Annotated in this window: 59 protein-coding genes, 8 tRNA genes and 1 other annotated feature (2 of these 68 cut by a window edge); of the genes, 59 read left to right on the top strand and 8 right to left on the bottom strand. The window is 44.5% G+C overall.

What is annotated here, in order from left to right:
* The 10 genes from P8F77_RS12765 to P8F77_RS12720 form a co-directional block, all read left to right on the top strand.
* On the top strand, positions 1-781 hold the 3' portion of the coding sequence (locus P8F77_RS12765; RefSeq protein WP_287519900.1) for a type I restriction-modification system subunit M. It extends 821 nt beyond the left edge of the window; the window shows 781 of its 1,602 coding nt (coding positions 822-1,602); its start codon lies off the left edge, out of view; its stop codon occupies positions 779-781.
* Positions 782-1,252: 471 nt separating this feature from the next.
* Positions 1,253-2,632, top strand: coding sequence for an MATE family efflux transporter (locus P8F77_RS12760; RefSeq protein WP_287519902.1), 1,380 nt, complete (start codon positions 1,253-1,255; stop codon positions 2,630-2,632).
* Between the two features lie 239 nt (positions 2,633-2,871).
* Positions 2,872-3,528, top strand: coding sequence for a tetratricopeptide repeat protein (locus tag P8F77_RS12755; RefSeq protein ID WP_287519904.1), 657 nt, complete (start codon positions 2,872-2,874; stop codon positions 3,526-3,528).
* Between the two features lie 345 nt (positions 3,529-3,873).
* Positions 3,874-4,296 carry a PTS sugar transporter subunit IIA gene (locus tag P8F77_RS12750; protein ID WP_024726932.1) on the top strand — a complete coding sequence of 141 codons (423 nt, stop codon included), beginning with the start codon at positions 3,874-3,876 and terminating at the stop codon, positions 4,294-4,296.
* Positions 4,296-4,769, top strand: a complete 474-nt coding sequence (locus P8F77_RS12745; RefSeq protein ID WP_024726933.1) for a mannose/fructose/sorbose PTS transporter subunit IIB — start codon at positions 4,296-4,298, stop codon at positions 4,767-4,769. Before P8F77_RS12750 ends, P8F77_RS12745 begins: the two co-directional genes overlap by 1 nt.
* Before the next feature lie 27 nt (positions 4,770-4,796).
* Entirely contained in the window at positions 4,797-5,627 is an 831-nt protein-coding gene (locus tag P8F77_RS12740) for a PTS mannose/fructose/sorbose transporter subunit IIC (RefSeq protein WP_024726934.1), read from the top strand.
* Between the two features lie 20 nt (positions 5,628-5,647).
* Positions 5,648-6,490 (top strand): PTS system mannose/fructose/sorbose family transporter subunit IID, encoded by an 843-nt coding sequence (locus P8F77_RS12735; RefSeq protein WP_287519907.1) that lies wholly within the window; start codon positions 5,648-5,650, stop codon positions 6,488-6,490.
* A gap of 23 nt (positions 6,491-6,513) precedes the next feature.
* Positions 6,514-7,776 (top strand): zinc-binding dehydrogenase, encoded by a 1,263-nt coding sequence (locus tag P8F77_RS12730; protein ID WP_024726936.1) that lies wholly within the window; start codon positions 6,514-6,516, stop codon positions 7,774-7,776.
* A 13-nt stretch (positions 7,777-7,789) separates the two neighbouring features.
* Entirely contained in the window at positions 7,790-8,638 is an 849-nt protein-coding gene (locus tag P8F77_RS12725) for a MurR/RpiR family transcriptional regulator (protein ID WP_024726937.1), read from the top strand.
* 144 nt (positions 8,639-8,782) lie between these two features.
* Entirely contained in the window at positions 8,783-9,598 is an 816-nt protein-coding gene (locus P8F77_RS12720; protein WP_347256144.1) for an SDR family oxidoreductase, read from the top strand.
* Between the two features lie 195 nt (positions 9,599-9,793).
* On the opposite strand, the gene P8F77_RS12715 is transcribed toward P8F77_RS12720, so the two are convergent.
* Positions 9,794-10,309: a hypothetical protein gene (locus tag P8F77_RS12715; protein ID WP_347256143.1), complete on the bottom strand. Its 516-nt coding sequence runs from the start codon at positions 10,307-10,309 to the stop codon at positions 9,794-9,796.
* A gap of 76 nt (positions 10,310-10,385) precedes the next feature.
* Positions 10,386-10,757: a DPCD protein gene (locus P8F77_RS12710; RefSeq protein WP_095143020.1), complete on the bottom strand. Its 372-nt coding sequence runs from the start codon at positions 10,755-10,757 to the stop codon at positions 10,386-10,388.
* Positions 10,758-11,510: 753 nt separating this feature from the next.
* Here P8F77_RS12710 and P8F77_RS12705 point away from each other — a divergent pair.
* The 13 genes from P8F77_RS12705 to P8F77_RS12645 all read left to right on the top strand — a co-directional run bounded on the left by P8F77_RS12705 (position 11,511) and on the right by P8F77_RS12645 (position 23,972).
* The gene (locus P8F77_RS12705; protein WP_347256142.1) at positions 11,511-11,924 is read left to right on the top strand and encodes a transcriptional regulator GutM; all 414 of its coding nucleotides are present in this window, start codon (positions 11,511-11,513) and stop codon (positions 11,922-11,924) included.
* A gap of 40 nt (positions 11,925-11,964) precedes the next feature.
* Positions 11,965-13,203 (top strand): GTPase HflX, encoded by a 1,239-nt coding sequence (gene hflX, locus P8F77_RS12700; protein ID WP_287519053.1) that lies wholly within the window; start codon positions 11,965-11,967, stop codon positions 13,201-13,203.
* An 8-nt stretch (positions 13,204-13,211) separates the two neighbouring features.
* Positions 13,212-13,706, top strand: coding sequence for a CAT RNA binding domain-containing protein (locus tag P8F77_RS12695; RefSeq protein WP_024726943.1), 495 nt, complete (start codon positions 13,212-13,214; stop codon positions 13,704-13,706).
* 205 nt (positions 13,707-13,911) lie between these two features.
* Complete coding sequence (locus P8F77_RS12690) at positions 13,912-14,175, top strand: HPr family phosphocarrier protein (protein WP_006568975.1); 264 nt, start codon at positions 13,912-13,914, stop codon at positions 14,173-14,175.
* Between the two features lie 33 nt (positions 14,176-14,208).
* Positions 14,209-15,918 carry a phosphoenolpyruvate--protein phosphotransferase gene (gene ptsP, locus P8F77_RS12685; protein WP_024726944.1) on the top strand — a complete coding sequence of 570 codons (1,710 nt, stop codon included), beginning with the start codon at positions 14,209-14,211 and terminating at the stop codon, positions 15,916-15,918.
* 145 nt (positions 15,919-16,063) lie between these two features.
* Positions 16,064-16,285, top strand: coding sequence for a zinc ribbon domain-containing protein (locus P8F77_RS12680; protein ID WP_148458956.1), 222 nt, complete (start codon positions 16,064-16,066; stop codon positions 16,283-16,285).
* Positions 16,282-17,190, top strand: a complete 909-nt coding sequence (locus P8F77_RS12675; protein ID WP_024726946.1) for a radical SAM protein — start codon at positions 16,282-16,284, stop codon at positions 17,188-17,190. Before P8F77_RS12680 ends, P8F77_RS12675 begins: the two co-directional genes overlap by 4 nt.
* Before the next feature lie 12 nt (positions 17,191-17,202).
* Positions 17,203-17,955: a copper homeostasis protein CutC gene (locus tag P8F77_RS12670; protein WP_270430319.1), complete on the top strand. Its 753-nt coding sequence runs from the start codon at positions 17,203-17,205 to the stop codon at positions 17,953-17,955.
* 101 nt (positions 17,956-18,056) lie between these two features.
* Entirely contained in the window at positions 18,057-18,641 is a 585-nt protein-coding gene (locus P8F77_RS12665; RefSeq protein WP_270430320.1) for a TVP38/TMEM64 family protein, read from the top strand.
* A 150-nt stretch (positions 18,642-18,791) separates the two neighbouring features.
* Positions 18,792-19,979, top strand: coding sequence for a [FeFe] hydrogenase H-cluster maturation GTPase HydF (gene hydF, locus P8F77_RS12660; protein WP_270430321.1), 1,188 nt, complete (start codon positions 18,792-18,794; stop codon positions 19,977-19,979).
* Positions 19,980-20,057: 78 nt separating this feature from the next.
* Positions 20,058-21,518 (top strand): glutamate--tRNA ligase, encoded by a 1,461-nt coding sequence (gene gltX / locus P8F77_RS12655; RefSeq protein ID WP_148458960.1) that lies wholly within the window; start codon positions 20,058-20,060, stop codon positions 21,516-21,518.
* Entirely contained in the window at positions 21,515-23,371 is a 1,857-nt protein-coding gene (locus P8F77_RS12650) for an ATP-dependent helicase (protein WP_287519043.1), read from the top strand. The genes gltX and P8F77_RS12650 overlap by 4 nt, the downstream gene beginning before the upstream one ends.
* A gap of 1 nt (position 23,372) precedes the next feature.
* Positions 23,373-23,972, top strand: a complete 600-nt coding sequence (locus tag P8F77_RS12645) for a DUF1653 domain-containing protein (RefSeq protein ID WP_148458962.1) — start codon at positions 23,373-23,375, stop codon at positions 23,970-23,972.
* A 38-nt stretch (positions 23,973-24,010) separates the two neighbouring features.
* Here P8F77_RS12645 and P8F77_RS12640 read toward each other — a convergent pair whose 3' ends face one another.
* The 3 genes from P8F77_RS12640 to P8F77_RS12630 all read right to left on the bottom strand — a co-directional run bounded on the left by P8F77_RS12640 (position 24,011) and on the right by P8F77_RS12630 (position 27,213).
* Positions 24,011-25,279, bottom strand: coding sequence for a hemolysin family protein (locus P8F77_RS12640; RefSeq protein ID WP_148458963.1), 1,269 nt, complete (start codon positions 25,277-25,279; stop codon positions 24,011-24,013).
* A 228-nt stretch (positions 25,280-25,507) separates the two neighbouring features.
* Positions 25,508-26,128, bottom strand: a complete 621-nt coding sequence (locus tag P8F77_RS12635; protein ID WP_148458964.1) for a response regulator transcription factor — start codon at positions 26,126-26,128, stop codon at positions 25,508-25,510.
* Positions 26,125-27,213: a histidine kinase gene (locus P8F77_RS12630; RefSeq protein ID WP_148458965.1), complete on the bottom strand. Its 1,089-nt coding sequence runs from the start codon at positions 27,211-27,213 to the stop codon at positions 26,125-26,127. Before P8F77_RS12630 ends, P8F77_RS12635 begins: the two co-directional genes overlap by 4 nt.
* A gap of 243 nt (positions 27,214-27,456) precedes the next feature.
* On the opposite strand from P8F77_RS12630, the gene P8F77_RS12625 reads away from it, so the two are divergent.
* The 3 genes from P8F77_RS12625 to P8F77_RS12615 are packed head-to-tail and all read left to right on the top strand — an operon-like array spanning position 27,457 to position 30,690.
* A complete protein-coding gene (locus P8F77_RS12625; RefSeq protein WP_148458966.1) occupies positions 27,457-28,398 on the top strand; it encodes an ABC transporter ATP-binding protein in 942 nt (313 codons plus the stop codon).
* Positions 28,399-28,409: 11 nt separating this feature from the next.
* Entirely contained in the window at positions 28,410-29,552 is a 1,143-nt protein-coding gene (locus P8F77_RS12620) for an ABC transporter permease (RefSeq protein ID WP_148458967.1), read from the top strand.
* Positions 29,539-30,690 carry an ABC transporter permease gene (locus P8F77_RS12615; protein WP_287519033.1) on the top strand — a complete coding sequence of 384 codons (1,152 nt, stop codon included), beginning with the start codon at positions 29,539-29,541 and terminating at the stop codon, positions 30,688-30,690. Before P8F77_RS12620 ends, P8F77_RS12615 begins: the two co-directional genes overlap by 14 nt.
* 79 nt (positions 30,691-30,769) lie before the next feature.
* Here P8F77_RS12615 and P8F77_RS12610 read toward each other — a convergent pair whose 3' ends face one another.
* Positions 30,770-31,780 carry an ABC transporter substrate-binding protein gene (locus tag P8F77_RS12610; protein WP_148458969.1) on the bottom strand — a complete coding sequence of 337 codons (1,011 nt, stop codon included), beginning with the start codon at positions 31,778-31,780 and terminating at the stop codon, positions 30,770-30,772.
* A 144-nt stretch (positions 31,781-31,924) separates the two neighbouring features.
* Here P8F77_RS12610 and P8F77_RS12605 point away from each other — a divergent pair, with 144 nt between their 5' ends.
* Entirely contained in the window at positions 31,925-32,212 is a 288-nt protein-coding gene (locus tag P8F77_RS12605; RefSeq protein ID WP_006568955.1) for a YerC/YecD family TrpR-related protein, read from the top strand.
* A gap of 16 nt (positions 32,213-32,228) precedes the next feature.
* On the opposite strand, the gene P8F77_RS12600 is transcribed toward P8F77_RS12605, so the two are convergent.
* Positions 32,229-32,837: a DUF1836 domain-containing protein gene (locus P8F77_RS12600; RefSeq protein ID WP_148458970.1), complete on the bottom strand. Its 609-nt coding sequence runs from the start codon at positions 32,835-32,837 to the stop codon at positions 32,229-32,231.
* A 229-nt stretch (positions 32,838-33,066) separates the two neighbouring features.
* Here P8F77_RS12600 and pcrA point away from each other — a divergent pair, with 229 nt between their 5' ends.
* From pcrA to P8F77_RS12505, 19 genes are all read left to right on the top strand, one after another.
* Complete coding sequence (gene pcrA, locus P8F77_RS12595; protein WP_148458971.1) at positions 33,067-35,274, top strand: DNA helicase PcrA; 2,208 nt, start codon at positions 33,067-33,069, stop codon at positions 35,272-35,274.
* A gap of 68 nt (positions 35,275-35,342) precedes the next feature.
* Positions 35,343-35,606 carry a DUF4366 domain-containing protein gene (locus P8F77_RS12590; RefSeq protein ID WP_095142895.1) on the top strand — a complete coding sequence of 88 codons (264 nt, stop codon included), beginning with the start codon at positions 35,343-35,345 and terminating at the stop codon, positions 35,604-35,606.
* Between the two features lie 374 nt (positions 35,607-35,980).
* Positions 35,981-36,055: transfer RNA gene (locus P8F77_RS12585), tRNA-Pro, on the top strand.
* 4 nt (positions 36,056-36,059) lie between these two features.
* Positions 36,060-36,131, top strand: a tRNA-Gly gene (locus P8F77_RS12580).
* Positions 36,132-36,170: 39 nt separating this feature from the next.
* Positions 36,171-36,244, top strand: a tRNA-Arg gene (locus P8F77_RS12575).
* 48 nt (positions 36,245-36,292) lie between these two features.
* Positions 36,293-36,366: transfer RNA gene (locus P8F77_RS12570), tRNA-His, on the top strand.
* Positions 36,367-36,412: 46 nt separating this feature from the next.
* Positions 36,413-36,484: transfer RNA gene (locus P8F77_RS12565), tRNA-Gln, on the top strand.
* A 3-nt stretch (positions 36,485-36,487) separates the two neighbouring features.
* Positions 36,488-36,560: transfer RNA gene (locus tag P8F77_RS12560), tRNA-Lys, on the top strand.
* A 41-nt stretch (positions 36,561-36,601) separates the two neighbouring features.
* Positions 36,602-36,681 (top strand) — tRNA-Leu (locus P8F77_RS12555).
* Positions 36,682-37,349: 668 nt separating this feature from the next.
* A complete protein-coding gene (locus tag P8F77_RS12550; RefSeq protein ID WP_287518884.1) occupies positions 37,350-38,030 on the top strand; it encodes a F0F1 ATP synthase subunit A in 681 nt (226 codons plus the stop codon).
* A 42-nt stretch (positions 38,031-38,072) separates the two neighbouring features.
* Positions 38,073-38,291 (top strand): ATP synthase F0 subunit C, encoded by a 219-nt coding sequence (atpE, locus tag P8F77_RS12545; protein WP_006568949.1) that lies wholly within the window; start codon positions 38,073-38,075, stop codon positions 38,289-38,291.
* A gap of 22 nt (positions 38,292-38,313) precedes the next feature.
* Complete coding sequence (atpF, locus tag P8F77_RS12540) at positions 38,314-38,799, top strand: F0F1 ATP synthase subunit B (protein ID WP_024726980.1); 486 nt, start codon at positions 38,314-38,316, stop codon at positions 38,797-38,799.
* Complete coding sequence (atpH, locus tag P8F77_RS12535; RefSeq protein WP_148459014.1) at positions 38,796-39,299, top strand: ATP synthase F1 subunit delta; 504 nt, start codon at positions 38,796-38,798, stop codon at positions 39,297-39,299. The genes atpF and atpH overlap by 4 nt, the downstream gene beginning before the upstream one ends.
* 5 nt (positions 39,300-39,304) lie before the next feature.
* Positions 39,305-40,804, top strand: coding sequence for a F0F1 ATP synthase subunit alpha (gene atpA / locus P8F77_RS12530; protein ID WP_287518881.1), 1,500 nt, complete (start codon positions 39,305-39,307; stop codon positions 40,802-40,804).
* Positions 40,805-40,814: 10 nt separating this feature from the next.
* A complete protein-coding gene (gene atpG / locus P8F77_RS12525) occupies positions 40,815-41,702 on the top strand; it encodes an ATP synthase F1 subunit gamma (protein WP_006568945.1) in 888 nt (295 codons plus the stop codon).
* 37 nt (positions 41,703-41,739) lie between these two features.
* On the top strand, positions 41,740-43,140 hold the full coding sequence (gene atpD / locus P8F77_RS12520) for a F0F1 ATP synthase subunit beta (protein WP_148459016.1): 1,401 nt from the start codon (positions 41,740-41,742) through the stop codon (positions 43,138-43,140).
* Positions 43,141-43,149: 9 nt separating this feature from the next.
* A complete protein-coding gene (atpC, locus tag P8F77_RS12515) occupies positions 43,150-43,563 on the top strand; it encodes an ATP synthase F1 subunit epsilon (protein ID WP_148459017.1) in 414 nt (137 codons plus the stop codon).
* 251 nt (positions 43,564-43,814) lie between these two features.
* Positions 43,815-46,427, top strand: coding sequence for a cation-translocating P-type ATPase (locus P8F77_RS12510; RefSeq protein ID WP_148459018.1), 2,613 nt, complete (start codon positions 43,815-43,817; stop codon positions 46,425-46,427).
* Between the two features lie 300 nt (positions 46,428-46,727).
* Positions 46,728-46,976, top strand: coding sequence for a transporter substrate-binding domain-containing protein (locus P8F77_RS12505; protein ID WP_287517924.1), 249 nt, complete (start codon positions 46,728-46,730; stop codon positions 46,974-46,976).
* Between the two features lie 73 nt (positions 46,977-47,049).
* Here the strand turns inward: P8F77_RS12505 and P8F77_RS12500 are convergent, their stop codons facing one another.
* On the bottom strand, positions 47,050-47,283 hold the full coding sequence (locus P8F77_RS12500) for an HPr family phosphocarrier protein (protein WP_024726986.1): 234 nt from the start codon (positions 47,281-47,283) through the stop codon (positions 47,050-47,052).
* 157 nt (positions 47,284-47,440) lie between these two features.
* Between P8F77_RS12500 and P8F77_RS12495 the strand changes: the two genes are divergently transcribed.
* From P8F77_RS12495 to trpS, 13 genes are all read left to right on the top strand, one after another.
* Complete coding sequence (locus P8F77_RS12495) at positions 47,441-47,620, top strand: hypothetical protein (RefSeq protein WP_148459019.1); 180 nt, start codon at positions 47,441-47,443, stop codon at positions 47,618-47,620.
* A 141-nt stretch (positions 47,621-47,761) separates the two neighbouring features.
* Positions 47,762-48,721: a biotin synthase BioB gene (bioB, locus tag P8F77_RS12490; RefSeq protein WP_330625594.1), complete on the top strand. Its 960-nt coding sequence runs from the start codon at positions 47,762-47,764 to the stop codon at positions 48,719-48,721.
* A gap of 8 nt (positions 48,722-48,729) precedes the next feature.
* Entirely contained in the window at positions 48,730-49,287 is a 558-nt protein-coding gene (locus tag P8F77_RS12485) for a biotin transporter BioY (RefSeq protein ID WP_287517915.1), read from the top strand.
* Between the two features lie 119 nt (positions 49,288-49,406).
* Complete coding sequence (locus P8F77_RS12480; protein WP_287517913.1) at positions 49,407-50,321, top strand: ABC transporter ATP-binding protein; 915 nt, start codon at positions 49,407-49,409, stop codon at positions 50,319-50,321.
* Entirely contained in the window at positions 50,315-51,079 is a 765-nt protein-coding gene (locus P8F77_RS12475) for an ABC transporter permease (protein ID WP_287517911.1), read from the top strand. The genes P8F77_RS12480 and P8F77_RS12475 overlap by 7 nt, the downstream gene beginning before the upstream one ends.
* Before the next feature lie 44 nt (positions 51,080-51,123).
* Positions 51,124-51,348 (top strand) — a binding site (T-box leader).
* 33 nt (positions 51,349-51,381) lie between these two features.
* Complete coding sequence (gene epsC, locus P8F77_RS12470; protein WP_024726993.1) at positions 51,382-52,065, top strand: serine O-acetyltransferase EpsC; 684 nt, start codon at positions 51,382-51,384, stop codon at positions 52,063-52,065.
* Positions 52,062-53,462 carry a cysteine--tRNA ligase gene (gene cysS / locus P8F77_RS12465; protein WP_148459024.1) on the top strand — a complete coding sequence of 467 codons (1,401 nt, stop codon included), beginning with the start codon at positions 52,062-52,064 and terminating at the stop codon, positions 53,460-53,462. The genes epsC and cysS overlap by 4 nt, the downstream gene beginning before the upstream one ends.
* Positions 53,447-53,878 carry a ribonuclease III domain-containing protein gene (locus tag P8F77_RS12460; RefSeq protein ID WP_024726995.1) on the top strand — a complete coding sequence of 144 codons (432 nt, stop codon included), beginning with the start codon at positions 53,447-53,449 and terminating at the stop codon, positions 53,876-53,878. Before cysS ends, P8F77_RS12460 begins: the two co-directional genes overlap by 16 nt.
* A complete protein-coding gene (gene rlmB, locus P8F77_RS12455; protein WP_148459025.1) occupies positions 53,875-54,615 on the top strand; it encodes a 23S rRNA (guanosine(2251)-2'-O)-methyltransferase RlmB in 741 nt (246 codons plus the stop codon). The genes P8F77_RS12460 and rlmB overlap by 4 nt, the downstream gene beginning before the upstream one ends.
* A 7-nt stretch (positions 54,616-54,622) precedes the next feature.
* A complete protein-coding gene (locus P8F77_RS12450) occupies positions 54,623-55,201 on the top strand; it encodes a sigma-70 family RNA polymerase sigma factor (protein WP_024726997.1) in 579 nt (192 codons plus the stop codon).
* 21 nt (positions 55,202-55,222) lie between these two features.
* Entirely contained in the window at positions 55,223-55,927 is a 705-nt protein-coding gene (locus P8F77_RS12445; protein WP_024726998.1) for a metallophosphoesterase, read from the top strand.
* A gap of 49 nt (positions 55,928-55,976) precedes the next feature.
* Positions 55,977-56,049 (top strand) — tRNA-Thr (locus P8F77_RS12440).
* A gap of 731 nt (positions 56,050-56,780) precedes the next feature.
* On the top strand, positions 56,781-57,671 hold the 5' portion of the coding sequence (trpS, locus tag P8F77_RS12435; RefSeq protein ID WP_148459026.1) for a tryptophan--tRNA ligase. The gene runs 117 nt beyond the window's last position; the window shows 891 of its 1,008 coding nt (coding positions 1-891); the start codon lies at positions 56,781-56,783; its stop codon lies beyond the right edge, outside the window.

The raw sequence follows: 57,671 nt of genomic DNA, 5'->3' as shown, positions 1-57,671 counted from the left end.
AATGAATTTGATGATGCATGGTGTTTCGTTTAACAATATGAATTTAAATAATGCAGACACATTGGAAGCAGACTGGCCGGACGGTCCGGACGAAAAGGGTATTGATCAGCCAAGAAGTTTTGACGCCGTGGTAGCTAATCCACCTTACTCCGCAAAATGGGATAATAGAAAAACGAAATTAAAGGATGCAAGATTTAACGAATACGGAAAACTCGCACCGGCCTCTAAAGCAGATTTTGCATTTGTATTGCACAGTATTTACCATCTTAACAGTAGTGGTACAATGGCGATTGTCCTTCCTCATGGAGTTTTGTTCAGAGGAGCGGCAGAGGGGAAAATCAGGCAGGCAATTATTGAAAAAAATTACTTGGATACTGTAATTGGATTGCCTCCTAACCTGTTTTATGGGACAAGTATCCCGACAATTATATTGGTGTTAAAGAAAAACAGGAAAAAGAAGGATGTATTGTTTATTGACTCCAGCAAAGAGTTTGAAAAAGGGAAAAATCAAAACTACATCAGTGATGAAAATATAAATAAAATTTTAGAAACATACCGGGCACGTAAAGATGTCGATAAGTATGCCCATGTTGCATCTAATGAAGAAATAAAGGAAAATGAGTACAATCTAAATATTCCAAGGTATGTAGATACCTTTGAGGAAGAAGAACCTATTGATTTGCAGGAGGTAATCAAGCAAATAGAGGAAGATAATAAAGAAATTGAGCAGTTGGAAAGGGAAATTGCAGAGCAGCTTAAAATATTAGGGGTAGAAATATAATAAGATATCATTTTTCAGAGGTAAAAATGGTGCCATTTTTAGTAAAGGAAATGAAGTGAAGTGATTATTCCTGTTTCAGGGGAAACAGTAGCGGATATAGCAAGAGCGTCAACCGTTATAAAAAAGTGGAAGTTACTTTTTCATTTAGGGGATACTAAATTTATTTCTCTTAGTTCTTGTTCAATCAATCCAAATGTAATATAATTCCTAAGTGGAGCATTATACCCGGAGCAGTAAAATTAAAATAGCAGCACATACAAAAGATAAAGCTGTTCCGGGTATAATTTCCCATGAATGTACAGGCACAGATAAAAAGTCGGAGAAGGATTTTCATTTGTTTTTTTTGTTTCATGCTTGACAGCTTCTTTTACTATATGCTATTCTGTCCCTGCTGTAAAAAAGCTATATATTTTTCTGTTTCTGATCACAAACAGAAAAATATATAGCTTTTTTACATGGAAAGGAGAAATTATGGATACTATTGCAAACCCAATGGGTACGAAAAAGGTATTTCCTCTGCTGATTTCTATGGCCGTGCCTCCTATGATCTCAATGATGATCCAGTCGCTTTACAATATCGTAGACAGTATGTTTGCAGCCAGGCTTGGTGTGAATGCCATTACAGCCATCTCATTGGCCTATCCGCTGCAAAACCTCATCTTATCCGTCGGTGTAGGACTGGGAGTAGGCGTTAATGCCTGTATTGCCATGAGTCACGGAACAGGGGATACCAAAAGAGCAGATCAGGCAGCTGTCCACGGACTGGTGCTGGCCGGTCTTCATGCATTAGTTTTTATCGCATCCGGCCTTATGGGAATCCGTGCATATCTTGGAATGTTTACAAAGGACCCGGAAGTTCTGGCTCTTAGCAGCCAGTATACATATATTGTCGTGCTGCTGTCTGCCGGTTCCCTTGTTCACATATCGATCGAAAAGATTTTTCAGGCCATGGGAAACATGAAGGTGCCGATGTTCCTCCAGGGCATGGGTGCACTGATCAATATTATCTTAGATCCCCTGTTCATCTTTGGATGGGGCATCTTTCCCAAAATGGGAGTGGCCGGTGCAGCCATCGCTACGGTGATCGGACAGTGGAGCGCCTGTCTGCTCGCTGTTTTTCTGCTGTTTCGGAGAGAACATACCATCCATATCCGGTTTGGAGGATTTGCATTTGACAGAGAATTGCTGAAAAAAATTTATATGGTAGCAGTTCCGTCAGCCATCACCATGTCTCTGCCGTCCATATTGATCTCGATCCTGAACGGGATACTGGCTGGAATTTCAGAAGTGGGGATTGCAGTACTAGGCATTTATTTTAAAGTACAGACCTTCATCTACATGCCGTCCAACGGTCTGATCCAGGGGATGAGGCCCATCATCAGTTTTAACTGCGGGGCAGGAAGAGATGACAGAGTGAAAGAGATGATTAGGGACAGTCTTCTTGTCACCGGTGGGATTATGGCCGCAGGAACCGTCTTATTTGTTGTTTTTCCTGTGCAGATCATGGGATTGTTCCACGCAGGGGGTACGCTTCTTAAGATGGGAATCATGGCATTTAGGATCATCAGCATTGGTTTCCTGTTTTCTGCTGTGGGAGTAGTGTATTCCGGTGTCTTTGAGGCGCTGGGAAAAGGGAGTGCATCTCTGGCCGTGTCTACATTGAGACAGTTTTTCATCATTCCGGTTCTTTCTTTATTTCTGGTTTCTCGCATGGGGATCAATGGAATTTGGGCTTCTTTTCCGGCAGCAGAGGCGGCAGCGGCTCTGGCAGCAGTCCTTTTATACCGGAAATACAGCTATAAGAAGAAAAAAACTGAAGATATACAGAATGCTGTAAGAAGACGGCAATAAAAGATGACATTTTGGACAGTTTTCCGGATTGCTGTCTCAGAGATGTAAGATTTTCTGACTTTTATGAAAGCCTCTCCAGAAGTATCCATCGAACAAAAGAAGCCATTCAACGATCGTTTTTTATCACTATTGGAGGAGCGCATTTCAAAGCGTGACGGAAATAGTGATAAAAAACTCATGAATTTTCGGACGTGTTGTGTTAAAATCTAAATGACTTGAAGTGAAAAGGAGAATATGACATGGATAAGAAATTAAAAGCAGTCCTGATCGCGGTGCTGGTTATTGTCGTCGGCGGTGCGGGATTTCTCGGATATGAGTATGTGACTCAGAAACTTACGGCAAATGACGGAATTGAGCTGCTCTCCAAGGGTGAATACCAGAAAGCGTATGAAGCATTTGAAAAAGCAGGCAGTAAAAAGACTCTTTTGTGGACAAACCAGAAAAATGATGTGATGTTTTATCAGGCGGAAGCTCTCTGCCGGCTGAAGCGTTATAAAGATGCCATTCGCATTTATGACCGGATCATAGAGAAAAAGCCGCAGGGCAGGGCTTATGAATGGAAAGCACTTTGTTACGTGGGATTAGAACACGAAGAACAGGCACTGGAGGTCTGCAGTGAAGGGATACGTTCTCTTCCCTCAGAAGGAGAAAGTTATTATGCCAAGTATAGTATTCTTGCGAAGCAGAAGAAGTACGATGAAGGACTTTCTGTTGTAAGTGAAGCTTTGAAGCAGAATCTTACCACCAAGAAAAAAGAGCTGATGTTTGCAAGGATCAGCCTTTATGAAGCTAAATTTGATTTTAAAACAGCATACCATTATGCAAAAGAATATGTAAAAGCCTATCCGGACGATGAAAAAGGAAAAAAAGAAGCTACTTTTTTAGAAACCAGATAGTACACTTTGTCTGCAGGGCAGAAATCAAGAGTTCCATTTACGGAACTCTTTTTTTATTTCATAGGGAAGTTCTCTGACCTTCCCTATGAAATAAAAACGTTTTGCATCTGTCATACAAAGTTGTCAAGTCCTTTAAAGATTGAGGGGTTGGGGGCGTTGAATTGGATTTGCCCACTTTGTTATGCAAAAGCAACAAATTTTGTTAAGAAAATTTGTGCGAAATAAAGTTTTGTTTCTTGAAAAATATATTGACAAAATAAAATTTTGTATTTAAAATATATACATAAAATAAAGTTTCGCAAAAAATAATGAAACAAAATAAAGTTACTTTGAAGGAGGATAAGTATGAAACTGATCATCGCTGCCCACGGGCAACTGGCACAGGAAGTGGTCAATTCAGCGAATATGGTTTTCGGCGGAATTGAAAATGCTGAAGCTGTTACCTTCGTTCCTGGTGAAAATGCCGACGATCTGAAACAAAAGTACGAGGAATGTATGACAGAGGGAGAAGATGTACTGTTTTTGGTGGATCTGTTCGGAGGAAGCCCATATAATGCGGCATTTCAGATCACAGCACAGACTGAAAACACAGATGTGATTTCCGGACTGAGCCTTCCGATGCTCCTTGATGTGGTTGGCATCAGAGAGACATGCAAAGAGATCCGTCCATGGGAAGTGTATGACAAACTTGGAAAAGACACTTACATAAAATCATGCAGAAGTTTATTAAAACAACAAAAAGAGGAAGAAGAGGAGGATGAATTATAATGAAGATTAATTTATGCAGGATCGACGACAGACTGATCCACGGACAGGTCGCAACTGTCTGGGCAAAAGAGGCAAATGCGGAAAGAATCATCGTGTGCAGTGATGAGGTGGCAAAGGATGATATCAGAAAGACCCTGCTTTTACAGGTGGGACCTCCGGGAATCAAAGTCAGCGTAGTTGATATCGCCAAAGCAATCCGTGTTTACAACAATCCTAAATATGAAAACGACACAGTGTTTTTATTGTTTACATGTCCTCAGGATGTGTTAAGGATGATCGAAGGCGGTGTGCCGATCACAAGCGTCAACATCGGAGGAATGGCTTTCAAAACAGGGAAAGAACAGATTACAAAAGCTGTTTCTGTGGATGAAAGCGATAAGGATGCTTTCCGCAAAATGCATGAGAGAGGCGTAGAACTGGAAATTCGTCCGGTAGCTACAGACAACAGAATCGACTTAATGACTAAAATCTGATAGAGGAATGAAAAGGGAGGAACTATTATGGGATTATCAGGAATTCAAATTGTATTGCTGTTTATCGTATCTTGTATCGTAGGAATGGGAAGTGTGCTGGATTCTTTTCAGACACACAGGCCACTGATTGCATGTACATTGGTGGGAATCATTCTCGGTGATGTGAAGACCGGAGTTATGCTTGGGGGTACTCTTGAGATGATCGCTCTCGGATGGATGAATATCGGAGCAGCACAGTCTCCGGACTCTGCACTTGCCAGTGTTATTTCTACCATTCTCGTTATCGTAGGAAATCAGTCTGTATCTGCAGGAATTGCCATCGCCCTTCCGGTTGCAGTTGCAGGACAGGTGCTGACCGTGCTGGCAAGAACCGTCACAATCTTCTTCCAGCATGCGGCAGATAAATATGCGGAGGATGCAAACTTTAAGATGATTGACATCTGTCATATCACTGCTCTTGCAGTCCAGGCACTTCGTGTTGCGGTTCCATGTCTTTTAGTATCTATGGTTGTCAGCCCGACAGGGGTTCAGAGTATGCTGAACATGATCCCTGACGTGATCACAACAGGACTTTCCGTAGCCGGAGGATTCATCGTAGTCGTTGGTTATGCAATGGTGCTGAACATGATGGGAGCAAAATATCTTATGCCGTTTTTCTTCCTTGGATTCGTCATTGCGGCATTCACAGACTTCAACTTAGTTGCTTTTGGAATCATGGGTATCGTATTCGGGCTTATTTACATACAGCTAAATCCAAAATTCAATATGCCGAAAGCTGTGCCGGCAGCCGCTGCTCCTGCAGGAGGGGCATCCATGGATGCAGGTTTAGATGACGACTTAGACGACGAATTAGATTAGGAAAAGGGAGGAAACAGGATATGAGTGAAGAAATCAAGAACACAGAAAATACATTGACAAAAAAAGACCGTGTCAGCATGTTTTTAAGGAGTAATTTCCAGCAGGCATCCTTCAACTTTGAGCGTATTCATGCTCTCGGATTTGCATTCGACATGGTGCCGGCCATCAAACGGCTTTATCACACAAAAAAGGAACAGTCAGAAGCATTAAAGCGCCACATGACCTTCTTTAATGTAACACCGGGCTGTGTCGGACCGGTACTCGGAGTAACCGCGGCCTTGGAAGAGACAAAGGCAAATGGTGCAGACATCGACGAGGGAACGATCGGAAGCATCAAAATCGGTTTGATGGGACCTCTGTGCGGAGTCGGCGATCCGATCTTCTGGGGAACCCTTCGTCCGATCACAGCAGCGATCGGTGCATCTATGGCATTGACTGGAAATATTTTAGGACCTGTATTATTCTTTGTACTTTTTAACGCTGTCCGTCTGGCCGCTTTATACTTTGGATTGGAGTTCGGTTACAAAAAGGGACTGGATCTTGTAAAGAATCTGGCAGGAAACATGCTCCAGAAAGTTACAGAATGTGCTTCCATCTTAGGACTGTTCGTCATGGGTGCTTTAGTTTCAAAGTGGACCACGCTTAATGTGCCGTTGGTAGTGTCTAAAGTCACTGCAAACGGAAAGACAACGGTCACAACGGTCCAGAATATTTTAGACCAGCTTATGCCGGGACTGTTAGGACTTGTTTTGACTTTAGTTGTATGCCGTCTGTTAAAGAAGAATATCAGCCCGATTCTGATCATCTTTATCTTATTTGCAGTCGGTATCATCGGCTATGGATTGGGCATTTTAGGAGCATAAAGATTCTCTGGGAGGAGTGAAGAATGAAGACAAAAGCAGTAAGACTGTATGGACAGGAAGATATAAGACTGGAAGAATTTGAACTTCCTCCGATCAAAGAGGATGAGATTCTTGCTGAGGTTGTGACAGACAGCCTGTGCATGTCCAGCTATAAGGCAGCGATACAGGGCGAAAAACATAAAAAGGTGCCGGAAGATATCAAGGAGCATCCGATCATTCTGGGACACGAGTTCTGCGGGGTAATCCTTGAAGTAGGAGAAAAGTGGAAAGACCGGTATCAGGCAGGAGATAAGTTTGTGATCCAGCCGAACATCGGGACAAAAAACGGATACGCGCCGGGCTATTCCTATCCTTATGCAGGCGGAGACGCAACAAAGATCGTACTGATGAATCAGATCATGGAAAACGGTTCTCTTTTGAAATACAACGGGGAGTCCTTCTTTGAAGGCTCCCTGGTGGAACCGCTGTCCTGTGTGGTGGGGGCTTTCAACGCACAGTACCACCACAAGAAAATGTACAGCTATGAACATGTCATGGGGGTCAAAGAAAATGGAAATATGGCGATCTTAGGGGCTACCGGTCCCATGGGATTCCTGGCCATTGACTTTGCGCTGCACGGCCCGAAGAGACCGAAATTGTTAGCGGTTACCGGCAGGACTGAGTCTAAACTGGATCTTGCGAGGAAGCTGTATACAGAAGAAGAGGCGGAAAAACAGGGAATAAAACTTGTCTACGTCAATACGGGACAGATGGAAGACTTCAGCGGGCCTTTGCGGGAATTAACAGAAGACGGACGGGGTTTTGACGATGTCTTTGTCTTTGCACCGAATGAGCAGATGGTAACCCAGGGAGAAAAGCTTCTGGCCTTCGACGGATGCCTGAATTTCTTCTCCGGACCTGCCGATACCGGATTTACGGCTCCTGTGAATTTTTACAATGTACATTATAATTCCACACATTTCATCGGTACAAGCGGAGGGAATACGGATGATATGAAGCAGTCTGTCGAGCTGATCGAAAATAAGACTGTAAATGTGGCAAAGATCGCAACCCATGTGCTTGGACTCGACCAGGTGGCTGAAACGACGAAGCAGCTTCCGAACCTTGGGGGAGGGAAAAAGGTCGTCTATACGCACAGGAAGTTTCCGCTGACCGAAGTTGACAAGCTCAGCGAAATAAGTGACAATAAATTAAAAGAAGGACTCGGTCCGATTCTTGAAAAACATGGTCACTTATGGAGCGCAGAAGCAGAAGCATACTTTTTAGAAAACGCTCCAAAGATTTGAAAGGGAGAGTTTTATGGCAAAGGAAGCAACGGTAAGGAATCAGATATTTTCCGCGTATGACAGCTTGTTTGATGCCGAGAAGAAGGTTGCGGATTATCTGATGAACCATCAGGAAAAGGCGATTGAGATGTCAGTTTCGGAGCTGGCGGGTGCATGTGAGGCCAGCCAGGCGACAATTGTCCGTTTTTGCAAGAAGATCGGCTGCAACGGCTATCACCATCTGAAGATCAAGATGGCGAAGGAGATGCGGGAACAGGATAACCATGAGTTTTCTAACGAGATCAGCATCGACAATATCGAGCAGTCACTGATGAATATCATGGCCAGCAAGATGGAAGAACTGAAAGAGACTCTGAGCAGCATTGACGGAAAGATGCTCAGGGAGATCATAGATCTGATACTGAACGCCAATGTAGTGGAGTTCACGGCCATGGGAAATACGATCCCGATCGCGCTGGACGGGTCTTATAAGTTCAATCAGCTCGGAATCCCTGCAGTCGGCTCTACCATTTGGGAGACTCAGGAAGCTTATGCAAGGACCATGAGAAAAGGTGATGTCATGATCGCTGTTTCCGCCTCCGGAGCTTCCAGACATCTGCTCAATATGGCTAATATTGCCAAAGAAAACGGAGTGAAAGTGGTGGCTATTACCAACCAGGCAAAGTCACCCCTTGCGGAGGCAAGTGACTATACGCTGGTGACCGCAACAAGGGAACAGGTATTCCACGACCAGGTCAGTTTTACAAGAATGGCTGCCATGGCGGTGATTGACAGCCTTTTCCTGCTGCTGTTCTCAACAAAATGGGACTCTTTCAAAAACTTGACAGAACATGAGCAGTCAGTGGCGGAAGATAAGATTTAAGTTTTTTATCACGGTTTTCGTTTCATTTTAAAATCCCTCCTCCAATGAGTGATAAAAAACTTTTTATCATAAGATGTATTTTTACGGCATCAGAGCAAACAGAATGTAGTACGAAAAATAAGCTTTTAATTGGAGGATTTTTTTATGAACGAATCATGGTTGGGCCTTAACGGCAAAACAGTCATCGTAACCGGCGGAGCATCCGGAATCGGGAAAGCAGTTGCCCAGGAATTTTTAAACGTGGGATGCAATGTGGTTGTTTCCGACATGGCGCCGGAAGCGCCGGAGGTTGACACTGCAGCCGGCAGGTTCCATTACGTGAAGACAGACGTGACCAGTGCAAAAGAAGTGGATGCCATGGCAAAAGAAGTGGTGGATACATTCGGAACCGTGGATGTACTGGTAAACAACGCGGGGATCAATATCCCGAGACTCCTGGTAGACCCGAAAGAGCCGAAAGGACAGTATGAACTGGACGAAGCAGTATGGGATAAAGTATGCAGCGTCAATTTAAAGGGAGTGTTCTTCTGTGCACAGGCGGTCGGAAGACTTCTTGTAGAAAAGGGAGAGGGAGTCATCATCAACATGTCTTCAGAGAGCGGACTGGAAGGGTCCGAGGGACAGAGCGTGTACGCGGCGACAAAGAACGCAGTGAATTCCCTGACGAGGAGCTGGGCAAAGGAATTAGGAAAGCAGGGAGTGCGCGTGGTAGGAGTGGCACCGGGGATCATGGAAGCAACGGGGTTAAGGACACTGGCGTATGAATCAGCGCTGGCGTACACAAGAGGGATCACAGTGGATGACTTAAGAGCGGGCTACAGCAAGACGTCAACAACACCGCTCGGAAGATCCGGAAAGCTCTCCGAAGTGGCAGACATGTGTGTATATCTGGCAAGCAAAAGATCTTCTTATGTACACGGTGTGACCATCAATGTAGCCGGCGGAAAGACCAGAGGATAAGAACAAAAATATATTTGAATAGCATTTATTTTTAAATAGGTGCCGCATGTTTAAATGTGGCACCTTTAGTAATTGTTTAGTTTATCAATCTATTTTCATATATAAAAATGAGGGAATCATAAATATGTCGGTTTTATTTATGATTCCCTTATAAACTATATTTGTAGCATCCCTATTGTATTAAAGATTATATTGTTATTTATATAAATAAAGGGGGAAAGAACAAGTCCAGCTACTTCCACGTTTTAAGGTTGTTTGCCAAGTACCTCCGATAAAAGAAGAGCTATGCTTTGGCGCATATTTTTTAAAACCTGTTTTGTAATCAAATTCCAAAGTTGGATATTTGTTTTTTTGTTGATTTACTCCAGCTGCTGGATTTAAAGTTCGGAAAAAAACAATTTTAGTTTTAACACTTACTCCGGGCTGAACATGTTTTTTTACTTTTCCTACAATTCGATCTAATCTCGCAGTTGTACTTTTTGTGGTAAAATATATACGTAATGTAAAGTATACGCTACTGGTCCTGTCCCATTTGCCATCTCCATAATCACCAGCATAAACATTATTATGAAATAATTTGATTAATGATGCCTGCTCTTTAATTTGAGATAGGTCTTCAGTAGAAGCCGTCAGTATCTTAGAATTATGCTCCTTGTCCTCAATTTCATAAGTTTTTAGGAGATATTTGCTATCGCCATTTTCTAATTTCATAACTTCGTTTTTGACCTTTCCATGTTTCAGGCCGTACTTATACAACGTTTTACTATCTTGTTCTGTAAGATTTTCCTTAAGCATCTCCTTTCTTGGTGAAGTGAGAAATAATAGTATTTAGATATCCCCCTAAATAAAGAAAGAAAACTAAAAAATAATTATCAAAATTGCCGACAAAATTAGTTCTTATAAGGTAAATCCAAAGAATAATAGGAAGGAAGATGCTAAGCAAACATAATATAATTGTCATATTGTGCTTTAAAATAAATGGCAAACGTTTGGAAAAAAAGCAGATAAATAAACCTAGCAAAATAATAAAAATATACTTTAGAATATATATTTTAATAACAGATTCAGAATATAATGGAATTTGATCTTCTAAACCTGTAATTATATATGCCAATATATAGGAAATAATAGGAATAATAAATAAATATAATTTTTTCATAGAGATACCTCCTCGTATAATATCTTTTAGATACATTAAATGTACCTTGATAACTAAATAAAATTTGTTCAATAGGCTTAGTAAAGCCCATGGTATAATTGTTCTTAGTGTCAATCAGGTAATAGTTCTGTTACCTCCTGTTGAACCAGAAATGGTTGCTTCATAGTGAGTCTGTTCCCCTGACACGGATGTTAGCTTCAAACCTGCTCATCTATTAAAGTGAAACCATTGTCATCACTTCAATCTAAACGAATAATAGTTAATAATTTAAAAAACAACTAAATGGATAATTCAGTCTTTTTACTATTATATGAGATATGGGGAAATATTGCAATAGATTAGAATAAATTTGTAAGTTGTTACAAAATAAATTTAATTAAATTAATTTATGGAATATTAATATATGTAATAAGTAATCCCTCTATTAGGCTTAAGACATGGTAAATGTTTATAATTATACTTTCAATTTTTGTAATATTTGAAATGAAAGAAATCTACAAACAAAAAGATAATTTAGGTGATTGTGAATTTTGCCTAACTACGTAGTTATAAAATTGACTGTTATATCTGTTTTCAAAGGATTAGATGTTGTTATTTTTAATCCTCTATTCTATAATCATAAACAAAAGCAAGATTAGAATGATATTTAAGTGCACAGGTAAAGAGTGAATAGTTTTAGTTACGTTCAGTATATAAGGAATTTGTAAATGATTACATTTGGAGAAATAAAAAGGGAAGAGGTAATGTATGATTATGGAAATAGTGATAGGAATTATTATAATTGTGGGAATTTTCGCATTTATCGGATATTCTTATATGATCAAGCAGCAGTCAGATGAGGTGAGAAAACTGTATGCAGATTTCAGGGAGACCTATGGAAAAGATTATCAGATTGGGTTTGGGTTGTGTAAGGGAACCGTTTTTAACAAAGAATACATAGTGATCCTTGCTGCAGACAAGGACAAAAAAGTGATTGATGCTGTGTCGGCGGAAGGATCCGGAATGGAATGGAGCCATGGGACCGCTTCTGAGTATATTGGCATGGATATCTCAAAATATAAAACAGAGCAGGAAGAAAAGAAAAAGAAGCAGACGCTGTATGAAAAAGGGGAACAGGAAATGACTCCAAAGGAAAAAGCATTGACGATGGCTGTGAAAAATATTTAAAATTTGAGTGTTAGAAGCAAAGCGGCAGGAAAGGAACAGAATGGAAGAAATACTGGAGCAGAAAAAAGAAAGAGTGATACTGGTGGGTGTGTGTCTGGGAGAACCCAGGGAAGCCGAGGAATCCCTGGAAGAGTTAGAAGAACTTACAAGGACTGCAGGAGCTTTAGTGGAAGGAAGCATTCTCCAGGCCAGAGAACAGGTCCACCCCGGTACTTATGTGGGAAAAGGTAAGATAGAGGAGATCCGGGATCTTTTATTTGAGACAGAGGCAGACGGTATTGTGTGTGACGATGAGCTTTCACCGGCACAGCTTGCAAATCTCTCACAGATATTGGATATCAAGGTGATGGACCGGACACTGGTGATCCTGGACATTTTCGCTAAGCGTGCCCGGACAAAAGAGGGAAAGATCCAGGTGGAGCTGGCCCAGCTCAGATACCGCGCCACAAAGCTGACCGGAAAGGGAGTAAGCCTTTCAAGGCTAGGCGGCGGTATCGGCACGAGAGGGCCGGGGGAAAAGAAGCTTGAGATGGACAGGCGTCTGATCCGCACACGGATATCCCATTTAAAAGCTGAACTTTCCGGGGTGATCAAACACAGGGAAGTTCAGAGAAAGCAGCGGCAGAGAAACCATACACCTGTGGTCTGTATTGTCGGTTATACCAATGCCGGGAAATCCACGCTGTTAAATTACTTTACGGATGCCGGAGTCCTGGAAGAGGACCAGCTGTTTGCCACACTGGATCCCACCACAAAAAGTGTTGTGTTAAACAGCGGGCAGACCATCCTTATGACGGATACGGTTGGATTTATCAGAAAGCTTCCGCATCATCTGGTAGATGCATTTAAGAGTACACTGGAAGAGGCTAAGTACAGTGATGTGATCCTTCACGTGGTTGACTGCTCCAATCCATGTATGGAGCAGCAGATGGAGGCTGTCTATGAGACATTAAATCAGCTCGGCATCAAGGATACGCCTGTGATCACGGCATTTAATAAGATAGACCAGGCAGATAAAGGCATTCTTTTGAAGGATGTCCATGCGGATGAAACTGTAATGATTTCCGCCAAAGAGGGTACAGGAACCGGGGATCTCTTAAATGTGATCGAAGACGTCCTGAGCAGACAGAAAATTTATTTAGAGAAAAAATACGGTTATGACGAGGCGGGAAAGATCCAGGCCATCAGAAACCACGGACAGCTTATAAAAGAGGAATACCGGGATGACGGCATTTACGTGGAGGCTTATATACCAAAAGAAATCTTAGGAATGGTGTAGGAGGACGTATGATTATACAGAAAGTGATTAACAATAATGTGGTCAGTACCTTTGATACGAACAACCATGAGGTTATTCTCATGGGAAAGGGCATAGGATTCCGGAAAAAGGCAGGGGATGAACTCGACAAGACAAAGATTGAGAAGATTTTTACACTGGATCAGCGGGAAAAAAGTCCATTTATCCAGGAAGTGCTCGCTATTATCCAGGAATTTTATGAGATCAGTTTCAAGACAGAGCTGCCTGCCTATCAAAGATTTATTACGCATCTGGAATATCTGGAAAACAGCATCAAATCCGGAGAGTCACATTCTGTGGAAGATGAAGAGGATGATGTGGAGTTTTATGAGAGAAATCAGAAGAAATATCCGGAGGCTTATATATGCAGCCAGAAAATTGTCGAGCATATTGAAGGACATTACGGCTATACCCTGTCCGTAGATGAAAAAATGTACCTGATCATCTATGTAAAACGGCTGATCCTGGAAGCCGGCATCCAATAGGAATTTGTTGTGGTTTCAGTTGACATTTGGACGGGTTTTTGATAAGATTTAGACATTGAATATTGGATTGTGACTGGTAATGCAGGCAAGACCTTTTTGATAGATGTAAGCTGAGATTCGCGCATTTATTAAGGGGTCTTTTTGTTTTTTTCAGCTCAGTCCGTCATTTATTAACTAAAATTTACAGAATGAAGGAGATTTTATTATGGTATCTAAGAAGTTTGTAATTGAAAACGAGCAGGGATTACACATGAGACCGGCAGGAGTTTTAGCAAAGGCAGTAACAAAGTTTGAATCTGATGTCACCATCGTTTTCGAGGACAAGAAGATCAATGCAAAGAGTCTTCTGAACATCATCGGAGCATGTATCAAATGTGGTTCAGAGATTGAACTTGTATGTGAAGGTCCTGATGAGGAAGCAGCTTTAGCTCATGCGACAGAATTAATTGAATCTGGTTTAGGTGAATAATTAATCTCATTTTACAAAGGGGACAGGTGGCATATGTATAAAGGTATTGGAGCATCTGCGGGAATCGGCATCGGTAAAGTTGTTGTGATAAAGGAACAGAGCCTGGATTACAAAAAGGAGACAATTACAGACGCCGAAGCAGAAAAGAAAAGATTAAGCGAAGCGATCGAAGTGTTCATCGATAAGACAACCAAGATGGTGGAAGCCATGAAGGTGACTGCCGGAGAACAGGAATCTGAGATTCTGGAGGGACATATCCTCATGATCCAGGACCCTGCGATCAAAGAGCAGATCGATGCGAAGATCGATGACGAAAAGATCAATGCGGAAGCTGCCGTCGAGGAAGCATGTGATTTCTTTGCACAGATTTTTGCCATGGCTGAAGATGAATTGACCCAACAGAGAGCATCTGACTTAGGAGATATTAAAACAAGATTAATCAAGATCTTATTAGGGATCGAGGAAGTAGATATCAGCGCTGTTCCGGAAGGAACTGTCCTGGTTGCGGAAGATTTGACCCCGTCCATGACTGCCGGCATCAACCCGGCCAATGTCGAGGGTGTACTGACAGAGATCGGAGGCAAGACTTCCCACTCTGCGATCATCTGCCGTTCCATGGAGATCCCGGCAGTACTTAGTGTTGAGAATATCGTTTCCATCGTTAAAGACGGAGATGTTGTCGTATTAGACGGAGCGACAGGAGAAGCATATGTAAATCCTGAAGATTCTGTCCTGGAAGATTACAAGGCTAAGAAAGCGGCATATCTGGAAGAGAAAGCGGCTCTGTCCAAGTTCATCGGACAGGCGTCTCAGACTGCTGACGGACGTGTAGTTGAACTGGTTGCCAATATCGGCGGGCCGGACGAGGCTGCAAGAGTTGTTGAGTGCGACGGAGAAGGTGTGGGACTGTTCCGTACAGAGTTCTTATTCATGGACCGTGACAGCGTTCCTACCGAAGAAGAACAGTTCAAAGCATACAAAACAGTTGCAGAGACTCTGGAAGGAAAACCTGTGATCATCCGTACTCTGGATATCGGAGGAGACAAGGCACTTCCTTATCTCGGATTAGAGACAGAGGAAAACCCGTTCCTTGGTTTCCGTGCAGTGCGTTTCTGCCTGAAACGTCCTGACATTTACAGACCTCAGCTGAGAGCTTTATTGAGAGCCAGTGCATTCGGAAAGATCCGCATCATGGTTCCGCTTGTAACATGTGTGGACGAACTCCGTGCTGTAAAAGCACTGCTTGAAGAAATCAAAGGAGAATTAGACGCAGAAGGCATTGCATATAACAAAGACGTAGAAGTCGGCGTTATGATGGAAACTGCTGCTGCAAGCTTAATTGCCGACATTTTGGCAAAAGAAGCAGATTTCTTCAGCATCGGTACCAACGACCTGACAGGATATACTATGGCGGCTGACAGAGGAAACTCTGACGTGGCTTACCTGTACTCAGCATATAACCCGGCAGTACTCCGTTCAATAAAGAACATCATCGGGGCTGCAAATAAAGAGGGTATTATGGCTGGTATGTGCGGTGAAGCTGCCAGCGATCCGCTGCTCGTACCGGTACTTCTTGCATTCGGACTGAACGAATTCTCTGTTAGTGCAACTGCGATCCTTGCCACAAGAAAAGTAATGTCCTTATGGACTATGGACGAAGCAAAAGCTTTGGCAGAGGAAGTTATGCAGCTGACAACAGAAGCAGAAGTAAAAGCTTTATTGGAAGAAAGAGCCAGAAGCTAGGCTTTATAATGTATGATAGATTCTCAGGAGATATGATCTGTATACAGACATATCTTCTGAGAGTTTTTTTGTTTACGCGAACCTGTTTTTTTACTATAATAGATAGTAAGAAATAATTAGAAAAGCTTTGAAGGGAGCATTAATTATGGATCAAAATATTGAGAGAAGACAGTTTGTCTGTCCCAAATGCGGATGCAACTCCTATGAACATGATCAGTTTCAGGCCACCGGAGGGAATTTTGCCAAGATTTTTGATATACAGAATAAAAAGTTTATTACCATCAGCTGTACCCGCTGCGGATTTACCGAGTTATATAAGAGCCAGACTTCAGAAGGTATGAACATTCTGGATTTTCTTATGGGATGACCGGAAAAGTGCAGGAGAACGAATACAGAGAGATTCAATGTTCCGCGGCCTGCAACCGGGTCCGCGGAAGATTTCCTTACCACTGGGATTTGAATATATACAGGGGATGTGCCCACCGCTGCCAGTATTGCTTCGCTCTTTATTCCCATCAATATATGGAGTCGGATGATTTCTATCATGAGATTTTTGTCAAGACGAACATAGCAGAGCGGCTGGAACGCCAGTTAAAGAGCAGGAACTGGGATCATCAGGTTATTAACCTTGGAGGCGTGACAGACAATTACCAGCCGGCAGAGGAGCAGTACAGGATCATGCCGGAGCTTTTAAAGCTTTTGATCCGATTTGAGAATCCGGCTATCATTTCTACAAAGTCTGATTTAATATTGAGAGACTATGACCTGATCGATCAGTTATCCAGAGTAGCCTACGTAAACATTGCGGCGACGGTCACCACCATGGACGAAGACATAAGGAGCGTATTGGAGCCGGGAGGGGTTTCTTCCTCACGGAGGTTTGATGTTCTCAGTGAATTTCGAAAGACAAATGCGTCCACGGGTGTCCATATGATGCCTGTTATTCCAGACATTACAAGCACCAGAGAGAATCTGGAGGCTGTATTTTCTGAGACAAAACAGAGAGATATCCATTATCTGATCACATCGAATTTGAATTTAAAGGGACCAACCCGGGCCGTATTTTTTAACTTTGTAAGAGAAGAATTTCCGCAGTATGAACAACGTCTGACCAGGCTGTTCAGTTATGGAAAAGAATATAAGGATTATAAAAAAGATTTATTTCAAAGGATTTCGGAGGTCCGCACCAAGTATGAAGTCCAAACGGATTTCAGAAGCATTATAAAAGAAAAAAATGCCCAGTTTGAGGCAGAACAGCTGTCGTTTTTCTAGGAGGTAATGACTATGGGAGAGATTATGTTGGAATGTTGTGTAGACTCTTTTGAGTCCGCAAGGGCAGCAAAAGAGGCAGGGGCAAAGAGGCTTGAACTCTGCGCTGACCTGATGATCGGCGGGATCACACCCAGTCCTAAATTATTGGAAATGATCAAGATACGGCTCGACATCCCAGTCCATGTGCTCATCCGGCCAAGGTTCGGAGATTTTTTATACACTGATGATGAGTTTTCTCTCATGAAAAGTGAGATCCACCATTTCAGGGAACTTGGGGCAGACGGCGTGGTGTTTGGATGCCTTACAAAAGACGGACGGCTGGATATGAGACGTATGGAAAGCCTGATGCAGAAGACGATGGGGATGTCCGTCACACTGAACAGGGCATTTGATATGTGTGTGAATCCCTATGAGGCGATGGTCCAGGCGATTGAACTGGGCATTGACGCCGTACTTACATCCGGGCAGAAAAATTGCTGTACTGATGGAAAGGAACTTCTGAAAAGCCTTCTGGAAGTGGCAGGAAAAGATATCACAGTTATGGTCGGATCAGGAGTTAACGCAGCTGTGATCGAAGAGTTTTTAAAAGAAGCTCCTTTTCAGGCATTCCATATGTCTGGCAAGAAGACGGTTCAGAGCGGGATGGAATACCGAAAACCGGATGTCAGCATGGGACTGCCGATGATGAGTGAGTATGAACGTTTTGTCACCGATACAGAGGAGATTAAAAAAGCTGCGGCTGTGATAGAGAAGTATAGTTCATAGCTGATCCGATAGAATTGTAAGAATTTTGTTATGTATTTGTCTGCCGGATTTCAGAACTGTCCGCTATGATAGAGATAGTAAAAGAAAGGCGGTGTCAGTTTATGAGCAGACAAGCAGTAAAAAAAGCGACAAATTTCACAACTCTGGTGTTGATCGGAGCGTTGATCATATTTTCAGTTTACGGTTATCAAAAAGGAATTTTTACAAACAGAGATCAGCTGGAACTGTTTATACGGCAGAGCAGTTTTTGGGGACCGCTTCTGTTTATTGTGATCCAGATCGCACAGGTTGTCATAGCGGTGATTCCGGGAGGACTGACCTGTCTGGCAGGAGTCGTCTTTTTCGGACCCTGGTATGGTTTTTTATACAGTGCTGTCGGGATACTCATCGGTTCCTGCATTAATTTTTACCTGGCAAGACGATACGGAGAAAAATTCATCAGGCTTTTTGTAAACGATGAGACATATGAAAAGACCAGGAAAAAGTTTTTGACCGGAAAAAAGTTTGACGTTGTGTTTACAGCTGCGATCCTTCTTCCGTGTGCACCGGATGATGTACTGTGTATGCTGGCGGGGCTTACGGATATGTCATGGAGAAAGTTTTTAACGATTCTTTTTCTGGGGAGGCCGGTCACGATCGTGGTATACAGCCTGGGAGGCGCCATGCTCCCGCTGCTGCTGCGGTAGGCGCAAAACCAATAAAGATATAAGGTAACAGGCGGGACAGCATAAGACTGTTCGGCCTTTTATTATTTTTGTTCTATTGATTCAAAACATCCGGTGGTATATACTGAAAAAGAAATCAGCCGACGAAGAAAGAGATAAAGGAGACAGACGATGGGTTTAAACGAGACGCCGAGAGGAGACAGAATTCATATCGCATTGTTTGGAAGGAGAAACGCAGGAAAATCCAGCATAGTTAATGCATTGACCGGTCAGGAGCTGGCGATTGTTTCAGACGTGAAAGGTACGACCACAGATCCGGTCTGCAAGGCAATGGAACTTTTGCCCCTGGGACCGGTTGTGATGATCGACACCCCTGGGCTGGATGATGAGGGTGAACTGGGAGAAAAGAGGGTGAAGAAGGCGAAAGAAGTGCTGAGAAAGACAGACATCGCCCTGGTCATAGCGGATGCGAAAACAGGCCTTACGGAGTTTGAACAGGGAATCCTTGATCTGATCAGGGAGAGAAAGCTGCCCTATCTGATCGTATATAACAAGACGGATCTGGCAGGCAGAGACAGGGCAGAAGATAACGATCATACCTGCTTTGTCAGCGCGGTGACAAAAGAAGGCATCTTTGAGCTGAAAGAGGCTATCGGAAAGCTTCTCCCAGAAGAAGAACAACCAAGACAGATCGTGGGCGACCTGATCTCGCCGGGAGACTTTGTGGTTCTTGTCGTGCCCATCGACTCGGCGGCTCCAAAAGGGCGGCTCATCCTTCCGCAGCAGCAGACGATCCGGGATATTCTGGAGCATGATGCCTGCTCTGTTGCAGTCAAAGAATCTGAACTGGAGCACACACTTAAGCATCTTGGGAGAAAGCCTTCTCTGGTTATTACAGACTCTCAGGCATTTGAACAGGTGGCCGCCATCGTGCCGGAAGATATTCCTCTGACATCTTTTTCGATCCTTTTTGCCAGATACAAAGGGGATCTTTTGGAGGAAGTGAGGGGAGCGAGGGCTGCCAAGCATTTAAAGGACGGTTCCAGGGTCCTGATCGCGGAAGGCTGCACCCATCACCGTCAGTGCGATGATATCGGAACGGTCAAGATACCCGGATGGCTTACAGAATATACAGGAAAGCAGCTCATCTTTGAGACGTCCAGCGGGAGCACATTTCCGGAGGATTTAAGCGGCTATGATCTGATTGTTCACTGTGGGGGATGTATGCTGAATCCGAAAGAAATGAAGCACAGAATAGCGTCCTCTGTAAAAGCGGAAGTGCCTATTGTAAACTATGGAGTCTTGATCGCCGACATGAAGGGAATTCTAAATCGGAGCCTTCAGCCTTTCGGACTCTGAAAATCCGGAGGGAGTCTTGACCAGAAGCGGGGTTCTTGAGATAATAGACAAGATAACGAAAGAAAGGATTTGAAACAGATGAGTAAAGTTAGAACCAGATTTGCCCCGAGCCCTACGGGAAGAATGCATGTAGGGAATTTAAGAACAGCATTATATGCCTACCTGATCGCAAAACATGAAGGCGGAGATTTTTTGCTGCGCATAGAAGATACAGACCAGGAGCGTCTCGTAGAGGGAGCCGTCGACATTATTTATAATACCCTTGCAAAAGCAGGACTTGCCCATGATGAAGGGCCGGATAAGGACGGCGGATGCGGCCCTTACGTCCAGAGTGAGCGTCAGGCGGCAGGCATCTATATGGATTATGCAAAGAAGCTGATCGACAAGGGAGAGGCTTATTACTGCTTTTGTGACGAGGAGAGGCTTTCTAGCCTGAAGGTCAAATCAGGAGATGTGGTAGTCAGCCATTATGACAAACACTGCCTGAATCTGAGCAGTGAAGAAGTGGAAGAAAAATTGAAATCCGGCATCCCTTATGTGATCCGCCAGAACAATCCTACCGAGGGCACCACAACGTTTGTGGATGAAATTTATGGTGAAATTACAGTGGAAAACATGGAATTGGACGATATGATCCTTATTAAGTCCGACGGATATCCTACTTATAACTTCGCGAATGTTGTGGACGACCATCTGATGGGGATCACCCATGTGGTCCGGGGAAATGAATACCTTTCATCTACGCCGAAATACAACAGGCTCTACGATGCATTCGGATGGGAGAAACCGGTCTATGTACACTGCCCGCTCATCACGGATGAGGAACACAAAAAGCTGAGTAAACGGAGCGGACATTCTTCTTTCGAGGATCTGCTGGAGGCAGGGTATCTGCCGGAGACGATTGTAAACTTTGTGGCCCTGCTCGGATGGAGTCCGGGAGGGGAAAGAGAGATCTTTACGCTGAAAGAACTGGAAGAAGCATTTGACTATCATCATATGTCCAAGACTCCGGCCGTCTTTGATATGACGAAACTTGCATGGATGAACGGGGAATATATCAAGGCTATGGACGATGATAGATTCAAAGAAATGGCCATGCCGTATGTGAAGGAAGTCATCACAAGAGATGTGGATACTGATAAAATCCTTTCTATGGTCAAGACACGGATCGAGCTGTTTACAGAGATTAAGGACCATATTGATTTTTTTGAAAATGTGCCGGAATATGACAGTGCCATGTACCAGCACAAAAAGATGAAGACAACAAAAGAGTCTGCGCTGGAAGTGCTGAAAGAAATCGTGCCGGTATTTGAAGCGCAGGAAGATTTCAGCAACGATGCCCTCTATCAGACACTGCTTGGGTTTGCAAAGAGCCACGAGGTCAAAAACGGCTATGTCATGTGGCCGGTCCGCACGGCTGTGTCAGGCAAGCAGATGACTCCCGGCGGGGCATCTGAACTCATGGAGATTCTGGGGAAAGAGGAGTCTGTAAAAAGGCTTTGTGCTGCTGTTGAAAAATTAGAGGCAGAGCTTTCATGACAGAATGGAATGAGGCCCAGACAAAGGCCATCACCCACAAAGACGGCCCGATGATGGTCCTTGCCGGGCCGGGGTCCGGGAAAACTACAGTCATCACAGAACGGACAAAATATCTGATCGAACACTGCGGGGCAAACCCCTCCAATATCCTGGTCATCACCTTTACAAAGGCAGCGGCAGCTGAGATGAAGGAACGTTTTTTGAAACTGGCAGGGAGATCCCTGCCAGTTTCTTTCGGTACCTTTCACGCAGTTTTTTTTACGATCTTGAAGCATGCGTACAGCTTTCGGCCGGGGTGTATTCTGCCGGAGCATAAAAAGTATGATCTGCTCCGTGAAATTATCACGGACCGGAATCTGGAAACAGGAGATGAACCGGATTTCCTGCGTTCCCTGATCAGTGAGATCAGCCTCGTAAAAGGACAGCTTCTTTCTATGTGCTATTATCACAGCCAAAGCTGTGCGGACAGTATATTTCAGCTGATTTACAAGGAATACAATGAAAAACTCCGGAAAAACCAGTGGATGGACTTCGATGACATACTGGTCTATACGTACAGCCTTCTGAAGGAGAGAGAGGACCTGCTGGCTGCCTGGCAGAACAAATTTCAATACATTCTGATTGACGAATTCCAGGATATCAGTCCGATCCAGTATGAGATCATAAAGATGCTGGCTGCGCCAAAAAATAACCTGTTTATTGTGGGGGATGACGACCAGTCTATTTACCGGTTCAGGGGTGCGAAACCAGAAATTATGCTTGGATTCCCCAACGATTATAAAGATACCGAAATGATCCGGCTGGACATCAATTACCGTTCCAGTCCGGAAATCGTGGAGGCATCGCAGAAAGTGATCCGTGCCAACAAAAAGAGGTTTGACAAAGAGATAAGATCCTGCCGGGACAGAGAAATTCCAATAGAGCTCAGGACATTTAAAGACCAGCAGGAAGAATGTACTTATGTGGCAAAGAGACTCAGGGACGAATATCAAAAGGGACATCCCTATGAGGAGGCATCAATTTTGGTCAGGACTAACCTTGGAGCCAGGACTATGCTCGGAAAGCTGATGGAATTTAATATCCCTTTTACGGTGAAAGACGGGATTCCAAGTCTGTTTGAGCATTGGATCGCAAGAGATATCATAGATTATATGAGGATGGCGCTCGGTGATCGGAGACGGAGCACTTTTTTGAGGATCATGAACCGGCCCAAGCGCTATATCAGCAGAGAATATATAGATCAGCCGGAGATTTCCTTTGAGAATCTGAAGGAGAAGACAAGAAACAAGGAATGGCTTTATGACTATATCGAGGAGTTGGAGGAAGACCTGAGGCTTTTAAAGGATATGACACCGTTTCTTGCGGTCACCTACATAAGAAAGTCTGTCGGGTACAATGCATTTTTGGCGGAATATGCAAAAATTCGGAAACTGAAGGAGGAAGAACTCACCGATGTGCTGGAGGAACTTCAGGAGACTGCCAGAGGATATGACACTTATGAAGAGTGGTTTGATTTTATAAGGCGTTATACAGAGGAGCTGAAGGCACAGTCCGAGAGCGGAGATCAGGAAAAACAGGGAGTCGTCATAAGCACGCTTCACAGCGCAAAAGGGCTGGAATACGAGAGAGTGTTTCTCATTGATGTCAATGACGGGGTAATTCCATATAAAAAGGCTGTGAAGACAGAAGAATTGGAGGAAGAGCGGCGGATGTTTTATGTGGGAATGACCAGGGCAAAGAAATATCTGCATGTCTTTTCTGTGGAAAAGATGTATAATAAAGACAGTAAAGTGTCGGATTTTATCCTTCCTTTAGAGGGGAAGAGGAGAAAGCAGCAGAAGGGAGCGCAGTGATATGAAACAGAGGGCAATACCCAGACCGGGGGATTTTTATAAACATTTCAAAGATAAATTGTATCAGATTATAACGGTGGCCGAACACTCAGAGACCGGAGAGGCGCTTGTCATTTACCAGGCTTTGTACGGGGAATATAAAACCTATGCCAGACCGCTGTCCATGTTTTTGAGCGAAGTGGACGATGAAAAATATCCGGGAGTCAGCGCAAAATACCGGTTTGAACGCGTGGATGTCAGAACGTACCAGAGTATCACAGACCTCCACCAGATCAGCGATATTTTAGAAAGACACAGGGAGATGCCAAAACCAGAGGCGAAAGCACCGGAATCGCTGCCGGAAAAAGAGATGCCAAAGCCCGGGGGACACTGTCAGGAAAAAGAACAGCAGGATCTTCTGATCCGTTTTCTGGACGCTGAGAGCAATGAGGAACGACTGGAAATTCTTCGCAGGAATGAAGACAAGATCTCTGAGACAGTACTGGATTCCATCGGCCTTTCCATGGACTTTCCGTTAAGCGGCGATGACCGGGGAAAGAAGCTTCGTGAGCTGGAAGGCTTTATCAAGACGAAGATGAAGTATGAGAAGACAAGAAGATAAAAAAGAGGGAAAGCATGTGTGATCTGCTTTCCCTTTCGTTATATCTGCGGAGTTTTTTTGATGATCTGGATTTGTTCCAATCTGTTTTTTTCAACTTTTCGCACTTTGAAATCGAAGGACGCATCCGATGCGGTCTCTCCCTCGGACGGAAGATGATCCAACAGTTCTATCACATATCCGCCTACGGAATCGTAGTCTTCGGACTCGATCTCCGTATCGATTAAATCGTTTAAATCGTCAAGCTTTAAGGACGCGTTTACCAGATAGGAGCCGTCATCAAGTTCCTGGAAGCTTTCTGATTCATTGTCGTCGTACTCGTCCCGGATCTCTCCCACGAGTTCTTCTAAAATATCTTCCAGCGTGATCAGACCGGCTGTAATCCCGTATTCATCCAAAACGATGGAGAAGCTGACATTTTCCTGCTGCATCTGAGCTAACAGGCTGGATATCTTCTGGGTCTCATAGGTGAAAAACGGTTTTCTTAACACGTCTCTGATATGAAAGATTTCTCCGCGGTGCAGTGTGCGGTAGAAATAGATATCCTTTAAATATACGATTCCGATGACCTTGTCCTTCGTCTCCTCATATACCGGCAGACGGGAATACTGTGTAGCCATAAACAGCTCCATTACCTCGTCGTAAGAAGCGTCGGCAGATACAAACGTAATATCGATTCTCGGGATCATAATGTCCTTGGCAATGGAGTCTTTAAAATCAAAGACATTATAAATCATTTCTTTTTCATCTTTTTCGATAACACCGTCTTCATGGCTGGCGTCTACGATCGTTCTCAGCTCCCTCTCTGTCATGACCTGTTTTGACTGCTTTGCATCGATCCGCAGCAGCATCAGGAGGCCTGTGGAGAGCTTATTGATGACGATCACTACCGGGGTCAGGACTTTGGTCACATAGTAGATGACGGGTCCGAAGCGGAGTGCAAGGTTCGTATTTTTGATAGTCGCATAGGTCTTCGGAGTGATCTCACCGAAAATCAGGACGAGAATCGTAAGAACACCGGTTGCGATCCCTGCTCCTGCACTTCCGAAAACATCAATGGCTAATGTAGTGGCCAGAGATGTGGCAGAGATATTTACAAGGTTATTTCCGATCAGGATGCTGCTGAGCATGGCTGCCGGGTTCTCGATCAGCTGAAGTACTCTTTTGGCTTGTCTGTTGCCGTCTTCCACTAAAGCGCGGATGGTATGAACGTTTACTGTCGTAAGCGCAGTCTCCGACGACGAGAAAAATGCCGACAGAGCTAGTAAGATAATTAAGATACATAATCTTAATATGACACTGGGGTCCAAATAAAATCCCTCCTAAATGATATGGTTTATAGTGTGAGCTTTTTTACCGCTATTTCCGTCGTACTTTAAAATGCGCTTCTAGAATAGTGGTAAAGTCATTTTCAGGATACTGCCTTTTGTTTTCAGGTTGTCAGCTCCTGCGGAAAATGTTTTGTAGTTACGATAATTTTACTAGTCAAGCGGGGAAGTGTCAAGTTTTGCCTTGCCGGCCGTCTTTCTTAAAGGCGGTTATTTATGCTGATAGTAAAAAACAGCAAGCTGTGTCCGGTCTCTGAGCTCCAGTTTGTCAAGGATCACACTCAGATAATTTCTTATTGTTCCCTCGCTTAAAAACAGACATTCAGAAATTTCTTTATTGCTCATGCCTTTGGCTATGTATTCGATCAGGCGCAGCTCTTTTTCGCTGATGCCATAGTCAGAATAGGAAAAATGCTGTTTGTTTGAGATCAGATCTGGGATTTTTGAGATGATCTCATTTCCGAAAACGTTCTGACCGTTTTCCACCGCGTGGAGGGCAGGCAGGATGCTCTCGAAGTCCTGCTTCAGGATGTAGCCTTTTGCGCCGATATTCAGGGCGTCGATGATATATTCATCGTCAGAGAATGTCGTCAGGAACAGGATTTTAGAATCTGGATGTTTCCTGCGGATTTCTCTTGCAGCTTCGATGCCGTTCATGCTGTTCATCCGGATATCCATCAATAGAACATCCGGCTGATATGATTCATATAAAGAGACAGCCTCAGCACCGCTTGACCCCAGGGCCTGCACATGGACATCACCGGATGTCTCTAAAATTGTTTTCAAAGAAGCCGACACAAGTTTGTCGTCGTCGACGATAATGATATTCATGATTTACCTCCCGGCTGATAATATGCCGTATTGCGTGGAACAGTGATAAATATTTTAAAACCGCGTTCAAATGTAATGTTTATAGTGCCGTGAAAAGATTCGATCCGTTCTTTCATATTGAGCAGGCCCATACCGGAGGAATAAGATTCCGGTGCCGTGGACCCGTCGTCCTCAAATAGCAGCTGATAGAACGATGGATGTTCCCTCAGTACAAGACGAATCCGTGTTGCGTCGCTGTGTTTTACAGCATTTGTAAATGCTTCTTTTATGATCGCGGCAAAGCAAAACTGAAGGTTTTGAGGCGGAGGCTCGGATATATCATATTCCAGATCTACGCTGTACTCCGGATACCCGTGTATGATCTCGGCGACAGAGTCATGAAGACTCACAGATGATTCTTTAAGTCCGTGTACGCTGGTGCGGATACTGTCCATAGCAGTATTCAGAGTCTTAAGCAGTTCGGACAAAGGAGATGACAGCCTGCTGTCTTGATTCAGGACTTTGAGGGCGCCCAGCTGCAGGATCGAGCGGGAAAGCATATGCCCTACGTTGTCATGGATCTCTCTGGCAATCCGATTTCTCTCTTTCAGAGTTGCAAGGTGTATTTCCGTCTCTTGTTTTTCCATCAGGTACCGATTTTTCTTATTCAGCAAAAGATTCAGTTCCGTACTGTCATCTCTCAGTTTCTTAAACTTTTCCCTCATATTCTCAAGCTTTTGGGTGCGGACAGCCAGAAACAGGGAAAGCAGCAGACTGAGCACCAAATCGATGCGCAGGAAAAAAAGGCGGTTTATGAAATAAGGCACAGACGCCAAAATTAAAATAACACCGGGAAATTTTCGCCTGGTCCGGGTACAGTCATAACAAAACAGAGGCAGAAAAATACTGAAAACCGGGATAAAAAGACAGAGAACCCCATAGAAACCTGAGACTGTGAAAGACAGTTTTTCTTCATTTTTAAGGGAAAGAAAACAGGATGCCGTAAAAGCAGTAAGAAAAGCAATCACAGGCATCGTTCCTGGCTCTCTGGAAAGAAGGGGCAGAATAAAAAGCAGCAAAACAAATTTATCAATAAGTACAGACATAAAACCCTCCCACCTCAAAAATTACTTTAAGTATAACTTATCGCGCGAAGCGCGTCCACCCGAAGGTATATTCTACAGCGTGACGTGGTTTTTTCAGCACTATTGGAGGAGCGCATTTCAAAGTGCGACGGAAATAGTGCTGAAAAAATCATGACAAATGTCACCTCCACTCCTGACACAAGGCACTGTAACCATACAGCAGGATCAGGTAAAGTTAAAACATCAAATGAAAGGGGTGGAATTATGGAACAGTCTATTATTGAAATAAAAAATTTAGTTAAGAGATATAAGGATCTTTTGGCACTGGACCATTTAAATATGGAGGTCAGGAAGGGAGAGGTTTTCGGACTTCTTGGGCCGAATGGTTCGGGGAAAACTACAGCTATCAACTGTATATTGGGACTCTTATCCTATGATAAAGGTGAGATAAGAGTCTTCGGGAAACCCATGGAAGCCGACTCCTATGAGAGCAAGAGAGAGATCGGTGTGGTGATGCAGAACGTTGCAGTCTTTGATGAACTTACGGTCATTGAAAATATTGATTATTTCTGCGGACTTTATGTCAGAGACAAGAAGGAGAGAAAAAGACTTGTGGAAGAAGCTGTCCAATTTGTAGAATTGGAGGAATTTCGGAAGTTTTACCCGCCCAAGCTTTCCGGAGGCCTGTTAAGACGCCTCAATATTGCCTGCGGCATTGCTCATAAACCAAAATTGATCTTTTTAGATGAGCCTACGGTGGCAGTTGATCCCCAGAGCCGAAATAAGATCCTGGAGGGGATTCTTGAACTGAACCGACAGGGGGCAACTGTCGTTTATACTTCTCATTACATGGAGGAAGTGGAACGGATATGCAGCAGGATACTGATTATGGATAAGGGACGGCCCCTGGCCACCGGAACGAAAGAAGAGCTGAAACAGATGATCAAGATGGGAGAAAAGATCACGGTGGATGTATCTGACCTGAAGAGAGAGGAGCTTCAGGCAATACGTAATATGCAACATGTATTCCAGGTGGATTACACAGACGGAAAGCTCCATGTGCAGTGCAGCGGGGGCAGTCATAACCTGGTAAATGTTCTGGGATACCTGTCTGAAAGAGAAGTTTCTTTCGGCAGAGTTTATTCGGAGCTCCCTACATTAAATGACGTATTTCTGGAGATCACAGGAAAACAGCTGAGAGATTAGGAGGGGAAACTATGTTTTGGCATTTATATAAATATTATTTCAAAGCATCCATTAGAAATAAGTCCGCTATTTTTTGGTGTTTTGCATTTCCTCTCATACTCGCTTCCCTGTTTTATTTTGGATTCGGAAATCTTTTAAACGATTCAGAAGAACTGAAAGCAGTCCCGGTGGCAATCGTGGAGACGAAGGCGGCAAAAGGTGCAGAAGGGTTTAAGCAGACTGCGGAAGAGCTTTCAAAAAAAGGTGAAGATCAGCTTCTGAAAGTGCAGTACACATCTTTGAAGAAAGCCGAAAAGCTGCTCCAAGAGGGAAAGATTGACGGCTTTTATACTCTGGGAGACAATGTCAGGCTTACAGTAAAAGAAAATGGTATCAACCAGACGATTTTAAAAGAGGTCAGCGATCAATATATCCAGATGAATAACATGGTACGGCAAACGATAAAAGAACACCCGGAAGGGATGGAAAAACTGGTAAAAGCAATGTCACAAAATATGGTAGAGAATCAGCAGATCAGTCTGGGAAATGAAGATGCCAATATGATGGTGCAGTATTTTTATGCATTGCTTGCCATGGTATGTCTTTATGGAGGTTTTCTGGGGCTTCAGAGTGCCCTCCATGCTCAGGCGAACTTGTCGGATATTGCGGCCAGAAAAGCAGTTTCTCCAGCAGAGAAGCTGAAAAGTACAGCAGCTGACTTCCTCGTAGGCGTGACGGTGCAGTTTTTGGCATTCCTGGTGGCGATCGGCTATATGTGGCTGGTGCTGAAAATTGATCTTGGAAGCCAGGCAGGATTTATTTTGCTGGCCGGATTCTTCGGATGTTTTACCGGGGTTTCCATAGGGCTGTTCATCGGTTCGATCGGCCGGATGTCCAGAGATACAAAAAGCGGGCTCAACATAGGCATCAGTATGTTTTTCTGCTTTTTCAGCGGATTAATGGTAGGAAATATGAAAGACATTGTGGAAAAACATGTACCGATTTTCAACAGGATCAATCCGGCAGCGCTGATCACGGACTGCTTTTACAGCCTGAATATTTATGATGACCTGTCGGTTTATTTCAGAAGCTGTATTTCACTGATCATAATTTCTGTTTTACTTTGCCTTGGGAGCTTTTTCATGATGAGGAGGAAAAAATATGCAAGTATTTAAATGTTTTTTTAAGATTGTCAGAAGTAAAAAACTCTCAATGTCTATTTATGCCGGAATTTTTTTCGCACTGACAATCTTGTTTTCAAGCTTCGGAAAAAACAGTGATACCGGATTTCAGACAACAAAAATTAATGTAGGCATTGTAGATCATGACAAAAGCACAGTTTCCAAAGCGCTGAAAACGTTTCTTTCAAATGAACAAAATGTAAAAGATATAAAGGATGAGAAGAAAACAATGCAGAATGAATTGTTTTACAGAAATGTAGAATATATTCTGATCCTGCCGAAAGGATTCGGAGAGAGCCTGTTAAGTGAAAATAAAAAGGCACAAATAGAAAATGTAAAGGTTCCCGGCTCCACCAGCGGCTATATGATTGACCAGCAGGTAAATAAGTTTACAAAGATGGTGAGGAGCTATCTGGCCTCAGGATTTTCAGAACAGCAGGCGGTGGAGAGGGCTGAAAATACATTGAGGTCATCGGCAAAGGTGGACCTGATGGGAAGCAAAAAAGCCGGCGAACAGAGCAATACCGCATATTATTTCCAGTACCTTGCCTATATCTTTATTGCGCTGATCACAGTGGCAGTGAGCCCGGTATTCATGGTCTTTTATAAAAAAGATATCAGAAGAAGAAACCAGTGCTCCGCGGCCACAGAAAGATCCAGGAATCTTCAGCTGGCGCTTGGGACATTGACGGCATCCGTGGGCTGCTGGCTGGTGTTTATGCTGCTGGCTATGGCGATGTACCGGAATGAGATTTTTCAGAGCAACCTTTTGCTGTTTATGCTCAACAGCGTAATGTTCATAGGCGTTTCGGCAGGCATATCCTTTCTCGCGGGGCTTCTCGTCACCAATGATGACGCACTTCAGGGAGTCATAAATGTGGTGTCTCTTGGAAGTGCATTTCTGGGAGGGGTGTTTGTGCCGCTCGAGTTTATGAGCAAACAGGTGCTGACTGTCTCAAGATTCCTTCCGACCTATTGGTATATCAGGTCCAATAAGCTGATCGACCAGCTGGATGTTTTGGACATGAGCCATATATGGCCTGCGATGCAGGGAATCCTGATCCAGGCGGGATTTGCTCTGGCACTGTTTGCAGCGGCCATGCTTGTGAGCAAACAAAAAAGGACTGCATAGAAAACACCAGACAAAAAGACTGCAGACATATCACGAACTATTGTCTGCAGTCTTTTTAACAGGAAATCAAAAGACAGGTTTATTTTGCTTTTTCGGCAAAAGTATTGTCGACCAGTTTATCGAATGGGACAGTGTCATCTAATTCCCCTGCGTTTTTCAGGATATCCTGAAGAAGGGCAAATCCGTCTTCACTGAACACAGGATTCTCTTTGTAGGTATCCTGATCTTTGTAGCGTTTGATGATGGTGATCAAATCGTTTTTCGATACGTCAGGGAACTGTCCGCCGATGACAGCGGCAATCTCATCCGGAGTATGTTTATTTACGTATTGCTGGCCTTTTTTGATAGCATTGGTAAAGCCCTGTATGATCTTCGGATTCTTTTTGATATAACTCTTCTTTGCACAATAAGTCGTATAAGGAACAAACCCGCTTTCCACGCCTATGGATGCAACAACATATCCTGCACCCTGTGTTTCGAGAGCGGTTGCATTGGGTTCAAATTCCACCGTAAAGTCTCCTGTGCCGCCGGAAAAAGCCCCGGATGTATTGGCAAAGTCAATATTTTGGACCATCCTGATATCTTTTTTCGGATCAATCTTTTGTTTCTTCAGAACATACTCAAAGATCATCTGAGGCATTCCGCCTTTTCGTCCGCCAATCACTTCTTTGCCCTTGATATCGTTCCATGAGAAGTTTTTGATCTTTTTTCTGGAAACGAGGAAGTTGCCTGCGCGCTGGGTCAGCTGCGCAAAGTTGACGGCATAGTCCTGGTTTCCTTCGTTGTACTGATAGATGCTGGCTTCCGGCCCCATGAAGCCTATGTCTGCATTCCCGGAGATCAGAGCGGTCATGCTCTTATCTGCACCGAATCCTGTATCAACCTTCAGGTCAATGCCCTCATCCTTGAAATATCCTTTTTCAATGGCTACATACTGGGGAGCATAGAAGACAGAGTGGGTAACTTCGTTTAAGGTGACCTTGGTGAGCTTTTTTGTCTCTTCTTCGGATTTAGATGTTCCGCATCCGGACAAAACGCCCAGAGCCAGTACAGAAGTCAGGAACACGGCAGCAAGTTTTTTTGCTTTCATAAAAACTCCTAAAAAATACTTTATTTCATAGAGTATGCACAGCGGAAAAATCGGTGCAAATCTTCTTTACTTTAACGCGCTGATGTTGTATATTAAAACTAATCAAGCATCGAAATTTCGAAGCAGGAAAAGGAGCAGCATATTATGAGCAAAAAGATTAAAACGGAAGCCGCTAAACGGCTGTTTCAGGCGATTCTTACGTTGGAGACAGAGGAAGAGTGTTTTACTTTCTTTGAAGATTTATGTACGGTGAACGAACTGGAATCCCTGGCGCAGCGTTTTGAAGTGGCTTCTATGCTCAGGGAAAAGCATACGTATCTGGAAGTGGCAGAGAAGACGGGCGCATCCACGGCTACGATCAGCAGGGTCAACCGTTCTTTAAACTACGGAAGCGACGGATATGATTTGGTATTTAACAGAATGAAGAAATAGGCTTTCGTCTATTTCTTCATTTTTTTCTCTTTTTTTCTTTTTCTGGATCGTCAGTATAGAAATTGTCGATCATTTTCTCAATCAGCTGTTTTTTAGCATAAATATCATAGCACAAAAGTGTGATGAAGGAAAAATGCTGAAGCAGATCCCTGTCCTTTTCGTCCTCCACGAAAGCAAAAGATTCCCTGGCCTTTTTCAGGTCATCCGCCACGGATTCCGCGATTACCGGTTTCTGTCTGTGTTCCAGCTGATAAATCTCCTCATAGATATCGAAAAACGACAGTTCCCTGTCATCGTCATAAAAGTGATTTTTCAGCGGGGCCAGAAGAGACTTGATGTCTGAGATAGACATGAAGTTTTTCAGGTAATAGATATAGATTAAAAGAATCATATGATTTCTGGAGTATTTCTTTTTGCTGGAAGGCGGCAGCAGATCATTTTTTGAATAATTATTGATCATTGTTTTGGTAAAGATCTTATCTCCCTTAAACCGTGTGGAATTTTTTAGTTCTGTGTCCATAAAAGTCGTGATCTGGTCCATATAAAGGTCGATATTTGGAATATCTTCCGGTAGAATATAGTCTAATTCCAGCCACTTTGAAAGTTTTTCTTTTAAATCATCCATACATCGTCCTCCTTGATTGCATGATAACTACATTATACGGTTTTTTAAACTATATGACAAGTCCCTGATATGACATTTTCCGCAGAATTTCTGTTCCGGAGGCGGGGTGTAAAAACTCAGGCACATTTATCGCTTCTTTGTTTTGACCGGATGTAGTATAATAGTAGTTAGTCTTACCGGAAAGGAAGGTTAAACAGAAGTAGAACAGAAGCAAGAAAGGATATTACATATGAGCATATATGATACATTGAATGAACAGCAGCGGGAAGCCGTATTTTGTACGGAAGGGCCTCTGCTTCTGCTGGCCGGCGCAGGCTCAGGCAAGACAAGGGTCCTGACCCACAGGATCGCCTATCTGATCGAACAGGGAGTCAATCCCTACCACATCATGGCGATAACATTTACCAATAAAGCAGCCAGAGAGATGAGAGAGCGTGTGGATGCCCTGGTGGGTTCCGGAGCGGAACATATATGGGTCAGCACGTTTCATTCTACCTGTGTCCGCATATTGAGGAGACATATCGACAAGCTTGGCTATGACAACAGTTTTACCATTTATGACAGCGATGACCAGAAGTCTTTGATCCGGGGCATCTGCAAGCAGTTCAGGGTGGACACAAAAAGTCTGCCGGAGCGTGCCGTGATGAATGCAATCTCCTCAGCGAAAGATGAGTTTATGACACCGGGAGAATACGAGACCCGGTATAATTTTGATTTTAAGAAAAAGAAAATTGCAGAAATCTATAAGGAATACCAAAAACAGCTGAAGGCCAACAATGCCTTGGACTTTGACGATCTTTTATTTAAAACAGTAGAGCTGTTTCAGTTTCACCCTGAAGTTTTGGACTATTATCAGGAACGCTTCCGCTATATCATGGTGGATGAGTACCAGGATACAAATACCATCCAGTTTCAGCTCATCAGCATGCTGGCAAGGAAGTATCAGAATCTCTGTGTCGTAGGCGATGACGATCAGTCCATCTACAAATTCCGGGGTGCTAATATCAAAAATATTTTAAACTTTGAAGGAGTATTTCAGGATGCCGAAGTAATCAAATTGGAACAGAATTACCGCTCCACGAAGAATATCCTGAATGCCGCCAATGAAGTCATCAAAAACAATAAGGGCCGGAAAGAAAAAGCCCTTTGGACAGAAAATGACGACGGAGATTCGATTGTATTTCACCAATATGGGACAGAATATGAAGAGGCGGGACAGATCGTCGAAGAGATCGGCCGCCTGGCAAAGGATGGTGTGAACTATAAAAATATCGCGATTCTTTACCGGACCAATGCACAGTCCCGTATTTTTGAAGAGAAATTTATGATTAAAAATATTCCTTACCGGATCGTGGGCGGAATGAATTTCTATCAGAGAAAAGAAGTAAAGGACGTGATCTGTTATCTGAAGGCTGTGGACAACGGCCTTGATGATCTGGCAGTGAAAAGGATCATCAATGTTCCCCGGAGAGGGATCGGCGCGACGACCATCGACAAGGTTCAGACCTATGCGATCGAGCAGAATATAGGGTTTTTGGATGCCTGCTTTGAGGCAAGACAGATAGAATCCCTTGCCAATGCAAAGAGAAAAATCGAAAAGTTTTCAGAACTCATTGCGGATTTCAGGGAACAGGCACAGAAGGGAAGCCTGGAAGACCTGTTTCACTATATTTTGAAGCAGACAGGGTATGTAACCGGACTTGAGGCCGAGGGAACGGAAGAGGCCCTGGCCAGAATAGAAAATATCAATGAACTTCTGAATAAAATCGTTGCATATGAAGAGGCTGCGGAGGACCCTACACTTTCGGGTCTCCTCGAGGAAATCGCTCTGGTAGCAGACATCGACAGCCTGGAAGATTCAGACAACAGGGTCATCCTCATGACACTCCACAGTGCAAAGGGGCTGGAGTTCCCATATGTATTTATGAGCGGAATGGAGGACGGGATTTTCCCGAGTTATATGACCATTATCTCTGAAGACCAGGAAGAACTGGAGGAGGAGCGGAGGCTTTGTTATGTGGGAATTACCAGAGCCAAAGAACGCCTTTATCTGAGTGCCGCAAAGCGCAGGATGATGCAGGGAAGAACTCAGTTTAACAAGGTGTCCCGTTTCATCGATGAGATCCCTCAGGAGCTTTTAAAGCTGGATTACGGCGTTAATCTAAATGACAAGCGTCCGGATCATGATATTTTTTCATCCAACCGAAGGACTCAGTTCCGAAAACCGTTCCAAAAACATCAATTTGCAGAACCAAAGGCAGAGTCGCTTTCTTATGGCGCAGGCGACCGTGTGAGCCATATCAAATTCGGCCAGGGTACCGTCATGGAAATCGTCTCCGGAGGCCGGGATTATGAGGTTACGGTAGACTTTGATAAACACGGTGTAAAAAAGATGTTTGCTTCCTTTGCAAAATTAAAGAAAACCGAGCAAAATTAGAAAAAAGATTAGTAATGAAACGGGATAAGTGATATAATAAAAAAAACACATAAGAAAGGGTGAATGACATGAAAAGTTTTGACGATTTACTAAGCGCAGCAAAAGTATCAGACATTATGCACAAGAAAGACAAAGAAGATAATAAAATTGTCTGGGCTCTGGCAATCATCGGTGCAATCGCGGCAGTGGCAGGGATTGCTTATGCGGTCTACAAGTATTTGACTCCAGATTATATGGAAGACTTTGACGATGATTTCGATGACGATTTTGATGATGATTTCTTTGAAGATGAAGATGATATAAAGTTATCTGCAAAAGAGGAAGAAGAATAAAATTTACAGAGGGCATCTCAGCTGTGGGATGCCTTCTTTTTTGTTGTTCAGGAAAAAAGTTGTAAAGTTATTCAAAGTGTGAGGATTGAGCAGATGAGGCGGCCTGACTGCTTCGTATCCGAAAATTGAAATTTAGGGGGGCAGAAGCGTTATTTGAAACTTCATAATATAAAACTTTTTTTAAAAAGTATGTATAAAACTGTGGAAGAATATGCCACAAAGCGCGCAGTTATGCGGTTTAGCCCAGTTTTAAAAAAATATAAAAAAGATGTTGACTTTTGCGCGCCTGTCCAGTATAATAAATCTTGCTTGTGAGAAAGAGGGCAGCCAAACAACAGCAGTTTTGGAAAGTCTTTCAAGAAGGAATTACATATCGGGGTGTGGCTCAGCTTGGCTAGAGCGCTTGATTTGGGATCAAGAGGTCGCAGGTTCGAATCCTGTCACCCCGACTTTGCGGGTGTAGTTCAATGGTAGAACTCCAGCCTTCCAAGCTGATCACGTGGGTTTCGATTCCCATCACCCGCTTTCACTTTGCGAAGCAAAGTAAAGGATATTTATGCATATGAGTCTGTAGCTCAGCTGGATAGAGCAACGGCCTTCTAAGCCGTAGGTCATGGGTTCGAATCCCCTCAGGCTCGTTTTTATTTCGCTCTTTTGAAATAATAGTTTTATAGTTTATGTTTATGGTGGGTATAGCGCAGTTGGTTAGCGCGCCAGATTGTGGCTCTGGAGGCCGTGGGTTCGAATCCCATTACCCACCCTTTTTGTTTTATCAATACAGGACTACTGGATTTCCTGAAAGATAATGGGCTATCGCCAAGCGGTAAGGCACAGCACTTTGACTGCTGCATTCGCTGGTTCGAATCCAGCTAGCCCAGTACGGGTGTGTAGCTCAGGTGGTAGAGCACTTGACTTTTAATCAAGTTGTCCGGGGTTCGAATCCCCGCACGCTCACTTAGTCATCTATCATTTATAGTATAGATGGCATTTTTTATGCGGATGTGGCGGAACTGGCAGACGCGCTAGACTTAGGATCTAGTTCTTCGGAGTGCAGGTTCGATTCCTGTCATCCGCATTCATTTATTTTTATAGGTTGAGGAAGAATAGAACGGTACATTTGGATGGAATGTACCGTTCTGTTTTTGTTTCATAGGAAAGCTCTACGACCTTCCCTATGAAATAAAAATGCTCCGCGGGTTGTGCACAGATGCGTAAGGAAATTATTTGCCTGCGGCAAATCGCATCTGGCACGAAAAAGTTGTCAGGCCCCTCAAAGAGTGAGGTCCAGGGGACAAAGCCGTGTCAGAGGTGCTTATGAATATACGTTTGCATGCTTTAGCCGGTATTTGAGAAAAATCAGATTATTATAATTGATTATTGAATTATCAGTTTTAAAAGCACTGCATACACTAAGAATCAGAAGACAATAAAACGGGCAGGAACCGGGAAAATCGAGGTCAGAAAAATGAACTTCTTTTAATAAGAAGAAATCGAAAAATCTGACCTCTTTTTTGTGAAGAACAAAAGGGTAGTATGAATTGTACAAATACTAACATAAGATTCTTGAAAATATTAGATAAAACATATAATAATAATTGGTAGAACCAAAGAAAATTTTATTTCAAGAGGAAAATAAGTGATTTTTCTTGAAAAAAAGCATAAAAAAAAGGGTAATTTTTAGAATTGACAAAGTAATATAGGAGTATTATACTCACTACAAATTTAGGAAAGGAGGAGCAGTCGATGAGTTTATCGGAGAAATTGATGGAAGAGCTTGTGAGCAAGACAGCGTTCACCATTCCTCTCTTCGGCGGGATTCCGGTGCAGGAATCGCTTGTAGTCACATGGGGTATTATGGCTTTTGTCATCCTGCTGTGTCTGATCTTCGTGAGAAATTTAAAGCTTGTCCCTACAAGAAAGCAGGCCTGTATTGAGACTGCGGTGGGAGGAGTATATCGGTTTTTCCACGGGATTCTGGGAGACGAGGGAAAAGGCTATATCCCGTATCTTGCGACAGTCGGAATCTATCTCGGCCTTTCCAATCTGAGCGGTTTGGTCGGACTGACACCGCCTACGAAGGACATCAACGTAACAGCAGGGCTGGCGGTCATGAGCATCGTGCTGATAGAATATTCGGGGATCAGGAAAAAGGGCTTTAAGGGCTTCATAAAGAGCTTTACCGAGCCGGTTCCGTTTATCGCACCGCTTAACGTGCTGGAAGTCTTTATAAGGCCTCTGTCGCTGTGTATGCGGCTCTTCGGAAATATTCTGGGCGGATTCGTCATAATGGAACTCTTAAAGATTGTAGCGCCGATTCTGGTGCCGATCCCGTTCAGTTTTTATTTTGACGTATTTGATGGACTGATTCAAATGTATGTGTTCGTTTTCCTGACGGCCATCTTTATGAAAGAGCTTATGGATTAGAATAACAGAAACAATAAATTATAGTATAAGGAGATGTAGATTATGTCATTAGTAGCATTAGGAGCAGGTATTGCAGTATTATCAGGTATTGGAGCAGGTATAGGTATCGGAATCGCCACATCAGGTGCAACAGATGCGATCGCAAGACAGCCGGAGGCAACCGGGGAGATTAATAAGACACTGCTGCTTGGATGTGCGCTTGCAGAATCAACGGCAATCTATGGCCTGGTTGTTGCAATCATTATCATGTTTGTACTTTAAATAAAGCTTGGAGGCGGTATAGGTGTTAACATTTAATTCAGGGCTCCTGTGGACGTTCGTGAACCTCATTGTGTTTTTTATTATCTTAAAAAAGCTTCTTTTTCAGCCTGTTATGGGCATGATTGAGAAAAGGGAACAGATGATCAGCGGACAGATAGAGGATGCGGAACAAAAAAATACCCAGGCCGGGCTGCTGAAAGAAAGATACGAGGCCGAGCTTAAAAATGCCAATCAGGAGGCGGCCAGGATCGTAAAGACAGCCAAGGAGCGGGGCAAAGAAGAATATGAGAAGATTTTAAGAGATGCCGATGCGGAGGCGTCCAAAATAATTGCGGACGCAAGAAAAACCATTGAGACAGAGCGGGAAAAAGCAGTACAGGGAATACAGAATGAAATTGCCCAGGTGGCGATCGCGGCGGCTTCCAAAGTAATTCAGGAGAACGTTGACCAGGCATCCAATGAAAAAATACTGGATGACTTTTTGAGAGAAGCGGGTGCAGGCCAATGAATGAGCTGACAGATAATTATGCAAAAGTATTATTTGACTTAACGATTCCTGAAGAGTACATCCATGAGACGAAAAGGATCTGCAGTGAGTGCCCGGAATTCGTGAAAGCACTGGCAAGTCCGGTAGTCACAAAAAAAGAAAAACATGCGGTCATTGACAGAGTGATCCCAGGGCCGGTGCAGAGCTTTTTTAAGGTCGTCACAGACAATGGTGAGGCAGACAGCATCTTTGAGATATTTGCTTCACATGATGAATTAGTTTTAAGAAAAAATAAAGTAGTCAAGGCAGTCTTTGCTTATGTCACCAAACCGGATGACAGGAGAATTGAAGGCATAAAAAATATGATCTGCCAAAAATATCATAAAACAGGCGTTAATCTGCAGCTGAAAGAAGACCCGTCATTGATCGGCGGATTCATTCTGACTGTGGGTGATGATGTATATGACAGAAGTGTGAAGGCTTCCATTACAAAATTACAAAACAGCCTTGTGCGGAGGTGAAACAGTTGGGCAATATAAATCCGGAAGGAATTATTTCCGTTTTAAAAAGTGAGATAGAAGATTATGAAAATAAGATCGAGGTGCAGGAGGAAGGAACAGTCATCCAGGTAGGCGACGGTATTGCGGCCGTGCATGGTTTAAATCATGCGATGTACGGGGAACTGGTAGAGTTTGAGAACGGTACCAGAGGTATTGTGCAGAATCTGGAAATGAAGACCATCGGCTGTGTGCTGTTGGGAAGTGATCACGGGCTGATCGAAGGCTCCAAAGTCGTTAGAAGCGGCAAGCGTGCCGGAGTACCGGTCGGGGACGCTTTGGTCGGGCGCGTGGTCAATGCGCTGGGCGCTCCCATTGATGGTAACGGACCGATCAGGACTGACGCGTATCTCCCGATTGAGAGAGAAGCGGCGGGAGTCATCGACAGAAAATCTGTAGACGTTCCGCTGGAGACAGGAATCCTTGCCATTGACGCGATGTTTCCGATCGGACGGGGACAGAGAGAGCTGATCATCGGCGACCGCCAGACCGGCAAAACGTCCATCGCTGTGGACACAATTTTGAACCAGAAGGGCAAAGACGTCATCTGTGTGTATGTAGCCATCGGGCAGAAAGCATCCACTCTGGCTAAAATTGTTTCCACACTGAAGAAGAACGACGCCATGGACTATTCAATCGTCGTATCCGCATCGGCAAGCGATGTGGCTCCGGTCCAGTATATCGCGCCGTATTCCGGCACGGCCATGGCAGAGTATTTCATGGACAAAGGAAAAGACGTTTTGATAGTCTATGATGACCTGTCAAAACATGCGGTGGCTTACCGTGCCATGTCTCTGCTCTTACAGAGGCCGCCGGGACGGGAAGCATATCCCGGAGATGTATTCTACCTGCATTCAAGGCTGCTTGAGCGTTCATGCAGACTGAATGAAGAACACGGAGGAGGGTCTATCACGGCGCTGCCGATCATTGAGACTCTGGCGGGCGATGTATCCGCCTATATTCCTACCAATGTCATTTCCATCACAGACGGACAGATATTCTTAGAGAGTGATCTGTTCTTCTCCGGCATCCGGCCGGCAGTCAATGTGGGTCTGTCTGTTTCTCGTGTAGGAGGGGCGGCACAGACTAAAGCGATGAAAAAAGTTTCGGGAAGTCTGAGGATCGACCTGGCTCAGTTCCGGGAGATGGAGGTCTTTACCCAGTTCAGTTCGGATCTGGACCCGCAGACCAAGGAACTCCTTGATCATGGAAACAGGCTTGTGGAATTATTGAAACAGCCGCTTTATCATCCGATGAGCCTGCACAAACAGGTCATTCTCTTATGTGCGGCCAATAACCGTCTGCTCATGGATGTTCCGACAGAAGATGTCAAAGCCTTTACGGAAGATCTGGTATCCTTCTTTGAGGCAAAATACGGGGAACTGGCCAGTGAGATCGACGAGAAGAAGGTATTGACAGATGAGATGGCAGAGAAGATCGTTCAAGCAGTAAAAGAATTTAAAAAGTAGGTGAGCATACATGGCAAATATGACAGAAATCCGCTCTAGAATGAAGAGTATTCAGGAGACCATGAAGATCACCAACGCAATGTATCTGATCTCTTCCACAAAGCTTCGGAAGGCAAGGGAAAAGCTGGACGCCACGGCTCCGTATTTTGAACTGCTCCAGTCGACGATCAAAGATATTCTGTTTCATTCGCCGGACATTAACCATACCTTTTTTGACCAGAGAAAAAAGATTAAGCCGGAGGATAAAAAGCGGGGATATGTGGTCATGACGGCTGATAAGGGGATGGCGGGAGCCTATAACCACAATGTGCTGAAGCTTGCACAGGAGCGCCTGGCACAGGGAAATGATAATACCCTGTTTGTCATCGGCCAGATGGGAAGGAAGTATTTTACGAAGAAGAATGTCAGGATTGACATGGAGTTTCTCTATACCGCCCAGGACCCCAGCATGTGGCGTGCCAGAAATATTGCGGAAACATTGGTCGATCTTTACAGGAAGGAAAAGCTGGATGAGATCTATATTATTTATACAAAGATGGTAACGCCTTTAAAGGCAGAGCCTGAGATTATCCAGATCCTGCCGCTGAAACGGCAGAGCTTTGAGGAAATGAATGTGGAACTCGAAAAGTATCACAAGATTGCCGACTATTCTCCGTCTCCAAAAGTGGTCATGGATCATTTGGTGCCCAACTATGTAAAGGGCCTGATCTATGGAGCTCTGGTAGAGTCATTTTCCAGCGAGCAGAATGCGCGTATGATGGCGATGCAGGGGGCCACGGAAAGTGCAAAAGACATGATCAGGGAGCTGTCACTATTGTATAACCGTGCAAGACAGGCGGCAATCACCCAGGAGATTACAGAGATTGTAAGCGGCGCGAAAGCGTTTCAAAAGAAATAATAATTGATTTAGATATAGAAAGAATTGTGGTGAAGATATGGAAAAGGGAAAAATCGTACAGGTTTTAGGTCCGGTCGTGGACGTAGAATTTGACGGCGGGTATCTTCCGCTGATCAAAGATGCGCTGACGGTAGAACTGAACGGCAAAAAACTTGTCATGGAAGCTGCCCAGCATATGGGGAACAATATTGTCCGCTGTATCCTGCTCGCATCCAGCGAAGGGCTGTCAAAAGATATGGAAGTGACAGCTACAGGAGCAGGAATTACGGTTCCGGTAGGCAGACAGACACTGGGCAGGATGTTCAATGTGCTGGGGCAGAATATTGACGGAAAAGAGCAGGTAGAAGGGGAAGAGCAGTGGGTCATCCACAGGGACCCTCCTACTTTTGAGGAACAGAGCCCGGTCGTGGAGATCCTGGAGACAGGAATTAAAGTCATCGACCTTCTGGCGCCTTATGCCAAGGGCGGTAAAGTCGGACTGTTCGGCGGTGCCGGAGTGGGCAAAACGGTGCTGATCCAGGAGCTGATCCACAACATCGCCACTGAACACGGCGGATATTCTATTTTTACCGGCGTGGGAGAGCGTTCCAGAGAGGGAAATGACCTGTGGACAGAGATGAATGAATCCGGGGTCATCGACAAGACAGCCCTGGTGTTCGGACAGATGAACGAACCACCGGGAGCCCGCATGAGAGTGGCACAGACCGGTCTTACGATGGCAGAGTATTTCAGAGACAGGGAACATCAAAATGTGCTGCTGTTCATCGATAATATTTTCCGTTACGTGCAGGCAGGCTCCGAGGTATCCGCACTGCTGGGCCGTATGCCTTCTGCCGTCGGCTACCAGCCGACGCTGGCCAATGAAGTTGGAGAGCTTCAGGAGAGGATTACGTCCACGAAAAACGGATCGATCACTTCTGTGCAGGCCGTCTATGTGCCTGCGGATGATTTGACGGACCCGGCCCCAGCAACGACCTTTGCCCATCTGGACGCCACCACGGTGCTTTCCAGAAAGATTGTAGAACAGGGAATCTATCCTGCGGTAGATCCGCTGGAATCCACATCCAGAATTCTGGAAGCGGAAGTGGTTGGGGAGGAACATTACGAGGTGGCAATGCAGGTTCAGGAGCTTCTTCAGAAGTATAAAGAGCTTCAGGATATCATCTCTATCCTGGGAATGGAGGAACTGGATGAAGATGATAAACTCGCGGTTTACCGTGCCCGAAAGATCCAGAAATTCCTTTCACAGCCGTTTCATGTGGCAGAGAATTTTACCGGCATGAAGGGCAAATATGTGCCGGTGAGCGAGACCATCCGCGGATTTAAAGCCATTATAAGCGGAGAGATGGACGAATATCCGGAAAATGCATTCTTTATGGTGGGAACAATCGATGAAGTCATTGAGAAGGCAAAGAGCGAAACGGCCAAGGAAGCGTAAGAAAGAGGGATGAGCATGGGAAAGACCTTTTATCTGGAGATTACGGCCAGTGACCGAAAGTTTTATAACGGTGAATGTGAGATGATGATCTTTCCGGCGATCGATGGTGAACAGGGCATCCTGCCCAACCATGAGTCCATGGTGACCGCGGTGAAGACAGGAGAACTCAGGTTCAAAGTAAACGGTGAGTGGAAAGAAGCAGCTGTGGGCGACGGCTTTGTAGAGATCATGCCGGAGTTCGTCGTTCTCCTGGCAGACACGGTAGAATGGCCGGATGAAATTGATATCCGGCGGGCAGAGGAAGCAAAAGAGCGCGCCCAGGAAAGACTCAGGCAGAAGGAAAGCCAGAAGGAGTACTATCACAGCAAAGCCGCGCTTTCCAGGGCCATGGCAAGGCTCAAGGTGACGGGCAAGCATTTATAAGGCAAAATTCGAGCCGGAAAGTCGACAACAATTAGTTGACAAGCCAAAGAGAATCCGCTAATATAAATTTTAATAAAAGGGAGTAGCTGGCGAGCAAATCGTTTGCGGTGTCGTCAATCTCGATGAAGAATTCATCCGTATCGTAATGAAACAGCGAGACTTTTATTGCACGAAAGATGCAGTAAAAGTCTCGCTGTTTTTTTCGTCGGAAAAAGAAAGAAAATACATATAGAAATGGAGAATGATGAAATATGAAAGAGTTTTACCAACAGACAGCAGAAGAAGTCAGGAAGCGACTGAACGGCTCGATGGAACCTTTGAGCGCTGCACAGGTCACGGAACATCAAAAACAGTATGGGTACAATGAACTGGTCGAAGGGAAAAAGAAAAGTGTACTGCAGATCTTTCTCGAACAGTTTAAGGACTTTCTCGTTATTATTCTGATCATCGCAGCTACTGTATCAGGATTTCTGGGAGATGTGGAGAGCACCGCGGTTATTTTGGTCGTCATCACGGTCAATGCCGTCCTCGGTACCGTTCAGACCGTGAAGGCAGAACAATCCCTGAACAGCTTAAAACAGCTGTCGGCACCGACGGCCAAGGTGATCCGGGACGGGATCACCGTACAGATTCCGTCCAGAGAAGTGACTGTGGGGGATGAGATACTCCTGGAGGCAGGGGATTCCATACCCGCGGATGGAAGAATCTTAGAATCAGCCAGCTTAAAAGTGGACGAGAGTGCGCTGACCGGGGAAAGCCTGGGCGTAGAAAAGACCGCCGGCATCATCATCAGCCAGGTTCCGCTGGGAGACCGGACCAATATGGTGTATTCGGGAAGTTTTGTCACCTATGGAAGAGGGAAATTCCTCGTGACAGGGGTGGGAATGGACACGGAAGTCGGAAAGATTGCGGGAATGCTGAAAAATACAGAGGAAAAAAGGACTCCTCTCCAGGTCAATCTGGATCAGTTCGGACAAAAACTCTCCCTTTTGATCCTGGTTTTCTGCGGAATCCTGTTTGGGATCAGTGTCATCCGGGGCGAGGATATGGGAGACGCATTTATGTTTGCCGTAGCATTGGCGGTTGCGGCAATCCCGGAAGCGTTAAGCTCCATCGTGACGATCGTTCTCTCCTTCGGAACACAGAAGATGGCCAAGGAACATGCGATCATCAGAAAACTCCAGGCAGTGGAAGGACTGGGAAGTGTGTCTGTCATCTGTTCCGACAAGACCGGTACGCTTACGCAGAATAAGATGACAGTGGAAGACTATTATGTGGGAGGTGTCAGGATTCCTGCCGCCCATATTGACCTGAAGAAACCGGCCCAGAAACAGCTGCTGGATTACAGTATGCTCTGCAACGACTCTACGAACGTCAACGGCGAGGAGATTGGAGATCCCACGGAGACTGCGCTGATCAATCTGGGGGACAAGCTGGGAAGGAAAGCCGAGAGCGTTCGGTGTTTCTACCCGAGGGTGGCGGAGATACCCTTTGACAGTGACCGGAAACTAATGTCTACGGTGCATGACATGGAAAACGGATATGTCATGGTAACAAAAGGGGCTGTGGACGTGCTTCTGAACCGGCTGGTATCTATTCAAAAAGGCGATAAAACCACAGTGATTACCAACTGGGATAAAAAACAGATTGAAGCCTGCAACCAGGAATTTTCACGGAACGGCCTGAGAGTTTTAGCAATCGCATACAAGACCATAGAAAAAGGGAAACGGCTCACGCCGGATGATGAAAACGGCTATACTTTCCTTGGACTGATCTCCATGATGGACCCTCCGAGAAATGAATCTAGGTCTGCGGTAGCGCAGTGCATCCAGGCAGGGATACGCCCGATTATGATTACGGGAGACCACAAAGTAACTGCCGCTGCCATAGCGAAGCGCATTGGGATATTAAAACATGAAAGCGAAGCCTGTGAGGGTTCTGAGATCGATCATATGTCCGATCAGGAGCTTGAAAAGTTTGTGGAAGGGATTTCTGTTTACGCGAGAGTTTCGCCGGAACACAAGATCCGGATCGTACAGACATGGCAGAGAAAAGGCAATATCGTCTCTATGACAGGTGACGGGGTCAACGACGCACCGGCGCTCAAGCAGGCAGACATCGGTGTGGCAATGGGGATCACGGGAAGTGAAGTCTCCAAGGACGCTTCCTCAATGGTGCTTACAGACGATAACTTTGCGACCATCGTAAAGGCAGTGGAAAACGGAAGGAATTTGTACAGAAACATAAAGAATGCGATCCAGTTCCTGCTGTCGGGAAACTTTGCGGGAATCCTTGCGGTGCTTTATGCGTCTATCGCTGCACTTCCGGTTCCGTTTGCTCCGGTGCATTTACTGTTTATCAACCTGCTGACAGACAGCCTTCCGGCCATCGCACTCGGACTGGAACCCCACACCGACAAGGTGATGGAAGAGAAACCGAGGCCTGTGAACGAATCTATACTCACAAAAGATTTCCTGGTTAATATCGGGATCGAAGGATTTGTGATCGGAGTCATGACGATGATCGGATTTATGATCGGATACCGGGAACAAAATGCTCTTCTGGCAAGCACAATGGCATTTGGAACGCTCTGTATGTCGAGGCTGGTGCACGGCTTTAACTGCAAGTCAAATCATCCGGTGCTGTTTACAAGAAAATTTTTCGACAATATGTATCTGATCGGTGCATTTATACTTGGAGTAATTCTGATGACATGTGTAATGACTATACCTTCGCTTCATACATTGTTTAAAGTCCAGACACTGAATATTCAGCAGCTGTTTACCGTATATGGACTGGCACTGGCAAATCTTCCGCTGATCCAGCTGCTGAAAGCCATAAGAGTGAGAGTGCGGATATTATAAGTTGATGACAAAAGGAGCCGAATCCTAATTTTATTTTAGGAATCGGCTCCCTTTTTCTTGTTTCATAGGAAAGTTCTATGACCTTCCCTATGAAATAAAAACGCTCCGTGGGTTGTGCACAGATGCGTAAGGAAATTATTTGCCTGCGGCAAATTGCATCTGGCACGCAAAGTTGTCAAGCCCCTCAAAGAGTGAGGGGTTGGGGCGTTGAAGTGGGCTTGCCCACTTTGTTCTCAGAAAGAGAGAAAAGCTTTAAAATGAAGAGAACGGAATAGAGACAGTGATGATCAGAAAAAGGGGATATGCGAAAAAGATAAATACGGAAATTATACCGGGCTGACGCCGGATTATCTGAACGAGATCGCAAAATATACGAACTGGGAGTACGAATATGTTTCGACCACATCAGATACCTTTATACAGGATCTGGCCGATGGAAAGTATGATATATTGGGAGGCGCCTACTATGCCAAGGAATTGAAGCCTTATTTTGCATATCCAAAGTACAGTATGGGGAGCAGCCGTGGAGGAACGCATTTCAAAGCGTGACGGAAATAGTGGTAAAAAACTCATAAAAAAGCGCCGTACCCCAGAGAATAAAACGGGGATACGGCATTTCCTTTTAGTTTAAAATAAATGGCTCTAATGCATTTTCAATGTCTTCCAGTTCGTCTTCGCCGTAAACGGTGAGGAGCAGCGGTTTGGACAATTCCAGGCTGAAAATGCCCATAATGGATTTTGCATCGACAACATAGCGGCCGGACGCTAAATCTATCTCGGATTTAAACCGGTTGATCAAGTTGACAAAGTCTTTTACTTTGTCTATGGAATCTAACAATATTTTATAGGTTTTCATATCAAACACCCCTTTCTTCTTTGCTGATGCAATGTCATGGTACAATTTTTTGAGCGGAAAGTCAAATTTCTCATAAGAATATATTGACAAGAAACGGATAAAATGAATAAAATAAAGGTCAGCGAAAAGGGAGAGAAGCAAGCAGGGAGGAAGATGCATGGGACTTTTAACAAGAGTGACAGACAATAATCCATACAGTAAAGATATCGACGAATTGCTGGAAAAGCGTGCCGATGTACAGGAAAAAGATACGGAAGACGGACTTACCTATGAGGAATCTATGAAAAAGATTGAGGAACGGATTAAGGAATTAGGCATCCTTGAAGAGGAAGAATAAAATAGAATCTGAGACGTGCGTCATTATGCAGCGCACGTTTTCATTTAACTGAATTGTAAACCTATATAATTATTATGGTTGACAATTTGGAATTCATAGCGTATACTTCATTAACGAAGCGGGAAAGAGAAAGGAGTTTATATGCTGGAGGAATTTACAAGACAGATCCTTTCAGGAGAACAGGGACAGACCAAAATAGAAGATGTATTGTTTTTGCTGGATGCGGATCTTGAGATGCTGTGCCGGTCGGCAGACAGGATCAGAAAGAATTTTTGCAAAGACCACGGCGATCTCTGTACGATCATCAATGGGAAAAGCGGAAAGTGCAGCGAGGACTGCAGGTTTTGTGCACAGTCATCCCATCACCGGACTCAGGCGGACGAATATGCATTTCTTCCGGCCGAAGAGATTTTGAAGGACTGCCGGATGCAGGAAAGAAAAGGAATACACAGGTACTCTATCGTGACAGCCGGAAAATCTCTTGAGGGAGAAGATTTTTCAAGAGCTTTAAAGGCCTATCGTGCTATGTATGAACAGTGCAGTGTTTCCCTTTGTGCATCTCACGGGTTTCTGTCTTATGAAGCTTTTTTAGATCTGAAAAGAAATGGAGTCACACGATATCACTGTAATTTAGAAACATCAAGACGTTTTTTCTCTGAGATCTGCACGACTCATACATATGTTGACAAGATCTCAAATATTGAGAGGGCAAAGAAAGCAGGCCTTGAGATCTGTTCCGGCGGGATCATCGGAATGGGTGAGACAGAGGAGGACAGGCTGTCTTTGGCCCTTGAACTCGCAGGACTCGGAGTTGATTCTATTCCGATCAATGTTCTTACGCCGATTGAAGGAACTCCTCTGGAAGGCAGAAAAAGACTCGGCGAACAGGAAATACTGAGGGCAGTTGCAGTGTTCCGGCTCTTAAATCCCAAGGCAGAAATCCGTCTGGCGGCAGGGCGGAATTTGATGGAAGACTGCGGAAGAGAGGCGTTTTGTTCCGGGGCCAACGGAGCGATCACTGGTGATATGCTCACTACATCCGGCAACAGGGTGGAAGACGACAGAAAGATGTTTTCACAGCTTGGATTTTCATTGACATAAGGAGGAGAATGACTATGAAGAAACTAGAAACAAGGCAGATGACACTCATAGGACTGATGTCGGCACTCATGTGCGTTGCGGGACCGCTTTCTGTTCCGCTGCCGTTTACACCGATTCCCATTTCACTCACAAATCTGGTTATTTATTTGACGGCATTTGTACTTGGGTGCAAATCCGGCACTGTGAGTTATGTGATCTATCTGCTGCTTGGCACAGCGGGACTCCCGGTTTTTTCAGGATTTACGGGGGGCCTGTCTAAGCTTGCCGGCCCTACGGGAGGATATTTGATCGGATTCGTATTGACGGCTGCAGTCTGTGGATTTGCAGCGGATCATTCCGGAGGAAAAAGAACCATACAATTTGCGGGAATGGTGATCGGAACGCTGGCGGCATATCTGTTCGGGACTGTTTGGCTCTGTTCGCAGATGACCCTTACACCGCTCCAGGGCCTCATGGCCGGAGTCATCCCGTATTTGCCGGGGGACCTGGTGAAAATGATACTGGCTGCGGCGATAGGAAACAGCATCCGGCAGACGGTGAAGCAAACGGCGTCAGCGTCTTCATAGCAGAGAAAAGGCATGAAAAAGAAATTTTTTCATGTCTTTTTTATTGACAAATTATTTGTACCATCGTATTATTGTATTAAAAGATCAGTACAATAATACGATGGTACAAGGAGGATTCTATGGACACGATTGTGAATGCAGAGGAGATTACAAAATCCTTTGGAAAACAAATAGCAGTGAGAAATGTCAGTATGGAAGTAAAAAAGGGAGATATTTACGGATTTATCGGAGAGAACGGTGCAGGGAAGACCACCATGATCCGGATGATGGCAGGATTGGCCAAACCCTCTTCCGGCAGGCTTTCCCTGTTCGGTTCCTATGATCTGGTCAAGGCAAGGGAAAAGATCGGGACAGTGATTGAATATCCGGCGCTGATTCCCGGTATGACGGCCAGAGAAAATCTCATGGTGGAGATGAAGCTCAGGGGACTGAAAGATCCGAAAAAGATTGAGGAAGTCCTCATAAAGGTGGGGCTTGCAGATACCAAAAAGAAGAAGGTGAAAAATTTCTCCCTTGGCATGAAGCAGAGGCTGGCGATCGCCATTGCACTTTTGGGCGATCCGGAATTTTTAATCCTGGATGAACCTACCAACGGGCTTGATCCGGTAGGAATCCGTGAGATCAGAGAATTGATCCAGGAGCTGAATCAGGAACATCATATCACGGTTTTGATATCAAGCCATATTTTGGGAGAGTTATCGAAACTGGCTACCAGATACGGTATCATCCATAAGGGTGAGCTGATTCAGGAATTTACGGAAGAAGAATTAAACAGGCAGAGTCAGTCCAGTCTTACGGTAAAGATGCCGAAGGAACAGAGGGAGAAGGCGTGCAAAGTTATGAGAGAGCATTTTTCGGCAGAAGCATTCCAGATGGTAGGAGAAGAAGAGTTAAAGGTCTACGGATTTTTGGAAAAGCCGGGGAAAGTCAATAAGGCGCTTATGCAGGAAGGAATCCAGGTAGAAGAAATCTTTGTGGAAAATATGGATCTGGAAAAATACTTTTTAAGAGCAGTGGGAGGTGCGGCATGTTAAATTTAATTCGGGCAGATATTTATAAATTGTTAAAATCAACGTCATTTCGTGTATGCGGGGTCCTGTTCCTTTTGCTGATGGGATCTGAGAATTTCCTTTATCATCTTGTGGAAAAAATGGGCGGAGGTGCAGGGACGCAGACGACGGTCATTTCAAGGATACAGGGGACAGATATCTCTTATCAGATTTTGTTGGCGATCGTTATCTCTCTGTTCATAGGCAGTGAATATACCTGTGGAACCATTAAAAATCTGGCATCAAAGCATTATGAGAGAAATAAAATCTTTGCTTCCAAGTGGATCGTGAGCGTCCTGCTGGCAACGGTTTATTTTGCGGCGAGCGTTGTAATTGTGGGAATCACTGCTATGTTTTACTGGAAAACCGGGGATATGAGCGGGACTGTCATAAGCGATACCGCAGGCTTTTTGTTCACAAAATATATTCTGGTCCTCAGCATCACATCTCTGTATGTTATGGCCGCATTTATAATAAGGAAGACACAATTTGTCCTTCCAGTTGCCATCATTGGGCTGGACGTTATTGGAATCATTGCAGTATATGGGGATATGGGACTCACAAAACTTTTGGGGCATACGGTGCAGCTGTCAAAATACTGGCCGAGCAACATGCTGGCTCAGATCATACAGAGCGGAGTACAACATGCCGAACTTCTTCCCGGGATATTAACCGGAATCGTATTTCTTATCGCTGCCGTGGCCGGCGGAGTCATGCATTTTAAACAAGTGGATATCAAATAACCCGGTTGACATTTTTAAGGAAAGCGCATAAACTATATGGTAAGTGAAATGCGCAGAACAGAAAGAGTACCTTCACTGGAACTAACAGAGAGAAACTGTCACCGGCTGAAAGCAGTTTTTAGGAAATGTGTTGGGAATGCCTCTGGGAGCAGACAGGGCGAAGCGGCAGTAGTCCTGTACGTGGCCGGCGTTAACGGAAGGTTAAGGGAAAGCATCCTTAAGGATACTTTAAGTAAGAGTGGAACCGCGGATACAACTTCGTCTCTTTTTTTGAGACGGAGTTTTTTTGTTTGGAGGTAAGTATGGGCTTTAGAGAGTTTGCAAAAAGCCAGTTTGACATCATAAAGGACCGGGACCCGGCCCTTAAAAACCAAAAGGAAGTATATCTTTATCCTTATGTCAGGGCTTTATATTGGTACCGGATCACACACCAATTATATAAGGAAGGGAATTTTTATAAGGCCAGAAAGATTTCACAAAAGATTGCCAGGAAGACCGGAATTGAGATCCATCCGGGAGCACAGATAGGAAAAGGGCTGTTCATTGACCACGGACATGGGGTTGTCATCGGCGAGACTACGATTATCGGCGACAATGTGACCATTTACCAGGGAGTTACGCTGGGAGGCACCGGAAATGAAACCGGGAAGCGCCATCCCACCATTGAGGATAATGTTTTGATCAGCGCCGGGGCGAAAGTACTAGGATCGATCACGATTGGGAAGAATTCCAAGATAGGAGCAGGTTCGGTTGTGGTTTCCGATGTGCCGCCCAACTCGACAGTGGTCGGAGTGCCGGGCAGAGTGATCAAGAGAGACGGGACCAGGATTCAGAGTCTGGAACTTAACCAGATTGACCTTCCGGATCCGGTTGATATGGATATTGAGAAGCTGGCTAAGGAAAATGCTGAGTTAAGAAGTGCTCTCAATATATTTATGGAGCACTGCAAACGTGTAGAGGATGCTGCGAAAGGAGATAAAGAATGAAGATCTATAATACACTGACAAGACAAAAAGAGGAGTTTGTTCCGGTACATCCAGGGAAAGTGGGCATGTACGTGTGCGGCCCGACTGTTTATAATTACATTCATATCGGGAATGCACGGCCGATGATCATTTTTGACACGGTCCGCAGATATTTTGAATACAAGGGATATGATGTCAATTATGTCTCTAACTTTACGGATGTAGACGATAAGATCATAAAAAAGGCCAATGAAGAAGGAGTGTCTGCCACAGAAATCGCGGAGCGCTACATCAAAGAGTGCAAAAAAGATATGGAGGGTCTAAATGTAAAGCCGGCGACCCACCAGCCGAAAGCCACAGAAGAGATTGACGGAATGATCCGCATGATTGGGACCTTGATCGAAAAAGGGCATGCCTACGAAGTAAATGGTACGGTTTACTTTAAAACCCGTTCTTTTGACGGATACGGAAAACTTTCCAAAAAGAACATTGACGACTTGGAGGCAGGCCACAGGGATATTAAAGTCCGCGGGGAAGAAGGCAAACAAGATCCGCTTGATTTTGTGCTTTGGAAGCCGAAAAAAGAAGGTGAGATTGCATGGCCGTCTCCTTGGGGAGAAGGCCGCCCGGGATGGCATATCGAATGTTCCGAAATGTCGAAAAAGTATATCGGGGATACGATTGACATTCATGCGGGAGGAGAGGACTTGATTTTTCCTCATCACGAAAATGAAATTGCCCAGAGTGAAGCATGCAACGACGAATGTTTTGCAAACTACTGGATGCACAACGGGTTCTTAAATATCGACAATCAAAAGATGTCCAAATCGGCCGGCAACTTTTTTACTGTCAGAGAGATCAGTGAAAAATATCCGCTGCAGGTTATCCGGTTTTTCATGCTGAGCGCACATTACCGCAATCCGCTGAACTTCAGCGATACGCTTGTGGAATCTGCCAAGAACGGACTGGACCGTATTCTCACAGCCATTGAACTTGTAAGGGATCAGGCGGAAAAGACAGGATCAGCCGTGAACAAAGAGGAAGAAGAGCATCTTAACGAAGCCGGAAAACTGGTCGGCAAATTTGAAGAAGCCATGGAAGACGATTTCAACACGGCGGATGCCGTTTCTGCTATCTTTGAACTTGTGAAGCTGGCCAATACAACCGTAAAAGAGTCATCCTCTGATTATGCGGCAAAGCTTCTGGAAATCATGGAAACGCTGTGCGGAGTACTCGGGATCGAGACAAAGCAGGAAGAAGAAATTCTGGATGAAGAGATTGAAAGGCTGATCGAGGAACGGCAGCAGGCGAGAAAAGAAAAAGATTTCGCCAGAGCAGATGAGATCAGGGATGAATTGTTAGAAAAAGGGATTATTTTAAAGGATACAAGAGAAGGCGTAAAATGGAAACGAGCTTAATTGAATTTATGACAAAGGGGCTTGACCTGCCTGAAATCGATCCTAAGACTTACTCACCCCTCGGACTCGCCTATATCGGAGATGCGGTCTATGAGATCGCCGTTCGGACACTGGTTATCTCTGAAGGAAACATGAGCGTGAATAAATATCACAAAAAGTCCAGCAGTTTGGTAAAAGCTTCCACTCAGGCCAGGGTTTATGATAATATAAAAGAAAGGCTCACAGACGAAGAGACAGCCGTCTATAAGCGCGGCAGAAATGCCAAATCCGCTACGGCCGCAAAAAATGCTTCGATCGTGGAATACCGGATGGCGACAGGGATCGAAGCCCTGATCGGATATCTGTACTTATCCGGGAGGATGGCACGGGCTGTGGAGCTGATTAAAATAGGATTAGATGTAGGAGAAAATGAATGAGTTACGAAGAATATCTGCTGGCGGGAAGAAATGTGGTGCTGGAGGCACTGAGAGCGGGAAAGCCCATCGATAAGATCTATATTCTGGACGGATGCCAGGACGGTCCTGTCCGGACGATCGTCCGGGAGGCAAAAAAAACAGACGCAGTTCTGAATTTTGTAGAAAAAGAACGTTTGGATCAGCTTACAAAGGAACATCACCAGGGTGTGGTCGCAATGGCCGCGGCCTATGAATATGCACAGATAGAAGATCTGTTTGCCAGGGCAGAGGAGAAGAACGAAGATCCGTTTTTTATTCTTCTGGACGGTATTGAAGATCCTCACAATCTGGGAGCTATTATAAGAACAGCAAATCTTGCCGGGGCTCATGGCGTCATCATTCCTAAAAGAAGGGCAGTGGGACTGACCCCGACGGTGGCAAAAACATCCGCAGGAGCGCTTAATTATACCCCGGTGGTGAAAGTGACCAACTTGTCAAAGACGATGGAAGAACTGAAGGAGCGGGGGTTATGGTTTGTCTGTGCCGATATGGATGGAGACATCATGTACCGCCAGAATTTAACCGGTCCTATAGGACTGGTCATCGGAAATGAGGGCAGCGGTGTCAGCCGCCTTGTGAAGGAGAAGTGTGATTATACCGCTTCTATTCCGATGAACGGCGATATTGATTCTCTGAACGCATCGGTTGCAGCCGGCGTGCTGGCTTATGAGATCGTGAGGCAGAGACTTTTAAAATAGGGGAACTATGAAAGACTTTGAACATTATTCTGACAGGGACCTGTTAAATGAGATAAAAAGCGGTGACGATCAGGCGATGGATTTTCTGCTGAACCGGTATGGGGGACTGGTGCGCAGGGAATCCAGGAAGTTCTTTCTGGCCGGGGCCGATGAGGAGGACTTGATCCAGGAAGGGATGATCGGTCTTTTTAAAGCTGTAAAAAATTATGACAACGAAAAGAACGCTTCATTTTCCACATTTGCATCACTTTGTGTAAAACGGCAGATTTATACGACGGTGACGGCTTCCAAGAGAAAGAAACACGGTCCATTGAACAACTATATCTCACTGTTTAATGAACAGGGGGAGGAAGACCAGTTTATGGAAGAAGACACGAATCCGGAACAGGTTCTGATACAAAAGGAAAACATCTCTAACTACTATAAGAAAATTGAGACAAAGCTCAGCGGCTTTGAGAAAGATGTGATGGAACTTTATCTGAGCGGAGAAAATTATGTGGAGATTGCCGTAAAACTGGACAAACCGAAAAAGTCCATCGACAATGCGATTCAGAGGATCCGCAGAAAATTAGGGGAAGAAAGTTAATCACCCGGAGGGGGAGTATACATGCAGAATGTTTATGTGTTGTCCGATATTCACGGCCAGAGCCGGGCTTTTTTTGAGATGCTGGAGAAGATCCGGTTCTCTTCAGAGGATAAATTGTTTATTATCGGAGATGTGGTGGACCGTGGGCCGGACGGCATCCAGCTGCTGGAATATATAAGGGAACAGCCGAATATGGAACTTCTCATGGGAAACCATGAAGACATGTTCCTAAGAACTATGGATGACGAGGAATCATGGTATGAGACGTGGCTTTTTAACGGCGGAGGGGTTACTTTAGCTTCTCTTATGTCGTTTCCGAAAGAAGAACAGGAGCAGTGTATCGAGTTTGTTCGAAAGCTCCCTCTTTACCGGATGATCACAGTAGAAGGAAAGCGTTATCTTTTGGTTCATGCCGGCATTGATGCAGCACTGGGAGATTCAGAGGAGAAGCTCTCAGAGATGGACCGGGATACTCTTCTGTGGACACGCAGGGAGTTTTTTAATGCCGTCCTCTCCTGTCCGTATACCGTCATTTTTGGACATACGCCTACAGGCGCACTGCTTTATTATGCGGGGACTTTGACGGAAGAAGCCAGGAAGCAGGCTGCCGCATTTCATATCGCAAAATGGGATCAAAGGATCGCTATTGACTGCGGGGCCGCCTATGGTGAAAATCTTGGCTGTCTGAGATTGAATGATCAGGAAGAATTTTATATAAAAATATGAAAAATTATTGACAAGAATCGATCGGTATGATAAATTTAATAACGGTCTTGCTGATGTGGCACAGGTGGTAGCGCACCTCATTGGTAGTGAGGAGGTCACGGGTTCAACTCCCGTCATCAGCTTATCGTAAGAAACGGCTCAAACTATGATTTTATAGGTTTGGGCCGTTTCTTTTACTAAAAACGTTCGAAAACTATATAATAACAATACATGAGACAAAGTCGAGAGGAAAAGCATATAGATACAATTTACAAGGTGATTTTGAAATCTATTTCGGAAGTGAATCCTGAGCCGGATAAGATTGAAGCAATCGCAGAGGCAAAAGCAAATAAAAGTGCTGCAATTTTGCATGAAGATATTCATTGGGATTAGTCATGTTAAACGTCTGTAGAAGCAGATTCTTTGTCACATGAGAAGATGGTAAATCAAAAACAATATTGTTATAAATAGTAAATTTTTATGCGGGTTAAGAGGCACTGAAACACAGGCGATTATGAGACGGGTTACTCAGCTACCCGTCTCTTTTTCTGCAAATGTTACGGATGGGAAAGGGTCTACCCAGGAACAGGTACTCGGAAAAGAAATCGAATACACAAGAACTATATCTACCACTGAAAAGGGAACCCACATAAATATACATATTCTGCTGCTTAACGGCAGTAAGTCTATAATATTTTAGGAATACATAAATAGAAATATGGAGGTAACACAAACTGGAACTAAAGATTTTAAAACAGGATTTTTCGGACTTGACTGAGAAGTTCTGTGAAAAGATTGCGCTGAACGTTTGGAAACTTCCCTGCAATATGATATGATGAATCCAGAGAAAATTTATGGAAGAAAGGAACGACAGATGTTAGACGGAAAGAAATCATTATTCAGTGGCATGCAGGCCACCGGTACTATTACATTGGGCAATTACCTGGGAGCATTAAAAAACTGGGTGGACATTGATAAGGATCAGTATATGTGTTTTTACAGTGTTGTGGACATGCATTCCATCACAGTAAGACAGGAGCCTTCGGAACTTAGAAAAAGGGCCAGGAGCCTTTTGGCACTCTATATAGCGGCAGGACTTGATCCGGTGGAAAACTGTATTTATTACCAGTCACACGTTTCGGCACACGCTGAACTCATGTGGATCTTAAACTGCTTTACCTATATGGGGGAAATGAACCGGATGACCCAGTTTAAAGATAAGTCTCAGAAGCATCCGGAAAATATCAACACAGGACTTTTCACTTACCCGGTACTGATGGCGGCAGACATTTTGCTGTTTCAGTCCGATGTGGTACCTGTGGGGAAAGATCAGACGCAGCATCTGGAGATCACCAGAGATATTGCAGAAAGATTCAACAAGATTTACGGTGATGTCTTCACGATTCCGGAAGCATACATCGGCAAAGTCGGACAGAAGATCATGAGCCTCCAGGAGCCGGAGAAAAAGATGTCCAAATCTGACGAGAATGCCAATGCGCATATACTGCTTTTGGACGACCCGGACACAATTATGAGAAAGTTTAAGAAGGCGGTGACAGACTCCGAGGCATGCATTGCATATTCTGAACAGAAGCCTGGCATCAAAAACCTGCTGGATATCTACTGTGCGATCAATGGGAAGAAACCCGAGGAAGCAGTGGCTGAATTTGATGGCATGGGATACGGCAGGCTGAAAGAGCGGGTCGGAGAGACGGTTGTAGAAGAACTGCGGCCGATTCAGGAGCGCTATAACGATATCATGAAG

Origin of the sequence: Anaerostipes sp. PC18 (genome assembly GCF_039789045.1) — a bacterium.
Taxonomy (GTDB): domain Bacteria; phylum Bacillota; class Clostridia; order Lachnospirales; family Lachnospiraceae; genus Anaerostipes; species Anaerostipes hominis.
The sequence above is the reverse complement of the archived record's forward strand: the minus strand, read 5'-3'. Positions and strand labels throughout refer to the sequence as shown.

Coding starts and splice junctions, on each gene's coding strand:
- P8F77_RS12610 (WP_148458969.1), bottom strand. CDS start 31,780: ATGAAAGCAAAAAAACTTGCTGCCGTGTTCCTGACTTCTGTACTGGCT.
- P8F77_RS12615 (WP_287519033.1), top strand. CDS start 29,539: ATGCAAGTATTTAAATGTTTTTTTAAGATTGTCAGAAGTAAAAAACTC.
- P8F77_RS12680 (WP_148458956.1), top strand. CDS start 16,064: ATGGATCAAAATATTGAGAGAAGACAGTTTGTCTGTCCCAAATGCGGA.
- P8F77_RS12735 (WP_287519907.1), top strand. CDS start 5,648: ATGAGTGAAGAAATCAAGAACACAGAAAATACATTGACAAAAAAAGAC.
- epsC (WP_024726993.1), top strand. CDS start 51,382: ATGGGCTTTAGAGAGTTTGCAAAAAGCCAGTTTGACATCATAAAGGAC.
- P8F77_RS12745 (WP_024726933.1), top strand. CDS start 4,296: ATGAAGATTAATTTATGCAGGATCGACGACAGACTGATCCACGGACAG.
- atpC (WP_148459017.1), top strand. CDS start 43,150: ATGAGCATGGGAAAGACCTTTTATCTGGAGATTACGGCCAGTGACCGA.
- P8F77_RS12620 (WP_148458967.1), top strand. CDS start 28,410: ATGTTTTGGCATTTATATAAATATTATTTCAAAGCATCCATTAGAAAT.
- P8F77_RS12460 (WP_024726995.1), top strand. CDS start 53,447: ATGGAAACGAGCTTAATTGAATTTATGACAAAGGGGCTTGACCTGCCT.
- cysS (WP_148459024.1), top strand. CDS start 52,062: ATGAAGATCTATAATACACTGACAAGACAAAAAGAGGAGTTTGTTCCG.
- P8F77_RS12710 (WP_095143020.1), bottom strand. CDS start 10,757: ATGAAAAAATTATATTTATTTATTATTCCTATTATTTCCTATATATTG.
- atpE (WP_006568949.1), top strand. CDS start 38,073: ATGTCATTAGTAGCATTAGGAGCAGGTATTGCAGTATTATCAGGTATT.
- P8F77_RS12475 (WP_287517911.1), top strand. CDS start 50,315: ATGTTAAATTTAATTCGGGCAGATATTTATAAATTGTTAAAATCAACG.
- P8F77_RS12705 (WP_347256142.1), top strand. CDS start 11,511: ATGGAAATAGTGATAGGAATTATTATAATTGTGGGAATTTTCGCATTT.
- P8F77_RS12720 (WP_347256144.1), top strand. CDS start 8,783: ATGAACGAATCATGGTTGGGCCTTAACGGCAAAACAGTCATCGTAACC.
- bioB (WP_330625594.1), top strand. CDS start 47,762: ATGCTGGAGGAATTTACAAGACAGATCCTTTCAGGAGAACAGGGACAG.
- P8F77_RS12750 (WP_024726932.1), top strand. CDS start 3,874: ATGAAACTGATCATCGCTGCCCACGGGCAACTGGCACAGGAAGTGGTC.
- P8F77_RS12445 (WP_024726998.1), top strand. CDS start 55,223: ATGCAGAATGTTTATGTGTTGTCCGATATTCACGGCCAGAGCCGGGCT.
- P8F77_RS12645 (WP_148458962.1), top strand. CDS start 23,373: ATGAAACAGAGGGCAATACCCAGACCGGGGGATTTTTATAAACATTTC.
- P8F77_RS12755 (WP_287519904.1), top strand. CDS start 2,872: ATGGATAAGAAATTAAAAGCAGTCCTGATCGCGGTGCTGGTTATTGTC.
- pcrA (WP_148458971.1), top strand. CDS start 33,067: ATGAGCATATATGATACATTGAATGAACAGCAGCGGGAAGCCGTATTT.
- P8F77_RS12480 (WP_287517913.1), top strand. CDS start 49,407: ATGGACACGATTGTGAATGCAGAGGAGATTACAAAATCCTTTGGAAAA.
- P8F77_RS12725 (WP_024726937.1), top strand. CDS start 7,790: ATGGCAAAGGAAGCAACGGTAAGGAATCAGATATTTTCCGCGTATGAC.
- P8F77_RS12495 (WP_148459019.1), top strand. CDS start 47,441: ATGGGACTTTTAACAAGAGTGACAGACAATAATCCATACAGTAAAGAT.
- P8F77_RS12500 (WP_024726986.1), bottom strand. CDS start 47,283: ATGAAAACCTATAAAATATTGTTAGATTCCATAGACAAAGTAAAAGAC.
- ptsP (WP_024726944.1), top strand. CDS start 14,209: ATGTATAAAGGTATTGGAGCATCTGCGGGAATCGGCATCGGTAAAGTT.
- P8F77_RS12650 (WP_287519043.1), top strand. CDS start 21,515: ATGACAGAATGGAATGAGGCCCAGACAAAGGCCATCACCCACAAAGAC.
- P8F77_RS12670 (WP_270430319.1), top strand. CDS start 17,203: ATGGGAGAGATTATGTTGGAATGTTGTGTAGACTCTTTTGAGTCCGCA.
- P8F77_RS12730 (WP_024726936.1), top strand. CDS start 6,514: ATGAAGACAAAAGCAGTAAGACTGTATGGACAGGAAGATATAAGACTG.
- P8F77_RS12665 (WP_270430320.1), top strand. CDS start 18,057: ATGAGCAGACAAGCAGTAAAAAAAGCGACAAATTTCACAACTCTGGTG.
- P8F77_RS12675 (WP_024726946.1), top strand. CDS start 16,282: ATGACCGGAAAAGTGCAGGAGAACGAATACAGAGAGATTCAATGTTCC.
- P8F77_RS12695 (WP_024726943.1), top strand. CDS start 13,212: ATGATTATACAGAAAGTGATTAACAATAATGTGGTCAGTACCTTTGAT.
- P8F77_RS12600 (WP_148458970.1), bottom strand. CDS start 32,837: ATGGATGATTTAAAAGAAAAACTTTCAAAGTGGCTGGAATTAGACTAT.
- P8F77_RS12625 (WP_148458966.1), top strand. CDS start 27,457: ATGGAACAGTCTATTATTGAAATAAAAAATTTAGTTAAGAGATATAAG.
- P8F77_RS12635 (WP_148458964.1), bottom strand. CDS start 26,128: ATGAATATCATTATCGTCGACGACGACAAACTTGTGTCGGCTTCTTTG.
- P8F77_RS12590 (WP_095142895.1), top strand. CDS start 35,343: ATGAAAAGTTTTGACGATTTACTAAGCGCAGCAAAAGTATCAGACATT.
- P8F77_RS12485 (WP_287517915.1), top strand. CDS start 48,730: ATGACTATGAAGAAACTAGAAACAAGGCAGATGACACTCATAGGACTG.
- hydF (WP_270430321.1), top strand. CDS start 18,792: ATGGGTTTAAACGAGACGCCGAGAGGAGACAGAATTCATATCGCATTG.
- P8F77_RS12510 (WP_148459018.1), top strand. CDS start 43,815: ATGAAAGAGTTTTACCAACAGACAGCAGAAGAAGTCAGGAAGCGACTG.
- P8F77_RS12450 (WP_024726997.1), top strand. CDS start 54,623: ATGAAAGACTTTGAACATTATTCTGACAGGGACCTGTTAAATGAGATA.
- hflX (WP_287519053.1), top strand. CDS start 11,965: ATGGAAGAAATACTGGAGCAGAAAAAAGAAAGAGTGATACTGGTGGGT.
- P8F77_RS12740 (WP_024726934.1), top strand. CDS start 4,797: ATGGGATTATCAGGAATTCAAATTGTATTGCTGTTTATCGTATCTTGT.
- P8F77_RS12630 (WP_148458965.1), bottom strand. CDS start 27,213: ATGTCTGTACTTATTGATAAATTTGTTTTGCTGCTTTTTATTCTGCCC.
- P8F77_RS12715 (WP_347256143.1), bottom strand. CDS start 10,309: ATGAAATTAGAAAATGGCGATAGCAAATATCTCCTAAAAACTTATGAA.
- P8F77_RS12550 (WP_287518884.1), top strand. CDS start 37,350: ATGAGTTTATCGGAGAAATTGATGGAAGAGCTTGTGAGCAAGACAGCG.
- atpH (WP_148459014.1), top strand. CDS start 38,796: ATGAATGAGCTGACAGATAATTATGCAAAAGTATTATTTGACTTAACG.
- P8F77_RS12760 (WP_287519902.1), top strand. CDS start 1,253: ATGGATACTATTGCAAACCCAATGGGTACGAAAAAGGTATTTCCTCTG.
- gltX (WP_148458960.1), top strand. CDS start 20,058: ATGAGTAAAGTTAGAACCAGATTTGCCCCGAGCCCTACGGGAAGAATG.
- atpD (WP_148459016.1), top strand. CDS start 41,740: ATGGAAAAGGGAAAAATCGTACAGGTTTTAGGTCCGGTCGTGGACGTA.
- atpG (WP_006568945.1), top strand. CDS start 40,815: ATGGCAAATATGACAGAAATCCGCTCTAGAATGAAGAGTATTCAGGAG.
- P8F77_RS12605 (WP_006568955.1), top strand. CDS start 31,925: ATGAGCAAAAAGATTAAAACGGAAGCCGCTAAACGGCTGTTTCAGGCG.
- rlmB (WP_148459025.1), top strand. CDS start 53,875: ATGAGTTACGAAGAATATCTGCTGGCGGGAAGAAATGTGGTGCTGGAG.
- P8F77_RS12690 (WP_006568975.1), top strand. CDS start 13,912: ATGGTATCTAAGAAGTTTGTAATTGAAAACGAGCAGGGATTACACATG.